The 57,671-nt window shown below is 69.3% G+C and carries 36 protein-coding genes and 2 pseudogenes (1 of these 38 running past the window's edge); 17 read left to right on the top strand and 21 right to left on the bottom strand.

Annotated elements, in window-relative coordinates:
• The 11 genes and pseudogenes from lnt to AB0O48_RS33730 form a co-directional block, all read right to left on the bottom strand.
• Positions 1–1,194, bottom strand: a pseudogene (gene lnt / locus AB0O48_RS33780) (apolipoprotein N-acyltransferase); its annotated part reaches 309 nt to the left of the window's first position; the annotation flags it as partial.
• Positions 1,195–1,351: 157 nt separating this feature from the next.
• Complete coding sequence (locus tag AB0O48_RS33775; RefSeq protein WP_365069960.1) at positions 1,352–2,032, bottom strand: DUF305 domain-containing protein; 681 nt, start codon at positions 2,030–2,032, stop codon at positions 1,352–1,354.
• A complete protein-coding gene (locus AB0O48_RS33770; RefSeq protein WP_365069958.1) occupies positions 2,029–2,709 on the bottom strand; it encodes a DUF3105 domain-containing protein in 681 nt (226 codons plus the stop codon). The genes AB0O48_RS33775 and AB0O48_RS33770 overlap by 4 nt, the downstream gene beginning before the upstream one ends.
• Positions 2,710–3,068: 359 nt before the next feature.
• Positions 3,069–3,455, bottom strand: a complete 387-nt coding sequence (locus tag AB0O48_RS33765; protein ID WP_365069957.1) for a hypothetical protein — start codon at positions 3,453–3,455, stop codon at positions 3,069–3,071.
• A 109-nt stretch (positions 3,456–3,564) separates the two neighbouring features.
• Positions 3,565–4,272 carry a DUF1775 domain-containing protein gene (locus AB0O48_RS33760; protein ID WP_365069955.1) on the bottom strand — a complete coding sequence of 236 codons (708 nt, stop codon included), beginning with the start codon at positions 4,270–4,272 and terminating at the stop codon, positions 3,565–3,567.
• A gap of 147 nt (positions 4,273–4,419) precedes the next feature.
• Positions 4,420–6,432, bottom strand: coding sequence for a cytochrome c oxidase assembly protein (locus AB0O48_RS33755; protein ID WP_365069953.1), 2,013 nt, complete (start codon positions 6,430–6,432; stop codon positions 4,420–4,422).
• Positions 6,429–7,037, bottom strand: coding sequence for a copper resistance protein CopC (locus AB0O48_RS33750; RefSeq protein ID WP_365069951.1), 609 nt, complete (start codon positions 7,035–7,037; stop codon positions 6,429–6,431). The genes AB0O48_RS33755 and AB0O48_RS33750 overlap by 4 nt, the downstream gene beginning before the upstream one ends.
• 71 nt (positions 7,038–7,108) lie before the next feature.
• A complete protein-coding gene (locus tag AB0O48_RS33745) occupies positions 7,109–8,023 on the bottom strand; it encodes a cation diffusion facilitator family transporter (RefSeq protein WP_365069949.1) in 915 nt (304 codons plus the stop codon).
• Between the two features lie 166 nt (positions 8,024–8,189).
• Entirely contained in the window at positions 8,190–9,359 is a 1,170-nt protein-coding gene (locus AB0O48_RS33740; protein WP_365069991.1) for a PH domain-containing protein, read from the bottom strand.
• A gap of 63 nt (positions 9,360–9,422) precedes the next feature.
• Positions 9,423–9,635: pseudogene (locus AB0O48_RS33735) on the bottom strand (zf-HC2 domain-containing protein); the annotation flags it as partial.
• Between the two features lie 128 nt (positions 9,636–9,763).
• Complete coding sequence (locus tag AB0O48_RS33730; protein ID WP_365069947.1) at positions 9,764–10,204, bottom strand: hypothetical protein; 441 nt, start codon at positions 10,202–10,204, stop codon at positions 9,764–9,766.
• A gap of 71 nt (positions 10,205–10,275) precedes the next feature.
• On the opposite strand from AB0O48_RS33730, the gene AB0O48_RS33725 reads away from it, so the two are divergent.
• Positions 10,276–10,770 carry a hypothetical protein gene (locus AB0O48_RS33725; RefSeq protein WP_365069945.1) on the top strand — a complete coding sequence of 165 codons (495 nt, stop codon included), beginning with the start codon at positions 10,276–10,278 and terminating at the stop codon, positions 10,768–10,770.
• A gap of 137 nt (positions 10,771–10,907) precedes the next feature.
• Here the strand turns inward: AB0O48_RS33725 and ccsB are convergent, their stop codons facing one another.
• The 3 genes from ccsB to AB0O48_RS33710 form a co-directional block, all read right to left on the bottom strand.
• Positions 10,908–11,858: a c-type cytochrome biogenesis protein CcsB gene (gene ccsB / locus AB0O48_RS33720; RefSeq protein WP_365069944.1), complete on the bottom strand. Its 951-nt coding sequence runs from the start codon at positions 11,856–11,858 to the stop codon at positions 10,908–10,910.
• Between the two features lie 85 nt (positions 11,859–11,943).
• Positions 11,944–12,171, bottom strand: a complete 228-nt coding sequence (locus tag AB0O48_RS33715) for a heavy metal-associated domain-containing protein (RefSeq protein ID WP_365069942.1) — start codon at positions 12,169–12,171, stop codon at positions 11,944–11,946.
• 188 nt (positions 12,172–12,359) lie between these two features.
• Positions 12,360–12,740 carry a hypothetical protein gene (locus AB0O48_RS33710; protein ID WP_365069940.1) on the bottom strand — a complete coding sequence of 127 codons (381 nt, stop codon included), beginning with the start codon at positions 12,738–12,740 and terminating at the stop codon, positions 12,360–12,362.
• 933 nt (positions 12,741–13,673) lie between these two features.
• Between AB0O48_RS33710 and AB0O48_RS33705 the strand changes: the two genes are divergently transcribed.
• Positions 13,674–14,687 (top strand): hypothetical protein, encoded by a 1,014-nt coding sequence (locus AB0O48_RS33705; protein ID WP_365069938.1) that lies wholly within the window; start codon positions 13,674–13,676, stop codon positions 14,685–14,687.
• An 82-nt stretch (positions 14,688–14,769) separates the two neighbouring features.
• Here AB0O48_RS33705 and AB0O48_RS33700 read toward each other — a convergent pair whose 3' ends face one another.
• Positions 14,770–16,041: an Ig-like domain-containing protein gene (locus AB0O48_RS33700; protein ID WP_365069936.1), complete on the bottom strand. Its 1,272-nt coding sequence runs from the start codon at positions 16,039–16,041 to the stop codon at positions 14,770–14,772.
• A gap of 282 nt (positions 16,042–16,323) precedes the next feature.
• Complete coding sequence (locus AB0O48_RS33695; protein WP_365069988.1) at positions 16,324–18,450, bottom strand: heavy metal translocating P-type ATPase; 2,127 nt, start codon at positions 18,448–18,450, stop codon at positions 16,324–16,326.
• Between the two features lie 668 nt (positions 18,451–19,118).
• On the opposite strand from AB0O48_RS33695, the gene AB0O48_RS33690 reads away from it, so the two are divergent.
• The 3 genes from AB0O48_RS33690 to AB0O48_RS33680 all read left to right on the top strand — a co-directional run bounded on the left by AB0O48_RS33690 (position 19,119) and on the right by AB0O48_RS33680 (position 20,541).
• On the top strand, positions 19,119–19,451 hold the full coding sequence (locus AB0O48_RS33690) for a hypothetical protein (RefSeq protein WP_365069934.1): 333 nt from the start codon (positions 19,119–19,121) through the stop codon (positions 19,449–19,451).
• On the top strand, positions 19,448–19,888 hold the full coding sequence (locus tag AB0O48_RS33685) for a MerR family transcriptional regulator (protein ID WP_365069932.1): 441 nt from the start codon (positions 19,448–19,450) through the stop codon (positions 19,886–19,888). The genes AB0O48_RS33690 and AB0O48_RS33685 overlap by 4 nt, the downstream gene beginning before the upstream one ends.
• Before the next feature lie 308 nt (positions 19,889–20,196).
• Positions 20,197–20,541 carry a YnfA family protein gene (locus tag AB0O48_RS33680; RefSeq protein WP_365069931.1) on the top strand — a complete coding sequence of 115 codons (345 nt, stop codon included), beginning with the start codon at positions 20,197–20,199 and terminating at the stop codon, positions 20,539–20,541.
• A 140-nt stretch (positions 20,542–20,681) separates the two neighbouring features.
• Here AB0O48_RS33680 and AB0O48_RS33675 read toward each other — a convergent pair whose 3' ends face one another.
• The 3 genes from AB0O48_RS33675 to AB0O48_RS33665 all read right to left on the bottom strand — a co-directional run bounded on the left by AB0O48_RS33675 (position 20,682) and on the right by AB0O48_RS33665 (position 26,145).
• Positions 20,682–21,746, bottom strand: a complete 1,065-nt coding sequence (locus tag AB0O48_RS33675; protein ID WP_365069929.1) for a site-specific integrase — start codon at positions 21,744–21,746, stop codon at positions 20,682–20,684.
• Positions 21,743–22,219 (bottom strand): hypothetical protein, encoded by a 477-nt coding sequence (locus AB0O48_RS33670; RefSeq protein ID WP_365069927.1) that lies wholly within the window; start codon positions 22,217–22,219, stop codon positions 21,743–21,745. Before AB0O48_RS33670 ends, AB0O48_RS33675 begins: the two co-directional genes overlap by 4 nt.
• Before the next feature lie 356 nt (positions 22,220–22,575).
• Positions 22,576–26,145, bottom strand: a complete 3,570-nt coding sequence (locus AB0O48_RS33665; protein ID WP_365069925.1) for an NACHT and WD repeat domain-containing protein — start codon at positions 26,143–26,145, stop codon at positions 22,576–22,578.
• Positions 26,146–26,583: 438 nt separating this feature from the next.
• On the opposite strand from AB0O48_RS33665, the gene AB0O48_RS33660 reads away from it, so the two are divergent.
• Entirely contained in the window at positions 26,584–28,941 is a 2,358-nt protein-coding gene (locus tag AB0O48_RS33660) for an AAA family ATPase (RefSeq protein ID WP_365069923.1), read from the top strand.
• Between the two features lie 31 nt (positions 28,942–28,972).
• Positions 28,973–29,383: an Imm1 family immunity protein gene (locus tag AB0O48_RS33655; RefSeq protein ID WP_365069921.1), complete on the top strand. Its 411-nt coding sequence runs from the start codon at positions 28,973–28,975 to the stop codon at positions 29,381–29,383.
• 476 nt (positions 29,384–29,859) lie between these two features.
• On the opposite strand, the gene AB0O48_RS33650 is transcribed toward AB0O48_RS33655, so the two are convergent.
• Positions 29,860–30,492, bottom strand: coding sequence for a class I SAM-dependent methyltransferase (locus tag AB0O48_RS33650; protein WP_365069919.1), 633 nt, complete (start codon positions 30,490–30,492; stop codon positions 29,860–29,862).
• A 68-nt stretch (positions 30,493–30,560) separates the two neighbouring features.
• Between AB0O48_RS33650 and AB0O48_RS33645 the strand changes: the two genes are divergently transcribed.
• The 3 genes from AB0O48_RS33645 (at position 30,561) to AB0O48_RS33635 (ending at position 31,988) form a co-directional block, all read left to right on the top strand.
• The gene (locus AB0O48_RS33645) at positions 30,561–30,926 is read left to right on the top strand and encodes a metalloregulator ArsR/SmtB family transcription factor (protein WP_365069985.1); all 366 of its coding nucleotides are present in this window, start codon (positions 30,561–30,563) and stop codon (positions 30,924–30,926) included.
• Complete coding sequence (locus tag AB0O48_RS33640; RefSeq protein WP_365069917.1) at positions 30,923–31,591, top strand: cation transporter; 669 nt, start codon at positions 30,923–30,925, stop codon at positions 31,589–31,591. Before AB0O48_RS33645 ends, AB0O48_RS33640 begins: the two co-directional genes overlap by 4 nt.
• A gap of 241 nt (positions 31,592–31,832) precedes the next feature.
• Positions 31,833–31,988: a hypothetical protein gene (locus tag AB0O48_RS33635; RefSeq protein ID WP_365069915.1), complete on the top strand. Its 156-nt coding sequence runs from the start codon at positions 31,833–31,835 to the stop codon at positions 31,986–31,988.
• Here the strand turns inward: AB0O48_RS33635 and AB0O48_RS33630 are convergent.
• On the bottom strand, positions 31,973–32,881 hold the full coding sequence (locus AB0O48_RS33630; RefSeq protein ID WP_365069913.1) for an MFS transporter: 909 nt from the start codon (positions 32,879–32,881) through the stop codon (positions 31,973–31,975). The genes AB0O48_RS33635 and AB0O48_RS33630 overlap by 16 nt on opposite strands.
• A gap of 1,326 nt (positions 32,882–34,207) precedes the next feature.
• Here AB0O48_RS33630 and AB0O48_RS33625 point away from each other — a divergent pair.
• The 7 genes from AB0O48_RS33625 to AB0O48_RS33595 all read left to right on the top strand — a co-directional run.
• A complete protein-coding gene (locus AB0O48_RS33625; RefSeq protein ID WP_365069911.1) occupies positions 34,208–35,632 on the top strand; it encodes a cation:proton antiporter in 1,425 nt (474 codons plus the stop codon).
• Positions 35,633–36,139: 507 nt separating this feature from the next.
• The gene (locus AB0O48_RS33620; RefSeq protein WP_365069910.1) at positions 36,140–37,279 is read left to right on the top strand and encodes an acyl-CoA dehydrogenase family protein; all 1,140 of its coding nucleotides are present in this window, start codon (positions 36,140–36,142) and stop codon (positions 37,277–37,279) included.
• On the top strand, positions 37,276–38,760 hold the full coding sequence (locus tag AB0O48_RS33615) for an amino acid adenylation domain-containing protein (protein ID WP_365069908.1): 1,485 nt from the start codon (positions 37,276–37,278) through the stop codon (positions 38,758–38,760). The genes AB0O48_RS33620 and AB0O48_RS33615 overlap by 4 nt, the downstream gene beginning before the upstream one ends.
• A 210-nt stretch (positions 38,761–38,970) precedes the next feature.
• Entirely contained in the window at positions 38,971–39,255 is a 285-nt protein-coding gene (locus AB0O48_RS33610) for a hypothetical protein (RefSeq protein WP_365069906.1), read from the top strand.
• Between the two features lie 8 nt (positions 39,256–39,263).
• Entirely contained in the window at positions 39,264–40,610 is a 1,347-nt protein-coding gene (locus tag AB0O48_RS33605; RefSeq protein WP_365069904.1) for an NAD(P)/FAD-dependent oxidoreductase, read from the top strand.
• 192 nt (positions 40,611–40,802) lie between these two features.
• Positions 40,803–56,030 (top strand): SDR family NAD(P)-dependent oxidoreductase, encoded by a 15,228-nt coding sequence (locus AB0O48_RS33600; RefSeq protein WP_365069902.1) that lies wholly within the window; start codon positions 40,803–40,805, stop codon positions 56,028–56,030.
• The coding region (locus tag AB0O48_RS33595; RefSeq protein WP_365069900.1) for a beta-ketoacyl synthase N-terminal-like domain-containing protein at positions 56,027–57,671 on the top strand (1,645 nt) is incomplete at its 3' end. The genes AB0O48_RS33600 and AB0O48_RS33595, both read left to right, overlap by 4 nt.

The raw sequence follows: 57,671 nt of genomic DNA, 5'->3' as shown, positions 1-57,671 counted from the left end.
TCGACTCACGCCGTCGCGCACGAGAGCGTCGTAGGCGACCTCGAAACAGATGACGTCACCGACCGGGATACCACCGATGATCAGCGGTCCCGGGTCGCTGCCCGCGACGAAGTCGGCCCGCACCCGATCCACCAGCGGGGTGACCCGACGTACCAGGCTCCGCATCGGCACGTATTCGGCGAACGGAACCGGGTGGCGCTTGACGTAGGTGTCGGTCGGACCGTCGGCGACAGTCCACACCAGCCCCGCGTTGCGGACCGTGCCGGGGCGCGGGCCCTGCAGGACCGCCCCGACGAGGATAGGGGCGTCGATCGCCCGCGCCGCTTCGGTGATGCGGGTCGCCGCGTCGGCGTTCATCAGGGGGTCGATATCGGAGGCGTTCTCCGGCCACACCACCAGGTCCGGCCGCGGGCTGCGGCCAGAGCGCACATCATCGGCAAGATCCAGGGTGGCGTTGACGTGGTTGTCCAGCACGGCACGGCGTTGCGCGTTGAAGTCCAACCCCATCCGGGGAACATTGCCCTGCACCACCGCGACAACCACCGATCGTCCGTCGACGACCGGTGTCGGCACCACGCCACCGAGCAGCATCACCGCGCTCGCGGCGCCGACCAGGACCGCGGCGCCGCCTCCAGCACCGCGGCCCGACCAGCGCGACGTGACGGTCAGCCGCCACAGGACCATCGCCGCCAGTCCGCCCGCGACCGCCACGACGAACGTGACAAGCGGTGCCCCGCCGAGCGCGGCCCAGCGCAGCGTCGGCGCGTCGGCCTGGCTGAACGCCAGACGTCCCCACGGGAATCCCCCGAAAGGGATCCGCGAGCGAAGGGCCTCCTGCACCGTCCACAGCAGACCCGTTACCAGCGGCCACGCCCACGGTTGCCGGTCGACGAGCGTACTGGTGTATGCGGCGGCGCACCCCAGCGCGGCCAGGAACAGCGCCTGCAGTCCGGCCAGTAGCAGCCAGGGCCACCAGCCGATCTGCAGTCCGGTGAAACTCAGCAACGGCACGAAGAACGTCATGCCGGTCGCGGCGCCCAGCCCCGCGGCCGCCGCCGTACGTTGCTGGCGCACCGACACGGCCAGCAGCGCCACGCCCAGCGGCGCGGCCCACCAGTGCCCGTACGGCGGAAAAGCGATCCACAGGGTGAGCCCCGCGACGAGCGCTGCCGCCAGCGCGACCGGCCCGGACAAGCGCGGACCGGTCGAGCGGTCCGCGTCGAGGCGGCACCAACGCCGGCGCTGACTGGTCCGCTCAGGTAACGAGGTCGTGCCGGTCGCCTGTTCTTCCGAGGCGGAGATGCGGGGCCGGGCGGATCCCGCTGGCGCGACGACAGGGCTGGGGGGCACGTCAGTCGGTGGGCGCACCGGTGGGGGCGCTGGCGTGCAGCCGGTCGCGCAGCGTCTCCAGGACGGTGATCTCGGCCTGCTGGCCGGCACGCATCCGGGTGGCGAGGTCGCGCACCTCCGGACGGGGGTCGGCGGACAGGATCGCGTCGACCATCGTGATCCCGCCCCGGTGGTGGCGGACCATCAGATCAGCAAACCTGATGTTCAGGTTCGCACCGATGCTCTCACGCAGCTGGCTGATCTCGGTCTTGCTGGCCAGGCCCGGCATCGTGCCCGCCGCGGGGGCCGGCTGCCCGTCCCCGTGGTCCATGCCGGCCATGTCACGCATCCAGGTCATCGCCGGTTGGCTGCCGGTCGGTGGCAGACCCCACTGGGTCAGCCAAGTCCGCATGATGCCGATCTGCGCCTGCTGGGTCAGGGCGATGTCCATGGCGAGGGTGGCGACTTCGGGATCGTCGGTTCGGGCGTGCACGATCATCGCCATTTCCACGGCCTGGGCGTGGTGGGTCGCCATGTCTCGGGCGAAGCCGGCGTCGGCGGACGCCTCACCCGGTGTTCGTACGGCCGGGACGAGCAGCCCCACCGCCAGTCCCAGGGCGAACACGACAAGAGCGGCTCCGGCGAGCGGCCACCACCGCCGTGGTGAAACCCGGGGCGACGAGGGCGTCTCAGGGTTGCTCATCGCTGCTCCTGCTGGCCCTGCTGGGGCAGCTCACGGGGCGTCGTGCCGGTGGCAGTGACCCCACCGGAGCAGGGCGCGCCCTGCTCCGGTCCGGCGTTGAGTCGGGCGCCCTTGATGAACTCATCGATCTGCTTGTCGTCGGCAGAGGCGACGGCGAGGCGGTAACCCCACACCTGCAGCGAGATCGGCGCGTCGAGCGCCTCGTGGGGGCTGAGCATCATGTAGTCGACGCCACGGACCCGCTCGGCCAAGCGCTGCACCTGCTCGACGGGAAGGTCGGGCCGGTAGGTGACCCACACCGCGCCATGTTCCATGCTGTGGGTCGCGTGCTCGGCGGCGATCGGCGCGTCGTAGACGTCGCCGGTGCAGTTCTGCCAGGCGGTGTTGTGGCTGCCGCCGACCGAGGGAGTCACCTCGTAGGTCAGCGGACCGCTCTTGTGTTCGCTGGTCAACCATGCCGGCTTCTGCGAAGCGTAGTCCGTCACACCGGACAGGGCAGTCACGCGGTCCGCCCACGGCCGGGTGCCCCGCCAGGTGCTGACCGCAGCGTAGCCGATGATGGACACGACCAGGACACTCACCGCCGCCACGACGGCGATCGCCCCCCAGGGCCGGGCAGGGCGGACCGGAAGAACCTTGGCGGGGCGGGTGCGGGCTGAAGACTTCGAGCGTTTCATCGCGATGTCTCTCCAAGAATGTGGTGGGTACGAAGGGGCGGTAGCCGGGGGTGTGAGAGGTCGTCGGGTGGGCGGCGTCACGGCCGGACCCGCTGGTAGGAAGCCGGGCTTACCGGACCGCGATGGTCGGCTGCTGGGAATCCGCTGTGGCCGGACACGAGCGACCCGTCCTGGAGGCGACAGTGTCGCGGCCGCGGGGCCCGGACATCCGCGCAAGGCGGAGCCGGGTTGCGGGTGTGCGACGACCACTGACGCGGCGTTTGGGCGTGCGGATCGGTGCGCGGTTGCGCGGCGCGCCGGCGTGCCGAGGGGACGGGCTGAGCCGTCCGAACGCGGGCGTGTCGCCGGTGTCGAGCGGTCTACGTCCGCCAGAGGGCGAGTTGCGCCAGGCGAGGACGCAGGTGGGTGCCCGCCTGGGTGGTGCCGACCCGGGAAACGGGGGTCGGGGTGAGGCCGAGGGCCACCGGCGTGACCGACGGTATGACCGCGCCTGTTACCGGCGCGGTGCTCGACGACAGTGCTGGGCACGCCTGCTCGCCGTGACCGCGGCGCTCCTCGGGGCAGTCGCGGGCGTCGTGCGCGAGCATCGCATTGTCGGCCGTCACGGACGGCGTGTGGCCCGAGGCAGCGGTCGTGTCAGTGCTGGGATGGGCGAGGACAAGCGCGACGAGGACGACCACGAGCAGGCAGAGCCGCCGGCTGTGCTGGGCGGCTCGCCGGGTCGTCGGTGACTCCCACCGTGTCATCGTGGGAGATCCTATCCGCCGTATTGGAGGGCGCTGCGGTCGATGCCGATCACGGCGGGCCCGTCGACGACCTCGACGACGCCTGGGAGCTGGTGCGAGGGTGCGCCTGTCACAGCTGGCGGCGGCGCTGCCGTAGATAGAGCGCGCCGCCCACGGCGGCGAGGACTGCCAGCACGGCTCCCACACCAATCCAGAGCCCACCGTTGCCCGAGGCCGGCTCGTCGCTGGCCGAGGGGAAGGCGGTGACGGCGGCGTCGGTGGCAGGGGCGTCGGTGGCGGCGCTGCTGGGCGCCGCGCTCGGGGTGGTAGGGGCCGCCGCGTTGGCCGCTGGCGCTGCGGCGGCGAGCTTGACGGTGGGCGCGGGGTTGGCGGGTTCCGGATTCGCCGCGCTGGGAACCTCGATCCACCGGTCGACGCGCCCGTCGCTGTAGGTCTGCAGGATCTTGAACGACACCTGCGGCGCGTTCGGTAGCTGCCGCACCCGCACCTGGTGCTCGGCGTCCTCACCGACGGGCACGGCCGTGCCCCCGACGGTGTAGCTGTCGGCCGCCTTGCTGCTCAGCTTCCATCCCTTGGGGCCTTTGAGCAGGGTGACGTCCTGGGCGGTGATCCCTTCGGGCAGGAACACCTGCACCGAGGTGACACCGGCACTGTCGGACTCGGCCTCGGCGTTGACCGTCACGACGGCGTTATTCGCGCCGGCTCGGGCCGGACTGACCTTGACGCCGGTGTGTGCCCGTGCCGGAGTGCCGATCACCACCGCGGACGCGGCGCCGACGAGCATCGTGACTGCGAGAGAGAAGTACCGCCGCCTCATGACTGTCCTCATCCTTCGGTTGTTCGGGTTGCTCTTCAGCTGGTTTCTAAGTGCCGTTCGCGGGAAGGCGCCTGCGCGCGGTCGGCCAATTCCCGCCGCGACGGAGCCTGCTTCACGGCGACGACCGCGTCCTGGCGCAGTTCGTATTTAGCCGCGGACCTGGCGGTCGCGCTCGGCGAGGTCGGCCAGCATGCGGTTGTAGGCGGCCAGTTCACTGTCCTCATTTCCCTCAGCCTCCGCACGGTCGGCGGCGCGGTCGCGACGGCGGGCTTCGCGTTCGTCGGCACGAACCCACTGCCGCATCAATGCGCCCATGACGATGAGCGTGGGCAGCTCCCCGAAGGACCAGGCGATCCCGCCTGCGGTGCGTTGATCGGCCAGAGCGGTGGGACCCCACGGCCGGGCCAGTGCCGTCCACCAGTCGGCGGCCAGCAGGGTGGTGGACTGCATGAGCGCCACACCGAGGAACGCGTGCAACACCATGCTGATCAGCACCAGCACCAGCTTCAGCGGGTGCGGGACGCGCCGGGGGGCCGGGTCGATGCCGATGACCACCCAGAAGAACAGGTAGCCCACGACGAGGAAGTGTCCGACCATGGCCAGGTGGGCGGCGTGTGAGCGGACGGCCAGCTCGTACAGGCCGGTGAAGTACAGCACGTACAGGCTGACGACATAGAGGGTCAGCGCCACCACCGGGTGGGTCACGGTCCGCGAGATCCGGGAGTGCAGGGCGCTGTTCAGCCACTCGCGGGGGCCTGGCCAGCGCGGGTCCGTCGACGGGGGCAGGGCGCGCAGGCCGAGGGTGACCGGGCCGGCGAGCACGAGCAGGATCGGCGCGACCATCATCAGCAGCAGATGCTGGGCCATGTGAATCGAGAACAGCACCGGGCCGTAGCGGGCCAGGCCGCTGGAGGTGGCCACGACGATCACGGCACACCCGGCCAGCCAGGTCGCGGTGCGGGCTATCGGCCACGCGTCGCCGCGGCGGCGCAGCCGCCACACTCCGGCCACGTACAGACCGGCGGCGACCGCGACGGCGGCGATGATCAGCGGTTCGGGCAGCCACGCCGTCGCCAGCGTTGCGATGGTCATCGGCGGTGGCATCGGGAAGCCGAGAAGGCTGGTGACCGGGTCCTCCTCGCCGCCGCCGACGGGCGCGGGGGTACGCGACAGCGCGACGGCGGTGCCGACGGCGGCGGCGAACAGCAGCGTCTCGACGGCCGCGACCCGCAGGAACGGTAGCCGCCGCCCGGCGTTCAACGCGGGGATCGCCCGGCGGCGGTGCACCAGGCCCGCGACCGCGATGGCAGCCAGGGCGGCGGTCTTGATCAGCAGGAGCTGCCCGTAGCGGGTGTCAACGAGGTCCGTCAGGGCGGTGAGGCGCACCGAGGCCGACAGCAGCCCGGAGGCGCCGACGGCGACCAGGCAGGCCAGCGCGAGGGGGGAGAATCGGCGGACCGCGACGGCGAGGTCGGCGGTGGCGCCGCGGGCGGTGACGGCGAGGGCGAGCAGTCCACCAGCCCACACGGTCACTGACAGGACGTGCAGGAGCAGCCCGGAGACCGCGAGTTGGTGGTTGTTCGCCGACGCGGCGTGGCCGGTGAACACCGGCGGAATGACCGCCGCGAGGGCCAGTGGCAGGGCCACCACCGCGCCGCGGGGTCGTAGGCTCCGCGCCGCGATGATCATCACGGCCAGGGACAGCACCCCGCTGAGCGCAAGTGCCTGACCCAGCGGCACGGTGGTCGCGAAGTTGAGCACGGCGCGGACCGCGAGGACCTGGGCGGCGGGCAGGCCGAACAGGTCGACGAGGGTGTAACAGACCGCCACCGCGGCCGCGATCGACCACAGCGCGGCGCTGATCGCCGCGGCGCGAAGCCGCCGGTAGCCCAACGCGGACAGGCTCCCGCCCTCCTCCTGGGGCGACAGCAGCGCAGCGGCGAGCAGCAGCCCCACCGTGGTGACCGCGCCAACCTGCATCCCGAGACGCGCGGTCGGCAGCAACCAGGCGGTGGCGGCACCGGGGTCGGGCAGTCCGGGCGCGGTCTGCGGGACCGCCCCGCCACCCCACCACAGCAGCGCCGCGCCGACACCGGCCGCGACCAGCACTCCCCCGACCGGCACCAGGACCGGCCGGCGCAGAACAGCTGTCAGGTTCATCGCCGTCCTACCCGCCGCCACACGAGCAGCCCCAGCCCCAGGGCGAACGCGGCCAGCAGCGCCACGACGATCCCGACGCCCGACGCGCCGCCGTCATCCCCGCTTGCGCTACCAGCGGCGGGCGACGGTACAGCCGCCGATGGGCTGGACTCCGACGTCGGTACCGAGGTGGGTGCCTGCGATCCGGAGGAGGCGGCCGACGGTGCGGGGGTGGACGATGTGGTGACGGTGAAGGTGTACGAGCCCTGCACCGGGTGCCCGTCGACGGAGACCACCCGGTACGCCACCGTGTACGTGCCCGCGACCAGATCTGCGGCCAGTGGCTGGGTGGCGCGGGTGCCGGACACGGTTGGCTTCCCGGCAGACACCCGCTGCTTGTCGGCGCTGGTGACCGCGATCGTGGTGAACTGCGGGTCGAGGCGCTCGGCGAAGGTCAGGTCCACGCGTACGGGCGCCGACGCGACCTGGGCGTCGGCCGTCGGGCTGGCTTCCCGCAACGCGTTGTGTGCCCAGGCCGGCGCGGCAGGCACCAGCAGAACGGCGACCGTGGCACACACCGCCACCCCGAAGCGGACCAAAGACCCGAAAAGTTGTGGGCGGTTCACCGAGACTCCCTGAATTGCCGACAGTTCGTCAGGTAGTCGCCGCCACCTGCCGGATAGTTCCCCATAAACCATCACCATTCGCTTCCGTCGCAGACGCCGTCGGCGTCGGCCGGCTCGGCCTGCAGGGTCGCGTGGTCGATCGAGAATCGGTCGTGCAGTAGCTGACGGCAGGCGGTCAGCACCTCGGCCAGGTCGGCGTCACGGTCCAGGATCAGATGCGCCGAGGCGACGTCCATCCCCGAGGTCAACGTCCACACGTGCAGGTCGTGCACGTCGGCGACCCCGTTGACGGCGCGTAGCCCGTCGCGCACGGCGGCGACGTCCAGGTGCGGCGGCGCGGCCTGCACGAGCACCCGCACGGCGGCCCGGCCCAGCTGGTAGGTCCGCGGCAGGATGAACAGGCCCACCGCCACCGCGATGATCGGGTCGGCGTACCACCAGTCGGTGAGCGCGATCACCCCGGCGGCGACGATCACCCCGACCGAGGTGAACAGGTCCCCGAGGACCTCCAGGTAGGCGCCGCGCACGTTGAGGCTCTCCTGCGACCCGGAGCGCAGCAGGAGGAACGCCACCACGTTGGCGAGCAGGCCGGCCACGGCCACCGCCAGCATCGGCCCGGCGAGAACCTCCGGCGGCTCGGCGAAGCGGCGAATCGCCTCGACGAGCACGTAGATGGCCACTCCGAACAGCAGCACCGCGTTGGCCAGCGCGGCGAGAACCTCCGTGCGGTACAGGCCGAAGGTGCGCTGCCCATCGCGGGAAGCCTGGCTCGCCGCCGTGATCGCGGCCAGGGCCATACCGATGCCCAGGACGTCGGTGAACATGTGCCCGGCGTCGGACAGCAGCGCGAGCGAACCGGTCAACCACGCCGCGACCGCCTCAACCAGCATGAACGCGAGCAGCAGACCGAACGCCGCCCAGAGCCGACCCTTGTGCTTTTCGCCTGCCCGCATCACCTGCTGGCCGTGGTCGTGTCCAGCGCCCATCGCCCGATCCCTCCCTGATCCTCGCCGGCAGCCAAAGTATGCTCACATTGCAATGAATGCAACCGGGGTGATTTCCGCCCCCGTTGCCCCGGCTCAATCGCTTCTTTGGCACGGATCCGCGTGGGGACCGCCTTGCGCCAAGGCGCGTCGACTCCGGGCTGCCAGTTCAGCCGACCGGTGGTGGCGGACCACCTGCCGGCACCTCGTTGGCACCGGGATCCTGGGCACGCCCAACGGCATGAAGCTGGCGCAGGCGTCGCACCGCTGCCACCGCCTCGTCGCGGTCGATGACCTGCACGGCGAACAGGGGTAACGGTTCACCGTTGGTCAACTCCAGAGACGCCCACAGCGCCTTACGGTCGAAGCGCACCCGGTCCACCAACTCCCAGGGGATCGTGTGGTCACCGAGGAGGTTGCGCACCCGGATGTGGTCGGCTTCCGCCTCCACACGCAATCGCCAGGGCACCAGGGCCAGTGCGGCGAAGACCGCGCCGGCGCCCGCCACCGCCCACTGGTCGGCGGGAAACAGAGTGCCACCGTTGGAGGTCGTGCCGCTGAGCGTCACTCCCGCGAAGGCGTTGAGCCCGAGGATCACGGCGGCCGCGGCGAGGCTGATCCACCTGAGTCGGCGGGGCCGTACGACGATCACCTCTGCCGGTTGCGATCCTGCCCGGCGCTGCTCCCCGCCCGGCGCTGCTGTGCGCATCTGTCCTCCGGTGTCCCTACCTAAGCGGATGTCTCTGACGTTGTGGAAATGTCGCGCCACGTGTGGCGGGCCAGGCTCAGTCGGTGCTTGGGTGCCCGCACCCGCCGGCTGCGTGGGCGCTGGCACGAGCCGCAGTGGCGCGGGCTGCTCTCGGTTGTGTTGGTGCGTCCACCACCGTGACCATGTCTGTCGCTGCGACGCCAGCGGCCCGTCGCCGCGCCACTCGACCCTCGACAGACGCAGGGTGATGGCGTAGCCGGTGAGCAAGAACGCGCGGCTGGCCAGACGCTGCATCGACACCGCCGAGGTGAGCAGGTCGTTGACCGACAGCAGGACGAGCATGGCGACGAACACGGTCAGCATGGGCACGATGCTGGCCGCCGCGGACCGTCGCAGCGCGACAACAACGAACCCGGCGCCGACAGCGAGATTCCAGGCTGCGGACTCGTGCCACAGATGCTGCCCGCCGGTCAGATGCCCATCGGCGGCGCCGCGCCCGACCTGGGCGAGCCCGAGCAGCACCTGCGCCGCCCCAAGAGCTCCCAGCGCCGCACGCAGCACGCCCGCCGTCCGCCGGCGGGCGGGCTTCACCCGCCGGCGAGGCACCGTCGGCTTGGGAGGTGGTGTCACCAGTCGGGTTCGACGGCGCCGGCTGACCTCGGCCGCGAGACGGTGCCACCGCTGGCAGTCCGGGCACGCATCGAGGTGCCTGCCCACGCCGGTCCCCTGCGCGCCCGTCGCCTCGCCGTCCAGCTGCGCCGACAGGATTTCGCGCCACCGCGCGCAGCGCGTGCGCGGCTCGTCGCGTCCCGGTCCCGGGAGGTGCCCTCGCCTACGCGCAATGACCCGATTCGCCCTGTCGGCGAGTCGCCTCCACAGGGAGTGTCGCCCCGGGCGCACCGACATGCCGGACACCTCGGCCGCCTGCCCGCGCATTCCCCCGCGGGTACGGGAGGAACGCCCGGCCGCACCGCCGTCGTGGCGGCACCTGACTGTCCGCCACCACCGGGCAAGCGTCGATGGTGCGGGCGGGATCAGCTCCCGTCGACGCCGGGATAGTCCGACAGGCGCCGGCGCGGGTCGGCGTTGAGCCACCGCAGTCGGTGCATGTAGGCGGCGGCGTCCGGGTCGTCCTCGTCGTGCTGAAGGGGATCGTTCGGCGCCGACCGCGCCACCAGAGCCGCGTCCGTTTCGCTGCGATGAAACGACCAGGAATACCCGACAGTCGCCGCGAGGGTCGAGGGGTCCGCCGCGGACGTGCGGGTCTCGCGGCTCAGCCGCTCCCGCACCACCCGCGTCCAGAAGAACACGCCGAAGGCGGCGAACAGCGGCCACTGCAACGCGTACCCGTAGCTGCGGCCGCTGCCCTGGAGCGCGTGTTGCCACTGCCACCAGCCCAACCGCAGGCACACCGCAGCGACCACACCGATGACCAGATGACCGAGCAACCACCGCGGTCTGAGCCAAGCCGACATGCCGCCACAATAGCCACCTCACCAGGGCGACCGGGGACTCAACCCGACCAGCGATGACATACCGTAGCGGAGTGAAGGCATTCCCCGTGACCCTCGAGACCGGCCAGACCGCCAGCCTGCGCCTGGACGACACGACCGTCTTTATCACGCCGGCCTCGACGCGCTGGCGGCGCCTGCTGCGCTGGTCCGCCGGGTCGGTGCTGATCGGCCTGGGCCTTGCGGCGGTCGGCAACGGCGTCACCCACGCCGTCAACGAACCCGTCGGCCTCTGGCTGACAGCCACCGCCGTGACCCTCGTCGTCGCCGGAGCCGTGGGTGCCGCAGCCGCAGGAATCCTCGTCTGGCGCACCGAGCGTCGATCAACACACAGCCTGAGTGCGGCCGAGGTGACCTTCGCCCGCAGTGACGCCATCGACGGGCGAGTCACCGTGACCGTCGAGTGCGCCGACGGAGCCACCCGCCGATTCAGCGCAACGGGCATGGCGGGCACCCGCACGGCGCAACTGTTCGCGCGGATGCTCGCCGTGTCGGCCGCAGCCAACAAGACGCCCACCCCCACCGCGTAGATCCCCCGGCCCCGCGTACCCGCCACCCTCGCCGGTCCGCTGCAGGGCCTGCCGGGCCGAGCCGCTGCCCGCACGCGCTGCGGCTCCCGTTGGGCAGGCCACTCCCGCCAGGCGATGCTTGCCTGCGCCGACATCCCTCACGCTCCGGCGTAGGAGTGCAGGCCGGAGATGACCAGGTTCACGGCGAACAGATTGAACACCATCGTCGCCCACCCGGCCACCGCAAGCCAGGCCCCGGTGGTCACCCGCACGCTGGCCGTCGCCTGGGCGTGCAGATAGGCGGCGTAGACCACCCAGGAGATGAACGCCCACGTCTCCTTCGGGTCCCATCCCCAGTAGCGGCCCCACGACGCTTCTGCCCACACGGCGCCAGCCATCACCGCGAAGGTCCACACCAGGAACCCAGTCGCGTGCAGCCGAAACGAGATTCGTCGCAGCGACTGCACTGCCGGCAGCCGTATGGCCAGGGTGTCCCGCAGACCCGCAGGTCGCCCCGCGCCCCGGCTGTCGTAGCGGGCTCGCAGCAGCAGGGCCACCGCGGCGAGGAACCCGAGCAGAAAGAGTCCCGAGGCGATCGCGGCGGCACTGACGTGCACCGCCAGCCACACCGACTGCAACGCCGGTACGAGCGGGCCCGCCGGGGTGTAGACGCGCAGACCCGCCACGCCCAGCAGAATCACCGCGCCCACTGCCACGTACAAACCCAAGGGCCGCAGCTCCCGACGGCGGGCGGCCAAGGCCAGCCAGGCGGTCGTACCGACCAGGGTGAGCGCGACGATGAACTCGTACATGTTGCCCCACGGCACCCGCCCGGCAGCCGCCGCCCGGGTGACGAGGCAGCCCGCCTGCGCGAGCGCGGCGACCGCCATGGCGACCACCGCGCCCACCGCGGCCCTCTCGTGGGTTATCACGCGCGTCGGCGCTGACGCCTCGGGCGGTGGCAGCGCCGCGGACGCCCCCGCGGGAACGAGTGTTGACTGGCGCGACCTCTGCATCCCGCGCAGAGCGTGCGCGGCGGCGAAGGCGATCACCGCGGCCAGGTAGGTCACTAGGGAAACGACGAACAGTAGGTTGGACAGTGCAGCCATGAGCCCTCCAGACGAATCCGGGGATGAGGTACGCCGTGCTTCCCCAGGCAGGCGTGGCACGCCGAGGGACGGCAGGCGTTAAGGGTCAGAGGAGTTCCAGGCGGGCGGGATAGCCGACAGCTGCCAGGGTCGCCACCAGCACTGGCGCGTCGACGGCGGCCGGATCGGCATCGACAACCGCCCGGCCGGCCACGACGGACACATGCGCCCGGTGGACACCGGGCAGGGCTTCCAGGATTCGCCGCACCGCGCTCTCCGCGCGGTCGCAACACAACCCGCGGACAGCGAGCATGTAGGTGACGGTCTCGTTCATGAGGTCCTCTGGCACGACGTGACAGCCGACCCACCGCCCGGGGAGCGCGAAAGGCCACGCCCGCCACGGGCACCAACAGGACGGCACGACAGGGAGATCGACAACCGGACCGCGCTTACCGGCCCGCACCCTCACCAGGTGGAGGAGACAGTCGACGGTGGCGCCGGTCGGGGAACCTCAGCCCCTGATCACGTCCGCAGCACGCACAGCTGCATCAGGCGGGATCCGCCCACGAGCGGTCCCGAAACCCGCAGAGCCAGCTCCCGGCCGGCAGAAACGCGAAGGACCCACCGCCGTAGAGCGGCCCACAAGACGGCGCCGACGGCGACCAACATGACGAGACACGCCGTCACCACGAAGTCCGCACCGTCCGTGGGCGCGTGATGGGCATGCGCCAAGACCGAGGCAGATATATCCGGACCGGCGACGATCGCTGCGGCCGTCTCACCAGCGTCGGTGTACGGAAGCGCCGGTGAGATGACAGCCGGCGATGACGCCGCTTCGGAACGGGGCGCATCCAAACCGCTCACACATTGCAGCGCATGCAGCACGACGACCACGGCGACCATGACCACCACGGCCCCGGCGCGCGAACGCGCTCGCGACACCTCAGCCGGCCCAGGCCACATCACCACCGCAGACTACGTCACCTCGCCGCGAACAGAAGCCGAGGGTGAGATCAAGGTCGACTGCCGTGGTTGGCTGGCCTCCGCGCCGGCGTCACCGACTCCGGGATCCGCAACCGAGCGATCAGCGCTGGGCCGCCGGATGGCCTTCCCAGCGGATCGGGGCCAGCTCGGCGATCCCGGCCGCTGTGTGGGGTATCCCTTCGTTGTGCCGAGGTCGGGATGGATAGGATCCGCAGTGATGACAACGGCGAAGACGGCGGTCTCGTGCCGGGTGCTGCCCCGGCAGTCACGCCATCTGTTCTTGTTGGCCGTTGCTCTCGTCGCCTTGTTCGTCATTCACCCCAGCATGGGGCTGACCGACAGGCTTGATCACGCGGCGGCACCGGCGTCTGCCGTCGCGGTCACACCGTCGCATTCGGCTGGTGACTGCCCGCAGCGCGGTGAGGGGCATGACCGTCAGAGCTGTCGGCCAGCCCTGACCGCCCCGATGACGACGAGCGTGGTACCGCAGGACGGGCTCGTCGCGGCACCTCTCGCCCAACCCGTGGCCGCCCGCGCGCTACCTACTGTCGCGGTAGCAGCGCATCTACGTCCGCGCCTCACCGCGCTGTCCATCTCCCGGACATAGACGCCGGTTTCCCAGAACCCTGTTCGCACGGACCCATCTGCCGTGCCGACCCGGGCACGCCGCTCGACGGCCGCCCGGTCCTCTTCTGCTTGGAGACCGCCGCCATGCTCGTTGATCGTTTCACCCTGCCCACCCCTCCCCCCGTACCAGCACTCCGGACAGCTCAATCCCTCCGCCACGAATATCGGCGACCGGCACCTCTGCGCGACCAGGACCTCACCGCGCTCTCCGCCAGCCCGCGATGGATGACGCGACGGCGCGCTGCCAGGTGGCGGGCTCTCGTGAGTGTGGTCGTCGGCGCCGTTGCGGTGCTTGCCGCTTCCTCGGCCGCAGTTGGGGCTCCGTCGACTCCCAGTCCGTCCGGACACCAGAAGAATGCGCCGCTGCTGCGCGACGTGCTCGAATCCACCGCTCGGGGGTTCGTCACCGCGAAAAGCGCGCTAGACAAATCCCGCAAACGCCAGTTGGAGCTTGCCCTTGATGTCGCTCAGATTCAGGGCCGCCTTGACACACTGACACCCCAGGTCAACCAGATCGCCGTTCAGTCGTACCGGCAGGGACGGCTCGGGCCCATCGCCGCGTTGCTCTCCAGCGCGTCCCCGGACTCCTTCATCGCCCAAGCGACGATGCTCGAGGAACTGAACAGGGTCAACGCCAACAAGATCAACGCGCTGACCGAAGCGCGCACGAAGGTCACCGCGGCAAAAGCCGATATCGACGCCGAGGTTCGGCAGCAGCAACGGCAAGCGACCGCGATGGCCAAGCAGAAACTGGCTGCCGAGAAACAACTTGCTCTCCTGCGTGGCCCGGGACTGGCCGACGGGCTCGTCGCGGCGACCTCCCCGGTGGCCAAGCCCGCGCCCGGCTTCGCCAACGGGAACTGGCCAGCTGAGGCGTGCAACAAGTCCGACCCCACGACCTCCGGTTGCGTAACGAGCCGCACCCTGCACGCCTACACAGAGGTCAAACGGGCAGGGTTCACCCGGTTCGTCGGATGCTACCGGTCGGGCGGACCCTACGAGCATCCCAAGGGCCGAGCCTGCGACTGGTCGTTGCAGGGCAGTGGGTTCAGCCCAGCCAAGACGCAGGACCAGAAGATGTACGGCAACAACCTCACCGCATTCCTGGTGCGCAACGCCGACCGCCTCGGCATCTACTACATCATCTGGTACCGGCAGATCTGGATGCCCGCCACGGGCTGGAAGTCCTACAGCGGCCCGTCGGATCACACCGACCACGTCCACATGTCCATGCTGTAAGCACGCGTGGACGTTGCCCGTGGGGACAGCACGGGGCCGACTCGCCCACGGCGGGCCGGCCCCGTGCCGCAACAGGACCGGTTCAGTCGCTGGTGGTCGACGGGGCGGGGGCCGGCGAACCGCCGGCCACGGCACCGGGATGCGGGACCGGGGAAGCGGCTGGGCGAAGCCCCGCCGGCACGGGCAACGCACTGCCCTTGACGAAGTCGTCCCAGCTGACATTCCAAGCGGTCCAGCCGTTGCCCGGCTGCAACTGCACCTCGGTGCCCGTGAACGTGACCAGGTCGCCGACCTGGGTGACGCCCATCAGCCAATCGGCAGCCGCCGCGGAGACGTTGGTGCAGCCGTGCGAGACATTGGTTTTCCCCTGGTCCCCCTCCGACCAGGGCGCCCCATGGATGAACTCGCCGCCGTTGGTGAGCCGCTGGGCGTCCTCGACGTCGACCACGTAACCGCCGTTTGGCTCGCCGCGGGTGTCGAACGTCGCGTACTGATGCTTCTCCATGATCACCATCTTGCCGCTGGACGTCGGCGTGCTCGGCTTGCCGAGGCTGACCGGGATCTTGCGGATGAGCTTGCCGTCGCGCAGGACGGACATCTGCTTGGTGGCGTTGTCGACTTCCAACGCCACCTGCCGGCCAATCGTGGAAGTGGCCGTCCGATCGGCGTCGCCGACGCGGTCCTTCCCGATGGGCAGGCCCTCCAGAGCAGCCCGCACGCTGATCGTCGTGTTGGGGCGCCAGAAGTCGGGGGCGCGGTAGAAGACCTGGCTACCGTCCTTCAACCACGACCATGTCCCTGGTTGCGGCGGAGTTGTCGTCACGAACAGCCGCCGCTGCACGTCAGCCCTGGCCTTCTTCGCAATAGGTGGGTCGAAGGCGACGGTTACCGGCATGGCGGTCCCATACGTTCGATTGCCCGCGAAATACAGTGTGCTGGTAACCGCTGGTTTCGTCGATCTCTGCATTGTGGTGAAGGTGGTCCTCCGGACGGTGGTCGTTCCGGAATCACTCGTGGCGCTGACTTCGGCGGTGTAGGTGCGTTGGGGCTGCAACGGCGCGGTGGGCACCCACGCCGACCCGTCCTCGCGCGGTTGCGCCTGGACCTGCTTGCCCTTGTCGTCGTTGATCCGCACCGCAGTGATCCGCCCGCCGCTGACGGTGGCACCGACCTCGGCGCTGAGCGGGACATCACGTGCCCGGTCGGCGGGTATCACGGTCAGCGCCGGCGCGGCCGACGCTCGTCCCTCGGACTGTCGGGCACCCTGCTTGCGCTCGGAGGTGCATCCGTCAAGGGTCAACGGTGTGGCCGCGAGGGTTACCGCCAACAGCGTCAACCGCTTCCTGAACCTCATCCTGTCGCTCCCTCAGCTCCGGGTTCCTTCGCACCATTCTCTCCACACCTCTTTCCTGTGCCCCGTATTTCGACAGATTCGCCAGTACAATTACGAATGCCATTTCCGGTAGGAGACCCAAAGGCAGAGAAGGAATTGCACATCCCGTCTGTACCCGGTCATGCCCGAGGCGACCGCGCCGCGTCGGATCCGTCCGCAAGCAGCGGATGAGCGACCAGCAGCTACCGACTCGGCAGCAGGGATCCACCCCGACCACGAGCACCGTCGATGACGAGTTACCAGCTAACGGGCCGGCACCGGATCCTTCGGGGCGAACCCGCGCTCCAGAGCTGAATCATCCGGGTGGCGCAGCTGCACGCGGCGCAGCAGTTGGGCGTTGAGCGCGACCACGATGGTGGAGGCGGACATCAGCACCGCGGCGACCGCGGGGCTCGGGCTCACTCCGGCCCAGGCCAGAGCACCAGCGGGCAGCGGCAGGGCGACGACGTTGTAGCCGGCGGCCCAGGCCAGATTCTGGATCATCTTGCGGTAGGAGGCGCGCGAGAGCCGGATGACTCCGGTGACCCCGCGCGGGTCGGAGGAGGCGAGCACGACGCCCGCGGACTCGATGGCGACGTCGGTGCCGGCGCCGATGGCGATGCCGACGTCGGCGCGGGCCAGCGCGGGAGCGTCGTTCACGCCGTCACCGACCATTGCCACCCGCAGCCCTCGGCGTTGCAGCTCGCCGACCGCCTCGTCCTTGTCGGCGGGCAGCACCTCGGCGAACACCTCGTCCTCGCCGGGTCGGAAGCCCAGGTCGGCGGCGACCGCCTCGGCGACTGGCCGCGCGTCCCCGGTGATCATGACGATCTTGCGGATGCCCTGTTGGCGTAGGTCGGCGATGGCTTGGAGGGCCTCGGGGCGGACCTGGTCTTCGAGGGCGAGGGCGCCGATGACGTGTGCCTGTTCGCGGTCGAGGCGCAGCAGGTGCAGGACCGCCGCGCCCCGCCGGGACCACTCGGCCTGGTGCTCGTCGAGGTCGCCGGGCGCCGTGGCGTTGAGTTCGCGCAGCAGGGCGGGTCCGCCGACGGCGTAGCTGACGCCGTCGACGGCGGCGCGCACCTCGCGACCGGTCAGTGACTGGAAACCGGTCGCGGTGCGCCGGGCGCCCTGCTGGGCGGCGGCGGTGACGATCGCCCGCGCGAGGGGGTGCTCGCTGTCGGCCTCCACCGCCGCCGCGACGGCGAGAACGTCGGTTTCGCTGACGCCGCTGGTGGCCGCGACACCGGCGACGACGTGCTCGCCGCGGGTCAGGGTGCCGGTCTTGTCGAACAGCACCGTGTCGACGGTGCGCATCCGCTCCAGGGCGAGGCGGTCCTTGACCAGGATGCCGCCCTTCGCGGCCACGGCGGTCGACAGGGCGATCACCAGAGGGATGGCCAATCCCAGCGCGTGCGGGCAGGCGATCACCAGAACCGTGACGGTGCGGACGACTGCCTCGTCGAGGTTGCCGACCAGTGTCCAGATCAGCAGCGTCGCGGCAGCCGCAGCGGTGGCGATGTAGAACAGCCAGGCCGCGAACCGGTCAGCGAGGACCTGCGCCCTGCCGCTGGACCGCTGGGCCTGCGCGACCAGGCGTTGGATGCCGGCCAGCGCGGTGTCCTCGCCGATGGCGTCGACGCGTACCCGAATGGCCGCGTCGGTGGCGACCGTGCCGGCCACCACCCGGTCGCCGCGTTCGCGGCCGACCGGCCGGGACTCGCCGGTGATCATCGACTCGTCCACCTCCGCCCGGCCGTCGGTGATCCGCCCGTCGGCCGGCACCCGCCCGCCCGGACGCACCAGGACCACGTCGCCGACGCCCAAGTCGCTGACCCGCACCCGTTCGGGCTGACCGTCACCGCCGAGGCGTTCGGCGTCGTCGGGCAGCAGCGCGGCCAGGGCCGACAAGGCCCCCTGGGCCTGACCGATGGCCTTCATCTCCTGCCAGTGCCCGAGCAGCATGATCGTGACCAGTGCCGCCAGCTCCCACCAGAAGTCCAGGTCGAACACGCCCAGCGCGGTCGCCGCCGAGGCCACGTACGCGACGCTGATAGCCATCGCGATCAGCAGCATCATCCCCGGCGCCCGGTCACGGACCTCCCGCACCGCGCCCTGCAGGAAGGGCCACCCGCCGTAGACGAACACCACCGTGCCCAGCACCGGCCCCACCCAGTCGACGCCCGGAAAATCCAGCCGATAGCCGAACCAGTCCATCACCATGTGACTGGTCACCACGATCGGCGCCGTCAAGACCAGACTCAGCCAGAACTTACGGCGGAACACCTCCGGGTCATGCCCGGCGTGCTTGTCATGCCCGCCATGGCCGCCATGCCCTCCAGTGCTGGCGTGCCCGTCGTCGGTGCTGGTCTGAACAGGCCGCCCGCCCAGACTCTCGCGGCCGCTTCGGTGATCACCGTGGCCGCCGTGTCGGTCCACCGTCTCACCCGGGCTCTGCGCCTGGTGGTGCGCGTCCTCGTGCGACATCCTCATCGCCTCCTCACCCTCAAGATACCCCGGGGGGTATAGACGTCTAGGCGTGTCGATGTTCCGCACGTCACCCACGTGAACTCAGCATTTGTCAACGACGCAGGACAAGAGACCGCAGTTCGCCACCTCGCCACGAAAGGAGTTAGTGCGTGCCCTAGCTGTGGACAGACACGATCGAGGCGCACCGCGGTGCGCGACGCCGCCCTGGACGCCGCCACGGCACTGATCGCCGAGCATGGGTTGACCGCGCTCAGGATGTCGCGCATCGCCGAGACCACCGATCCGTCAGGACATCGCACCCGAGGAGCTCGCGGCTTTCGCCCTGAACGCCCTCTCAGCCGACGGCACCGCAGAGCACCTCGTCACACTCACCATTGACGCCATGCAAGCCCAAGGCTAAGCGCGGACCAGACCGTCGAGCCGGGCCGGCGACGAGGCACCGTCGCAGGCAGAATCATCGGCGACGATTGGCGCGCAGGAAGTTAGTTGCGGCGCCACGGCGACTTCGTCGAGCTCGCCGAGCATTTGGCTTGCATCCGGTACCCCGGTACAGCCTTACCGTCATGGGTATGAGCAGCGATGACCAGACGTGGGTGCCCGAGGCGTGCACCTTGCCGAGCGTGCAACGGCCGCTGCGGCTGGCCGAGTTCGACGACCTGTTCGCCACCGCCCTCCGAGAGCAGCAACGGCTGTCCCCCACCCACCTGCGGTGGTGCCTCGACCCGGCCGCCGAGACGACCGCCCGGGACCTGACCGCCCGGGAAAGCTCCTGCTGCTCGTTCTTCTCGTTCACCCTCGCCGGCGACGCCGGCGTGCTGCGCCTCGACGTGCAGGTGCCGGCCGCGCACGTCGAGGTCCTCGACGCGCTCGCGCAGCGGGCGGCTGCCGGGATGACGGCATGAGCGGGCTGCGCACCGCCCAGGTCGCCGCAGCGGCCGGAGTGAACCCACAGACCCTGCGCTACTACGAACGCCGCGGACTGCTCGCCCAACCCGAGCGCAGCCTCGGCGGACACCGCCTCTACCCCGCCGAAACGGTCACCGTGCTGAGGGTGATCAAAGCAGCGCAGCGGCTCGGATTCACCCTCGACGAGGTCGCCGACCTGCTCGACGCAAGCCAGCACCGCCACGGCTCCGACGCCGGCCTGCAAGCCCGCGCCCGAACAAAGCTCGCCGACGTCGAGGCGAAGATCGCCGACCTGCACGTCATCGCCGACACCCTGCGCACCGCGGTGGACGCCGGCTGCGACGACCTCATCACCTGCGCCGGCCAGCCGTGCTGCCCCATCCCGTTCGCCACCATCGCCGTTGCAGGAGCCCCCGATGCCGAAAACGATTGACCAGATCGTTTCCCGGGCCCGCCGCGGGCTGCCATTCGGCCTGACCAGCCTTGCCGGGCTAGCCTGCGCGGCGTGCTGCGCCATCCCACTGCTGCTCGCCGCCGGGATCCTGTCCGGTGCCGGCTGGGCCGCCGCTCGTGCATGGATGCCCGGCATCGCCATAGCCCTCGCCACCCTGGCCGGAGGAGCCTGGTGGTGGGCGAGCTGGCGCTCCCACCGCGGCGGCTGCGCCGGCACAAGCGACTGCCGATGCTCAACCGGATCACCGGCATGACCGCAGGCCACCGACAGCCCGGTACGGTCCACCGATGACCGTCGTCCGCTCGATCCTGCTGTTCATCGTCGCCGCTCTGTTCGAGATCGGCGGGGCGTGGCTGATCTGGCAGGGCTGGCGCGAGCACCGCGGCCTGTGGTGGATAGCCGCCGGAGTCATCGCCCTCGGCGCGTACGGATTCGTCGCCACATTCCAGCCTGACCCGAACTTCGGGCGGATCCTCGCCGCCTACGGTGGCGTGTTCGTCGCCGGCTCCCTCGCCTGGGGCGTGATCGTCGACAAGTTCCGGCCCGACCGGTGGGACGTTGTCGGCGCCGGCATCTGCCTGATCGGCGTCGCTCTGATCATGTACGCGCCCCGGTCCCAGGGCGGCTCCTGACGAGGGCGAAGCGACCCCCGTAAATCCTCATCAGGCGTTCGCCGCGACACGCCCGCGCCCCCCATCTGGATAAGGCACCAGCACGTCATCAACCTGACGTTGAGAGGCGTGTGGCTCGGCAACGGTAGCGCTCGAGCCGCTCACGTTCGCCGGCTCGGCGGCTCGTCAGGCTGCGCGGGTGGCCACTGAATTTCTCGCTCTTCGGTGGCCAGTGGGTGTGGCTGACCGGTGAGGGCGGCCAAGGCGGTGGCGACAGTGTGCAGGTCGGCTTTGATGTAGGTGGTGGTGGCAGGTCCGCGGCGGTCGGTATGGCCGGCGTAGGCGCGGGCCACGCCGTAGCCGAAGTGCCGCTCGACCCAGGTGAGGGTGGTGTGGCGCAGCCAGTGCGTGGAGATGCCGTGGGCCGCGACCCACGGTAGCTGCCGGCCGATGCGTTTCCACAGCAGGTCGTATCGGCGGTAGGTGGCGGGACAGCTATTGCGGTAGCGCAGCAGCGCGTCGGTGGGCAGCACCGCCCCTCGGGCCCGGGCGTGCTCGATCAGACGGGCGCCGAGCATCGGAGTGATCGGTTGCCAGCGGTGCGTGCCACCCTTCTCCGTCAACCGGATCAGCGCGTGGTCGACGTCGAGGTCGACGAGGCGCAACGCGAGGGCGCCGCCGCGACGGCACGCGGTTTCGGTGTGCAGGCGCAGCAGCAGCGCGTCGAGCACGATGTCGTTACCGCCGCTGCGGGCGGCGGCGTTGATGTCGGACAGTTCGTCGGGGGTGAGCGCGCGACGGGTGTTGGGCAGCCGGCGAGGTTTGCGGACCCGGTGAGCGGGGCTGTCGGCAGCCGCGAGGTAGCCGTCGGCGATAGCGCGGTTGTAGAAGGCGCGGGCTGCGGCGATGAGATGCTCACCGGCGTGCCGGCCATGGCGCGAGCTACGGCGAGATCGGGCGCCGGCGGCGGCCTGTCGCATGAGGGCTTCGATGTCGCTGGCCCGCACCGCATCGATACGCCACTCGCCGAGGGCAGCGGCCATGCGTCGCCAGGAGCTGCCGTAGGTGCGTCGGGTTCCCGGGCTCGCCGCCGCGACAACAGCTGGAAGGTACTCGGCGACTGTCGGCACGGCCGGTGGATCGGTGCCCGTGAGGTCGGCGGCGGTGAGGCCGAGATGCGCGAGGAGCGCCCGGGCGGTGGCGACACGATCGGGATCCGTGGTCATGAGGGCTCTGCGAGGATGCGGGCGTGCAGGTCGGCCAGGACCGCCGTGACGGTGTTTGAGGGGTGCACGACGATGCGGTTCTGGCGGGGCAGGGCGGCCAGGAGGACGGGTTCGCCGGCGGCGATGCCGCACAGGTGCCGGGCGGCGGCCGGTAGGGGCAGCTCCCCCCGGGCGCCCACGACATACGCGCCATCGGCGGCCGGGGTGATCAGGATTGCGCCGCTCATGACCTCGACGTACAGCGCGAGGCCCGGTGTCCAACTCAAGGCCCGCAGCAGTGCACGAGCGGTGACGCGGCCGGCGGCGTCGGGTCGGCCCACGTCGAACAGCACGCCATCACTGATGCGGGCGGCGGGCGCGGGCAGTGTCGGCAGCGGCGCCGGCTCCGGCGAGGCGACCGGCAGTGGGGTGGGAACGAGCGCCTCGACGAGCTGCTCGTCGGGCCAGCGAGGACGCGGGCGGTCGAGATTCACCTGGGCCCCCGCCAGCGCGAGGGCGAGGGTGTCAGCGCAAGTGGCGCCGGCTCCTTGGGGTCGGTGCGCACATATGAGTCGTCGCGGCTCGAGTCCCCACGCGAGAGGGAGTTGATCTCGCGTGGATGTCCACGAACTGTGGTGTCCGAGGGGGGATCGAACTCTTGTACGCATCATATGTGCACCATTCTGGGGTGCACATGCTCATAGGTTACGGTACGGCCAGGACTAGCTCAATACTGGGCGCCATAACCATGTGTAAGTGTACAGCCGACGAGTTGGACTCAGTCCGCCACGGCCTCTGTGTCTGAGATCGGCGGGCCACCACGAGAGCCGTTTTGCACGCTGGTGAACTCTCAGTCGACTGGCTTCCGTGGCAAGCCATATCGTTCGCGTTCTTCACTGTTAAGCGCACGGGGGTCACTGCCTTCAGCCGGAACCTGCGCAGGGTTATTGCATACGTCCCAGCTCATGATCGTGCCGTCGTCGTAGGCGATGATGAGGGCGTCTTGCCACGACAGGCTTCGCACTACCCCACGAGGTATGTCAAGTACGCCGAGAGGCCGTCCCTCTTGAGCGCGCCAGATGTAGAGCATGTAGTCATCGCTGATGGTCGCGAGACGGTGCCCGTCGGTTGCCCAGGTAAGGGTTTCGACGTTGCCCGTATGGCCGAGACAGCGTGAGCCGACTTGCTTCTGCGCTACGTTCCAGATTTCGACGTGGTTGCCGACGGCGGCGGCGAGTCTGGTGGAGTCATCCGACCAGGCCAGGGCTGCTACCTCGTCGGGCCCTTCGGTTCGCCATTGGTGGACGAGGGTGTAGTCGTCTCCTCGCCACAAGCTCACGTTGTGCTTGCCGGCGACTGCAGCTATGAGGCTGGAATCCGGGGACCAGGCAATCGTTCCTGTGCTGTCTTCGCCTCCGTCGAGAACTGCTAGGCGCTGCGCTTTCGCCACGTCCCAGACCGAGAGAGCGGGTGGTGTTCTGCCGAAGAAGCAATGAGTATGGACAGCCAGCCGTGAGCCGTCGCCGGACCAGGCGAGTCCATAAACCCATGGAAGTGGCGTCGATGTCGCTACGTGTCTCGGAGTTTGTCGCGGTTGCGCGCCCCACTGCATCCGCGAGACACCGGACCGCGCGTCCCACACGGTGACCTGCTCTTGCATCGCGGTGGCAACCAGGTCACCTAGTGGTGAAAACGCGATCGACAGGCAATCGTCGTCCCCGAGCCGCAGCGGCGGCGTCACCTCGTCCACTTCGATGATCTCTGGCGTCGTTCCGAGCCGCTTTACAGTGACGCGCCTGAGGTCCGGCGACCAAGAAATCTCTCGTAGGCTTCCGGTGGGCAGGCGGCGGAAGCTTCGGCCGATGACGTCCCACATCTCGACATTGTGAAATGAGGTTCCCAAGCCGATTCGTTTACCATCGGAAGACCAGGCAATCGTGCTGATCTGGTGAGGGCGCGCCCGCCGCTCAACGGTCCTGCCGCTTCCGACGTCGAACAAGGCCACGCGATTATGGTCTCGCGTTCGACGCAAGGCGTAGGCGATGACATCCTCGACAGGTGACCATGCCATGGTTTCGGTCATGCCCGGCGGTGCGCTTTCGGCGGCCTGGCCCGTGTCGGTGTTGTAAATCCACAGCGTGCGGCGCGTCGATGCGACGATCTCAGTGCGGCGCATTGTGAATGCCGGAGCGGCTGAGACGGCGAGTCGGATTCCGTCGGGTGCCCAGCACACCACCGGGTCTGACCACGCTACCTGCTGTCGCAGGACTTCCGACGCCTGCTCGCCGATGCTGACCACGAGCAGCAGGTCGTCTGAGGCGATGGCCAGCCGGTCACCCTGCGGGGACCATGCTGTGGCGCGAACGTGTGCGGCCGGGATGCTGGTGACCAACTGTGGGACGTCGTCGTCTAAGCAGCAGACGTCAACGGTCCGGTAGTCGAACTGGCCCGCGAAACAGACATCGTCGCGCCACGAGAATGAGTCGAGCGATGCTGCAAAACTCCCCCTTCGGCTGCCCAGGGTGTAGCCATCCGCGACGCGCCAGAGCGTGGCACCTCGATCGTGCCCGGTGAGGGCGAGGGTGCCGCTGGCACTCAGCAGTGTGTGCCCGTACCCATCCCGGTCAGCGGCAAAGGTGACCTCGGCAAGGCGACCGGCGTCGTCCCAGGTGCAGACGCGCCCCGTCTTGTCGGCGGTGCGCAGGCCCTGATTGTCGGGCAACCAGACTCCAGAGGTGATGCCGGTGGTGTGCCCTATGGTGAGGTGCCGTGTTCGCGAGGTTGCGGTCAGGGCCCAGCGCGTCGTCGTTGCTGCCGGGGTGGGTGGCAACTCGTGTAGCGCGGTGTGGGCCAGTGCCACGGCCAGTTGAGGGTCCTGCCGGCGCACCTGTTGTGCCAACTCGGCGATCCGCTCGGACTGTCGGACGCGGTCCTGGTGGTCGGACTCCCGGGAGGCGTCGAGCAGGCGTCGGGCTGCAGTGGAGACGGGCACTTCAGCTGCGAGCGCAAGAGCATCGGCGAGCGTTCGGCCGCGCAAGAGGTCGTCTGTGTGTGGGTCCGCTTGCCATGCTGCCGCGCGGTGCTCGAGCCTGGTGATGCGGTGCAGGCGCTCCTCGTTGGCGGTGATCAGCGAGGCGAGTCGTCGCCACTGGCGGAACAGGGCGTCGTGGGTCAATTCGAGGCAGGTGCCGTCCTCGACGTCGATGATCAGACGGGCTGCCCTGAACTCCTCAAGAATGCTCGCTGCGGTGGTATCGAGGTCAGATCGCTCGATCGCCTTTCGTACGGTTTCGCTACCTTCCATGCCGATGCCGCGCAGCAGAGCAGAGTCGACAGTCTGTTGGGGGTAGCGCTCGGTGAGGGATTCGTAGATCTGCTCGGCGTGAGCTGCGATAGCGCCGCCGACCTCCCCCGCCTGTTCGTACTGGGCCACCGTGATGTGTTGGCGATCGGACTGCAGGTGCAGACGTTGCAGCAGGTGGCTGAGCAGGGGAAGCGCGTCACCGACCGTGGCATCGGCGGTCATGCGGTCGATGAGGTCGTCCTCGAACGTGAGTCCGGCAGCCCGGGCAGGCCCCGCGATGGCCTGTCGGATGCGGGCCGGATCCAGCAGACCGATGGCCACCGGTCGGGTGATGAAGCCAGCCTGCTGATCGGTGAGCCGGCGGCGGAACTCGGGCCGAATCGCCACCAGCAGGCGCAGTTCCGGCAGCACCGTCAGCGTTCGGGTCAGCAGGCTCCACCACTGGGCCCGGTCATGCTCGCCGGTCATCGTGTACAGGTCTTCGGCCTGGTCGACAACGAGCAGTACAGGGCCGCGGGCGGCGGCGAGGAAGCTTGGCACAACCCCGAGTGGGGCTTCCGGAGAGGCTGCTTCTTCCCGCAGCAGTCGCGCCGTCTCCAGTACAGCCTTTGGGCCATCCTCTAGAGCCGCGGCGAGGCTCATGAACGGGTCGGAGGCCGGACGTAGCGGACCCACCAAGGTCCAGCGCCGTGGTACTCGAGCGATGACACCCGCGCGGATCAGCGAGGACTTGCCCACCCCCGACGGGCCAACGATAGTGACGATCCGGGTCGCCGGCGCCGGCCCGGAGCGCTCCAGTCGGTTCAGTACGTCCCTTGCTTCGCGGTCGCGGCCATAAAAGACACTCGATCGCTCCACCGTGAACGGCGCGAGACCAGGGTATGGGCTTTCCGCGCCGCGCCACGTCACCGCTGTGCGGCGATGGACGAAGAAGCGCCAGCTGAGCCACAGGACGACGCAGAGTGGGAGCCACAGGTAGGCGTAGTCAAGGACAAACCGCCACGGCCCACGCCAGCTGTCCGTTCGCGCCGTCACGATGTTGATGGCCAGGCCGACGGCGATCGTGCCCAGCAGGGCACCGGACTCGCGACGGTACTCCCTTAGTGCCCGCCCCACATGGTCATCGCACTACGAGAAGGCACTGCTCGCCAGCGCGTGGCGGATAGCCGACAGAGACAGACACCAACCACGGCCGGGACTGGACTCTCACCCTTGACGCGGCTAAGCCCGGATCTCGATCAGCGGCACCGCGAAACCGAGGGATTGCACTGAGACGTGCGGCTCTCCCTGTGGCTGACCGAGACACCCCACCGTCGCAGCTTCCTCATGTCGTGATGAGGTGCCACGGCTTGCCGAGGGCGACACGACGGAAGGCGTCGATCTCGCGTAGGTGGACGTCGTGCACCGGACGCCACCCAACTTCCATCGCGGAATTGACGCGCGCCGTGAGCCGCGACCTCCACTACCGCCACCTTCAGGAGGGTGCGCTGTCGTACCTCCCCAGTAACAGGACCGGTCGTCACGCTTAGCCGCCCGGACCGAGAGGGGCCATCGGTGTTCATCTCTGCGGCCTATATCCGCTTCTTTCGCTCGTTCAACTTTGACTATCTACGGAAGGCACACCGTGACTTCGAGCCCAATCCGTGGGATGTGCTCGAACCCGACGGGCTGCAGTATCCGTTCGTCAAGGTGTCGCTGGAGCGCGACGTCACCACTGTGGTGGGAGCGAACGAGTCGGGTAAGAGCCAGTTACTGACGGCGATCAAGCACGGGCTCACCGGGAAGGGGATTGAGCGGGGTGACTTCTGCCGCTACTCCCAGTTTTTTGCTGTGAAGAAGGCGATGGCGTTCCCCGACTTCGGGCTCGAGTTCAAGCACCTGGGTCCCACCGACCTGGAGTCGCTGGCGAAGGCATGCAAGACGAAGCTCGACGACGGCACCGAGAGTTTTTGGATGTTCCGGATCGGTGGGAAGGACCCCGTCGTGTACGTCCGGCAGGGCGACGACTGGGCCAAGTATCCCGTCAAAGACAAGAAGCTCCTCGACGCACTCCTCCCGCAGCCGTTCGAGATCGACGCGACAGTCGCGCTGCCACAGAGTGTTCCGATCAAGTATCTGGCTGACGCCGAGCGTTCTCTGCGGACGAGTCCCCGAAAGACCCGTCTAGGCTTGGTGAACCAAATCCTGGAGAATGGGCCGTCTTGGTTTGGTTCGGCTGAAGGCGTCTCGGCGGCCACACCGACGCTCATCAGCGCGTTTTCCACCGCGAACACCCAGGATGCCGAGCACGACAAGCAGCTCGCTCTCGCCGACGACCTGTTGCTCAAGGTCGCTGGAATCGATCGGACCGCCTTCCAGGAACTCCTCAACGCTGTCGAGGAAGGCAAGGACGGCTTCGCGAACGGCATCGTGGAGCGGATCAACCGTGGGCTCTCCGGTGCGTTGAATTTCCCGAAGTGGTGGTCGCAGGACCTGCATTTCCAGCTCTTGGTGACCCTACGCGACCAAGACCTAGTGTTCACCATCCGCGACCGGACCGGCACGGAGTACTCCGCAGACGAGCGCAGCGGGGGCTTGAAGTACTTCCTGAGCTATTTCGTGCAGTACCTCTCGCACGAACCACCCAAGTCAGGCGCTCGCGAAGTGCTTCTGATGGACGAACCGGACGCCTACCTGTCCAGTACAGGACAACAGGACCTGCTGCGAATCTTCGAGGACTTCGCCCACCCGCAGGACCCGACCCGCACGGCCTGCCAGGTCGTCTACGTCACGCACTCCCCGTTCCTCATTGACAAGAACCATGGTGATCGGATCCGCGTCCTGGAGAAAGGTGAAGGCGACGAGGGCACCCGCGTGGTGCGCAACGCGGCTCGTAATCATTACGAACCGCTGCGCTCGGCGTTCGGCGGGTTCGTGGCGGAGACCACGTTCATCAGCAACTGCAACCTGATGCTGGAGGGCATGTCTGACCAGGTCATGCTGGCCGGCATGTCGGCGCGGCTGCGCCGACAGAGGACCGCGTCGACGGACAGCCTCGATCTCAACGCCGTGACGCTCGTACCGGCCGGGTCCGCGCCGCACATCCCCTACCTGGTGTACCTAGCGCGGGGCCGTGACGTGGACCGACCCGCCGTGATCGTCTTGCTCGACAGCGACGCCTCCGGAAACCAAGCGGTGAAGGCACTTAAGAAGGGCCCCAACGGCAAACCGGTGATCGATGCCAAGTATGTCCTGCAGCTGGGTGATCTCCCAACCGATGCTCTGGTCAGCACCCTCCCGGCTGGCGTAGTCGCCATTGAGGACCTCATTCCACTGCCGATCTGCATCGAAGCCGTCAAACGCTACGCCAACGAGTTCCTCGACCCCACCGAGGCGGCCAAGATCGGCACCCTCAAGCCGAAGGACGTGAACTTCGAGGGTTGCTCGGGCACCCACGACGCGCTGGAGCAGGCCGCCACGGCGAAGCTCGTGGGATTCCATTTAGACAAAGTTGGCTTCGCCCGCAGCGTTCTTCAGGCAGTGCGTGAAGACAGCACTCTCACGGCTGCGGCCGAGGTTCTGGACGCAAACTTCCGGGTCCTGTTCCGTGAGCTCGGTCGCAGACAGCGCCAGGCCATGCGGGAGATCACCACGGAGAAGACCAGCGCCAAGATCAAACGCATCAAGCGGTCGTTCTTGCTGGACCATCCCATCACCGCCGACAGGGCACAGGCCACGCTGCTGCTCGAGGAGGCCGAAGCCGCCCTAGACAACTCCGTCGATGCCGAGGAACTGAAAAGTCATATCCGGACGATGCGACGCGACTTCGAACTCGACGACGATCCGACCGAGCCAATCAACGACTTCGCTGCCTTCCGGGACGCCCTTGAGGCACTCGTGTACCGAGAGGTCAATGAGGTCCAAGAACCGTAAGTCGTGAGCGCCGCGATGAGGGGATCCGGCGATGAGCATCGACATCACCTGGCGACGCGGCGACGGTGCCGCGTCGGTCAGTACCATCGCTGAACTCGACGCCATGCTGGACACGATCAGTCAAGCTCACACCGAGCAGATGCCCTACTGCGTCACTCTCGTCGCTCCCGGTGGGGCCGAGTTTCCCGTCATGCTCGGCATCTGCATCGGGCGCCCCGATCGGTCGTTGGGCTATCACGTCGCCGCCGACGGCAGCGCTTGGGGTTACCAGCCGGACCTCGAACCCGGGCCCGCGTTCACCTTCGGCTACGCCGGCACGCCCACCGACGCGTGGCCCGAACGCACCCGCGTCAGCGACGCGACCGCCCGGCAAGCGGCACGACAGTTCCTGACCAGCGGCGGGCAACGACCCCCCGCCCTGGCCTGGGAGGCCGTCGAATAGCTCCGAGCCTGTGGTTGGGTCGCGAGGCAGGTGCCGCGACCAAGGTAGTGCGTGGGCCGCGGGCCTGGGCCTGACCGCGTGCGGTGACCCCCGGAGCCGACTCACCCGGAGCACCGCACGCGGCTACCCGCCCTTACTCGGATATAGGTGAGACGGCGAGGTTCGCCTGCGACCATCGGCCGGCATGATCTGCCAAACGGGCCAGCGGATGGGCCTGGCCGGTCATGGCCGACAGCGTATTGGCCACGTCGTGCAGATCAGACTTGATGTAGGTGGTGGTGGAGGAGTCTGGGCTGTCGGTGTGGCCGGCGTAGGCGCGGGCGATGGCTTAGCAAGAGGTGTGGCGGCGGCTCGTGACTGGTGGTTTCGCGACCCGGTAGGCAGGGCTGGCAGAGCGTCGATGAGACCATCGGCGATGGCCGGGGTGTTGGCCGACTTCCAGCGAAACTCAACGATTAGGGCGGAGGCGGTGAGGTCTATGTGCGGCGGGCCGCGCCGATGAGGTAGTCGCCGCGGATACGGGTGAAGGATCGTGCCTCGACCTGGAGCCCGACGTCGTGGCAGGCGGCGGTGAACTGTTCGGCGGTGAACCGGTCATGCTCGGGGTGGTCGAACAGCAGCCGGTAGGTGGGTCTGGCGAGGGCGTGAGCGGTGACTTCGTCGAAGTAGAAGGTTCCGCCGGGACGCAGCACGCGGGCGATCTCGGTCAGCGCGGCGCGCCAGTCGGGGATGTGGTGGATGATCGCGAAGTCGAACACGGCGTCGTAGCGGGCGTTGCCGGCGCCGAGGGTGGCATGCAGGTCCGCGGCATCGCCTTGGTGCAAGCGGACGCGGTCGCCGTAGGACCCGAGCCGGCGACGGGCACGGTCGATCATGGCGGGGTCGAGGTCGACGGCGTCGACGTGGTGGGCGCCAAAGCGGTCGAGGATGAGCTGGGTGCCGTAGCCGGGGCCGCAGCCGATCTCCAACACCCGGGCGCCAGGCGGTAGCGAGCCGCCGAGGCGTAACAGCCACGGCGTTTCGTACCAGCGTTGCAGCCACCGCCGCGGCGCCGAGTTGATCAGCGCGGTCTCCACCTGATTCATCAACACCGTCGAGACTCCAATCATCGTCAGATCCCGATGACACCGCACTCTACCGATGACACGCCCATGTTCGCTATCGTCGTGCAGTGACGATGAATGAGGGGGCGCGGGTCGCGCCCCGCTGCTCGGATGACCTGGCGCCGGCTGCCGCGCTGTTCCGGGGTCTGGCCGACCCCACCCGGCTGGCGATCCTGCGGCGACTCGCCGACGGGGAGTTGCGGGTGGTGGACCTGACCGGCGAGCTCGGTCTGGCGCAGTCGACGGTATCGGCGCACCTGGCGTGCCTGCGTGACTGCGGTCTGGTGGCCGGGCGCCCGGAGGGGCGGCAGATGTTCTACGCCCTGGCCCGCCCGGAGCTGCTGGATCTGCTGCGCGCTGCCGAGCACCTGCTCGCGGCCACCGGCGAGGCTGTGGCGCTGTGCCCGGCTTACGGCTGTGCGACGGAGGACAACCGATGAGCACCGTCAAGCCGGCCGACTTGAGCCCGGCCGAGGCCGAACGACTTACCCGGCGAGGGCTGCGCCTGGCGCAGTTCACCGTCGCCTACAACGTCGTCGAAGGCGCTGTGGCGATCACCGCCGGGCTGCTCGCCGGGCTGGTGTCGCTGGTCGGGTTCGGCCTGGACTCCGGTATCGAATCGGCGGCGTCGGTGCTGGTCGGCCTACGGCTGGCGGCACGGCTGCGCCACGGCGAGGCCGACGAGGCCGACGAGGCCAAGGAACGCCGCACCCTCAAGGCAGTCGCGGTGACGTTCTTCGTGCTCGCGGCCTACGTGCTGTTCGAGGGGGTACGCAGCCTGATCGGCGGAGAGGAGCCGGACACCTCGGTCGTCGGGTTGGTGTTGCTGGTCGCGTCGGTGGTGATCATGCCGGTGCTGGCCGCGGCGAAAAAGCGGGTCGCGATGCAGCTCGGCGGGGACCAGCTGATCCTGGCCGACGCCGCCGAGACGAAAATCTGCGTGCTGCTGAGCATCTCCACCCTGCTCGGGCTGGGCCTGTACGCGCTGACCGGCGCGGCCTGGCTGGACCCGGTAGCCGGGTTCGTCATCGCCGCATTCGCCATCCATGAAGGCCGCGAAGCGTGGGAAGGCGAACTCGTCGAGAACGACGACGATGACGACTGAGGTCCCACCGGTTCGCTTCGCCCTGGCGTGGCGGCGCAGCGGATCTCGGCGGCGGGGATCGCGGCCGGCGACGGGCTCCGGATCGGCGTTGTGGCTGCATCTGAGCTACAAACCCGGTCAGCGTTCAGCATCGACGCCGACGGCCCGGCGTGGGTGCTGCCTGCCCTGGCCGACCGGGATCGGCGAGCTGGTCGTCAGCGACCATATCGACGTACAGGGTGGCCCTCCTTCAACCTCGCCGATGCCACCCTGTACGTCGCCGTCCTGCGGTCACCTCGCCGCGCGAACCGGCACCGCAGGCCGCGCCACCGACCGGAGCGCCATGATCCGCATCGCGGCGTTGGTGCTGTACGTGCTCGGGTTGACGATCGCGGCTGACGCCTACCTGGTCACCTGATCGAGGGAGTTGGCGGTCGGTCGATCGCTAGCTTTGGCGGGCATGAACAGCATTGTCGCGACGGCGCCAAGCGCGGCGACGAGGGCGCAGGCGAAAAGCACGTAGACCATGGCATCGACATAGGCGAGGCCCGCGGCGTCGGCGAGCACCGGTAGTTCCAGACGGTGCGCGACGGCCATCGTTCCGGCGATCGATTGTGTCGCGGCTTCGACGGCTGGCACCGGCAGGCCGGTGGGGTCGATGCGGTCCCGGTAGGTGGTGGACAACAGGCTGCCGAGCAGGGCAACGCCGAGGGCGCCGCCGGTTTGGCGCATGGTCATGGTGATGGCGATGCCGGCGCCGGAGCGTTCGGCTGGCATGACGGCGAGCACCGCGTCCATGGAGGGGGCGAGGGTGGCGCCGATACCGAGGCCGACGATCGCGTACCAGGTCGCGATGAATCCATAGCTGCTGGTGGTGTCTGTCAGGGCGCCGGTGAGTAGTCCGGCGGTGGTGATGGCAAGGCCGGCGAGGATCGGCGTGCGATGACCGGTGCGGGTGGTGAGGCGGGTGGCGATGCCGGCGCCGGCGACGAGGCCGCCAATGAGGGGTAGTAGCCGCAGCCCGGTGTCGAGGGCGTCGAAGCCGAGGACGAACGATGGCGCGATCGTAAAGGCGCGGGCGGCGGCGATGAGTTGCTCGCCAGCGTGCCGGCCGCTTCGGGAGTTGCGGCGAGGGCGGGCGTCGGCGGTGGTCTGTCGCATGAGGGCTTCGAGGTCGCTGGCCCGCACCGCGTCAATGCGCCGATCGCCAAGGGCAGCGACCATCCGTCGCGAGGAACTGCCGTAGGTGCGTCGGGTGCCCGGGCTCGCCGCGGCGACGACAGCTGGAAGGTGCTCGGCGACTGTCGGCACGGCAGGCCGGTTACTGCCGCTGAGGTCGGCGGCGGTGGGGCCGAGGTGCTCGGGCGGTGGTGACACGATCGGGATCCGTGGTCATGAGGGCTCTGCGAGGATTCGGGCGTGCAGATCGACCAGGACCGCGGTGAGGGTGTTTGAGGGTGCACGACGATGCGGTTGCGGCGGGGCAGGGCGGCTAGGAGCACGGGTTCGCCGGTGGCGATGCCGCACAGGTGCCGGGCGGCGGCCGGTAGGGGCAGCTCCTCGCGAGTGCCCACGGCGTGCGTGCCATCGGCGGCCGGGGTGATCAGGATTTCGCCACTCGCGACGTCGATGTGCAGGGTGAGGCCCGGTGTCCAGCCCAAGGCCCTCAGCAGTGCACGAGCGGTGACCCGGCCGGCGGCGTCGGGGCGGCCCACGTCGAACAGCACGCCATTGCCCGTGCGGGCGGCGGGCGCGTGCACACCTTGCAAACCACCAGAAATCTGGCCAGCAATGGTTGATTTGGAAGAGTGGTGAATGTACGTCGGCGGTGACGCGGGCTCGGTTCGGATGGCCCTGCCATGACGAATCGCCCCACTTCCGCCTGCTCGCGGACGTCCCGGCCCGCGCTGGTCGGCTTGCACCGTTGGCCATGCTGCTTGTTGCGGTGCTGGCGGACATCGCCTGGGTATGCCCGGTGGCGCGCGGCACCCTCAACCTCGCTGACGGAGTCCCCGCCTGCCGACCGTTCGTGGGCCAAGCCGCAGCGCACCATGGCCAGGCCTCGGTCGCTGCGTCGCCTCGCGGTACCAGTTCGACCCGTGCACGCCGATCGACCGCAGCGAATTATATCCGGACGATCCGGCATCATCGGTCGCACCTGTTGACATTGCCAATTGGCGATGTTCATGATGACCAAGCGACCGTCGGCGGCGTAAACGAAACATGCCAAGCTTCCACGGCCGTGAAGGTGGACGCTGGACCGGCGGCCGGGGGGAGGGCCGGACAGTCACGAGGACGGGTTCCGGCGGCACGGTTCGCGGCGACTGCCTGCCACAGCAAGATCACCCACCGTTCCGTCAACGTGCGAAGGTTTCTCCGCATCGTGCCGCCCCGACGTGCCCTCCGTGCACGGGGACCGTCGCTGGTCGCCGCCGGCATGTGGCCCGCCCAGCTAAAGGAGCGCAGCCGCTGCCCTCCGTCGATCACCGCATTCACCCTGGCTGCGCAGCTCCGCCGCGGCTCAGACCGACCCCCGCCTCGACAGTCCGTCCTCTCGCTCGGCCACACCCTGCACCTGAGGCACTTCCGCCATCCGCATACCGCACCTCTCCGGTGCGGCAGTCCTGGGAGGCTACGTTGGCGCTCGCAGTTCCCGTTGCACCGGTTGCGGCTCATCCGCTGCTGGTGTTCCTCCTCCAGATCAGCCTGCTCCTGTTGCTAGCCCTACTGCTCGGAAGGCTCGCCGTGCGGCTCGGCATGCCGGCGGTCGTCGGTGAGCTGTGCACCGGTGTGCTCCTCGGTCCATCCGTGCTCGATCACCTCGCACCGAGCCTCGCCGGCTGGTTGCTGCCCAAGGACCCAAGCCAGTTCCATCTACTTGACGTGGTCGGGCAGCTTGGCGTGCTGCTGCTGGTCGGCATTACCGGCACCGAGGTCGACGCTGCCCTGGTACGGCGCCGCGGCAGCACGGCCGCGCGCATCAGCGTGGCGGGATTCATCGTGCCGCTGGGTCTGGGTATCGCGACCGGCTACCTGCTGCCGACCTCACTTCTAGCCGACGACGGAGACCGCACCGTATTCGCCCTGTTCCTCGGCGTCGCGATGTGCGTCAGCGCTATACCCGTTATCGCGAAGACCCTGATAGACATGAATCTACTGCACCGTAATATCGGTCAGCTGATCCTGTCCGCAGGCATGGTGGATGACGTCGTCGGGTGGCTGATGCTGTCTGTCGTGTCAGCGATGGCCACCACCGGCCTGCACGCCGGCGAGGTCGGCCTGTCACTGGCCTACCTGGCGGCGGTGCTGATCCTGGCAGCGTTGGTAGGCAGGCCCATCGTCCGCGTCGCACTGCGCATGAGCGCCCGATCGTCCGATTCCGGGCCCGTGGTTGCCACCGCCGTAATCCTCGTGCTGCTGGGTGCCGCTGCTACCCACGCGCTCGGACTCGAAGCCGTGTTCGGGGCCTTCGTCGTCGGCATCCTCATCGGCACCTGTGCCCCGAGTAGCTCGCAGCCCGCCAACACGGCCCTGCGACCGCACATGGCAGATTCCAGCGGGCGGACAAGGCAATTCACTCTCGCCCGGCTCGCCCCGTTGCGGGCGGTCGTGCTCGGTGTACTCGCACCACTGTTCTTCGCCACAGCGGGGCTACGGATGGACCTGACCGCCCTGGCAGAACCAGTGGTCTTCGCCGCCGCGATCCTCGTACTTGCCGTCGCGATCCTCGGCAAGTTCGCCGGTGCGTACATCGGCGCACGGGCCAGCCGAATGAACCGGTGGGAGGCACTGGCACTGGGCGCAGGCATGAACGCCCGTGGTGTCATCGAGGTCATCGTCGCGATGGTCGGGCTCCGCCTCGGCGTCCTAAGCACGGCCGCCTACACGATCATCGTCCTGGTAGCGATCGCGACGTCGCTCATGGCGCCGCCTCTGCTGCGCTACGCCATGCGGCGGGTGGACTACACCTCCGAGGAGCAACTGCGCGAACGCAACCATGACCAGCCCGACGGCGCCGCCTCTACGATTCGGTCCGATCTGGCCGAGGGGCCCGGCACGTGAGACGCGCTCCTGCGACTGGCCAAGCGGCACGGGAACATCGCGCCCATCGCCGCACATGCTCTGCTCCGGCACGCGCAATCGCTGATTGCCCATTGAGGACGGCGCTTCGTGAGCTGGGCAGGTATCGGCGCCACGTGCCCTGTATCGGGCTCATTCGCAGTGTTTGTCGCCCTCGCTGGGCCCCGCTGGCACCAGGCTCGGTCGCCAGGACGCTCTTGACGACCCCGCGCGGAGCCAAGTACGTTTCGATACCGATGACATCGGCTGAGATCATCATCATCCGGTTAACCGGATGTTACGGGGATTCGCACGACCACATGTGACGTCGGGAATGGGACTGGCTCGCCGCAAAGGCGTCAAGCTGGTCACGCACGAGGCATCGCACAGACGCGTCCTCGTCCCCGCCGATCCAGCGAGCATTCAGAAGTGGACTGTTCAGAACCGCGCTGATCGGCAGCCGACGGCGTTCATGGCGGTTCGATGCAACGGGGGAAGGCGTGACAGGCCTTGGACTTCGATCTGACTGCGCAACAACAAGCACGATATGACGATGTGCTGGCCGCGGTACGTGCCAGGCTCGGTACGGTCCGGGAACAGGCCGGCTCCTATTTCAGTCGCGACGACTGGAAAGTCGCAGCCGACATCGGGCTGGTAGGCCTGTGCCTACCCACCGACTGCGGTGGCGGCGGGCTGGGCGCGCTCGATACAGCCCTATGCCTGGAAGCTTTCGGCCGCGGGTGCCCCGACACGGGGTTCGTGTTCAGCATCAGCGCTCACCTGCTGGCGTGTGCCGTTCCTGTACGTGACTTCGGCGACAGCCCGACAGCCGAGCGTTTACTGGCTGGGCTAGCCAGTGGCGAGCTGGTCGCCGCGAACGCGATGACCGAGGACGCAGCCGGGTCCGACGTTGGGCAGCTCGCCGTCACCGCAGACCGGGTGGGCGACGACTACATCCTCAATGGGGACAAGTCATTCGCGAGCAACGGGCCCGCCGCGGACGTCTTCATCACCTATGCAGTGACCAACCCATCCGCGGGTTTCCTTGGCATCACGGCCTTCGCGGTACCCGCTGGGACGGCCGGTGTGGAAGTCGGGCCCCCACTGGGCAAGCTAGGGCTCGCATCCTGCCCGGCCTCACGGGTCGCGTTTCGTGGATGCCGGGTGCCGGAGGCGTATCGGCTCGGCAGTGAAGGACAAGGCAGCGTCATCTTCCAGCACTCGATGGCGTGGGAACGTGGGTGCCTGTTCGCCGCATATCTGGGGCTAATGGAGCGGCAACTGCAGCAATGCACCGAGCACGCCCGCAGGCGGCGTCAGTTCGGACGGGCCATCGGCGACTTCCAGGCCATCTCACATCGCATCATCGGCATGCGGCAACGCCTGGAGAGCAGCCGACTGTTGCTGTACCGGGCCTGCTGGCTGCTGGACGGTGGCCGTGATCACACCACGGCCGTGGCCTTGGCCAAAATAGCGGTCTCCGAGGCTGCCGTCGCCAACAGCATCGACGCAGTGCAAATTTTCGGTGGAGCCGGCTATCTCACCGCCACTGGAGTCGAGCAGCAACTGCGCGACAGCATCCCCGCCACCATCTTTTCCGGCACCAACGAGATCCAGCGCGAGATCATCGCCCGAGAGGCGCGGCTGTGAACCTGCACCAGCTCGTCATCGACATGGCCGCTGCGGAACCCGACAACCTCGCCGTCATCGACGCCGGGCATGCCGTCACTTACCGTGAACTCGACCAGCACGCCAACGCTCTCGCCGCCGTCCTGCGGCACAACGGTGTCGGCCACGGCGACCGGGTGGTTCTCTGGGCGGAGAAATCAGTCACCACGGTCGCAGCCATGCAAGCCGTCCTGCGGCTTGGCGCAGCCTATGTTCCCGCTGAGACCAGCACGCCGATCGCGCGGGTAGCGGCTATGGCTCGAGACTGCGCCGCTTCCGCAGTCCTGACTACGCCGGACTTGTCCGGTCGGATCCGCACCGAACTTGAGCCCAGCACCGTCTGCCTAGATTTTACCGATACGGACTCTCGGGCACAGTCGTTCAATGAACCTGTCGCAGCCGACGACTTGGCGTACATCCTCTACACCTCAGGATCAACCGGCAGGCCCAAAGGCGTATGCGTCAGCCACCGCAACGCCCGCGCCTTCGTCGATTGGGCGGCCACTGAACTGCAGCCCCTGCCCGCGGACCGGTTCGCCAACCACGCCCCCTTGACCTTCGACCTTTCCGTGCTCGACCTGTACGCGGCATTCTCCAGCGGCGCGTGCGTATGCCTGATCCCGACCCACCTGGCTTACGCACCCGCACAACTGGTCCAGCTCTTGCATGACCAACACATCAGCATCTGGTACTCGGTGCCGTCGGCGCTGGCCCTGATGATCCGTGAAGGTGGGCTACTCGACCGGCCCGCGCCGGCGGCCCTGCGGGCGGTGTTGTTCGCCGGTGAGCCGTTTGCCATCACCCACGTGCGTCAACTGGCCGGCTGGACTTCGGCCCGGCTACTGAACCTGTACGGGCCGACCGAAACAAACGTGTGCACCTACCACGAACTTTCCGCCGCAGACCTGGCCCGCGACCGGCCGGTTCCCATCGGCACCGCCGCCTGCGGCGACCGGGTATGGGCGCAAAACGAGAACGGCAGCATCGCCGGGCCCGGCGACGAAGGCGAATTGCTCGTCGAAGGACCCACCGTAATGCTCGGATACTGGGGCCAGCGACGCCATCAAGGACCGTACCGCACCGGCGACCTGGTACGTGTGCTGCCTGACGGAGGATTCGACTTCGTGGGCCGGCGCGATCACATGGTGAAGGTACGCGGCCACCGCGTCGAGCTCGGTGACATCGAAGCGGCCCTAACCACCCACCCCGACGTCGCTGAAGCCGTCGCCGTCGTAACTGGAACCGGCGTGGACGCCCAGCTGACAGCATTCGTGCTGCCACACCCCGATCGGCAGCCGGGGACCCTGGCCCTCAGACAGCACTGCGCACAACAGTTGCCGCGCTACATGCTCGTCGACCATGTCCGAACCGTCACGGAACTGCCGCGCACCCGCAACGGCAAGATCGACCGGTCGGCGCTGCTAGCCATCGCCGCCCCGTCCCACACAGCCCAGGGCACCTGATGTCGGTTGCGACGGCGCAGACATCCCGTTCCGGCCGTGACCCTCCGCCACCGGCAACATGACGCGCACCGGACGCCTTCCCTGCAACCGCGCCCGTCGCGTCCAGCCGCACCTTCGACCACACGCGGCGGCCGTAGCCACCGCTGGGGACCAAGACCCCGATCATCCGGGCGAATCGCACGACATCGACCTCCTGGGAGGACCCAGCACATGACCCATGACGACGTCTCGGCCCAACTCATGGCCTTCATCCGAGAACGGTTCCTGGACGGAGACCAGAAAGACGAACTGCAGCAGAACACACCACTGCTGGAGTGGGGCGTGCTGAACTCGATGAATACCGCCGTCCTGCTGACGTTCATCCGTGAGGAATTGGGCGCCTCCGTACCCGCCAAGTACGTCAACGCAGAGCACTTCAAAGACGTACGCAGCATCACCGCCATGGTGGTTGACCTCACGGCCACCCAACAGATGACCAACGTGGGAACGGAGTGAGTGAGCGCATGGAGCCCGAGTTTGACGTCGTGATCATCGGAGGTGGGCCGGCGGGATCCACCGCCGCCGCCTACCTGGCCAAAGCCGGCCTGTCGGTCGCTGTGTTCGAAGGTGAAAACTTTCCCCGCGAACACGTCGGAGAATCACTGGTGCCGGCAACGACACGGGTGATGCTGGAGACCGGTGCGATGGCGAAGGTCGACCAGGCGGGTTTCCCCCGCAAGTACGGGGCGGCCTGGACCTCCGCCGACACCCGCACCATCGTCGCCAACGACTTCACCAAGCTCGCGCACGATTTCGGCGCGGCGGAAATTCTGTTCAGCGAGCGTGACCAGCCCGGCGTCGACCGCGACTACACCTACCACGTCGACCGCGGCCGGTTCGACCTCATCCTGCTCGAGCACGCGGAAAGCCTGGGCGCCACCGTGCGGCAAGGCACCCGGGTACTCAACGCCGACTTCGACGACCCGGACGGTGTCACCGTAACTTTCCGCAACGGATCGGACGAGTTCACCACCACCGCGCGGATGCTGGTCGACGCGTCCGGCCGGCAAACCATGCTCGGCCGGCAGATGCGGTTGAAGGTCCCCGACCCGGTGTTCAACCAATACGCGATCCACAGCTGGTTCGAGAACCTGGACCGCAAAGCGCTCACCAGCAACCCCGAAAAGATCGACTATATTTACATCCACTTCCTGCCCATCAAGGACACCTGGGTGTGGCAGATCCCGATCACCGACACAATCACCAGCGTCGGTGTGGTGACGCAGAAGCACCGGTTCGCCTCCGCGAACACCGACCGGGACAAGTTCTTCTGGGACTTCGTATCTAGTCGACCCGAACTCGCCGACGCCCTCAAACAGTCCACCCAGGTGCGCCCGCTGAAGGTCGAAGGCGACTACAGCTACGCGATGCGGCAGATCTGCGGTGACCGGTTCGTGCTCATCGGTGACGCCGCCCGCTTCGTCGACCCGATCTTCTCCAGCGGCGTCAGTGTCGCACTCACCAGCGCCAAATTCGCCAGCCGGGACATCATCGCCGCGTTCGAGGCCGGACAATTCACCCGGGACCGTTTCACGGCCTACGAACAGAAACTGCGCAACGGTGTGCGCAACTGGTACGAGTTCATTTCCGTTTACTACCGGCTCAACATCCTGTTCACCTCGTTCGTCCAGGACCCGCGCTACCGCCTTGACGTCGTCAGACTGCTGCAGGGCGACCTGTACGACGAGTCGGAACCCGAGGTGCTACGTGTCATGCGCGAGACCGTGACAGCGGTAGAGAACGACCCCACTCACCTGTGGCATCCGTACCTCGGCACCCTGCGCGCACCCACCGCAGCGCCGGCATTCTGACACACCGCCCCGTTCTTCCGGCTTCCGGGCCTGGTGCCGACCGGCACCGTCTTGACGCGCACCAGGCCCGAGCCTCCACCCCGGACACGACAACTTCCCGTCACCACCCCCCTATCCGATGGCGTGGGCTACCACACACGACGTGAGGCGCACCCACCACCGACCGTGCCGACCCGCATCCGGAGGCATCACATGGCCGCCACCTCATCCGCGTTCACCGCCGAGCCCATCGCCGTGGTCGGGGTGGGATGCCGCTACCCCGGCGGCGTGCGCGATCTCGACGCGTTCGGAGCGCAGCTGGCCGCCGGCGCTATCGCCGGCCCGGTACCGCCGCAGCGCTGGGGCCCTGAGTTCTGGGACCCCACTCGAACCCGTCCCGGCACCACAGCCAGCCACGTGGGCGCGTTCCTCGACGACATCGACCGGTTCGACCCCGCGCACTTCGGGATTGCCCCCCGCGAGGCGGGTTCGCTAGACCCCCAACAGCGGTTGGTGCTGGAGGTCGCCTGGGAGGCGATGTGTGACAGCGGACGGACCCGTGAGCAGTGGGCGGCCACCCGCACGGGCGTGTTCGTCGGCATTTTGGCCAACGACTACGCCCTTCTGCACAGCAAGACACTCGGTATTGCCGGCATCGGTCCTGGATACGCCCCAGGCACCGAGTTCAGCTTCGCCGCCGGCCGGCTGGCACATGCCTTCGATCTGCGTGGCCCGGCTGCCGCGGTCGACACCGCCTGCTCCTCGTCGCTGTTCGCAGTCCACCTGGCCTGCCAGAACCTGCGTGCCGGGGAATGCGACACCGCGGTGGCTGGTGGGGTGAACCTGATGCTGGCACCGGAGCTGAGTGTGTTCATGAGCCGGGTCGGGGCGATCTCCCCCACCGGACGCTGCCGGCCGTTCCACGCCAACGCCGACGGGGTTATCCGCGGTGACGGCTGCGGATTCGTCATCCTCAAACGGTTGAGCGACGCGGTCGCAGACCAGGACAACGTCTACGGTGTCATCCGCGGCTGGGCGGTCAACCAGGACGGGCGCAGCCTCGGCGTGACCGCCCCCAATGCCATGGCCCAGGTAGACCTGCACCAAGCCGTGCTGGCGCACGCTGGGCTGACCGCCAACGACGTCGACTTCGTCGAGGCCCACGGGACCGGCACCCCGCTGGGTGACCAAATGGAACTGCTCGCCTTGAGCGAGGCCTACCAGCCGCGCTCAACGGACACCCGGCCACTGTTGATCGGCTCCAGTAAGGCCGTCTTCGGGCACACCGACGCCGCCGCCGGCATCACTGGTCTGCTCAAGGCCTTGTGGATCGTCAACGCCGGGCACGTCCCCGGTCAACCAAATCTCGATCAGATCACTACCGCCGTGGACTGGTCCGGCTCGCGCATTGCCGTGCCCGCCACCGGCATTGACCTGCCAGCGCTGGACCGTCCGGTACGGGCCGGAGTCAGCTCTTTTGGGCTCAGCGGCACGAACGTACATGTCATCGTCGAATCCCCGGTCGATGCACCGGCAACCACAGCTGAGCCGCCTTCCGCCGGCCCGTATGTCCTGCTGGCTTCCGCATCGAACCAGGCCGGAGTACCACAGCAGGTCACCGCGCTGCGCGAGCAGATTTCCACCACCGGCCGACTCGGTGACCTTCTTGCGTCGGCAGCAACCCGGCGCAGCCACGACAGCCACCGCTACGCCGTGGTCGCCGCCGACCGCGAGAGCCTGACGGCCGCTCTCGACGATTGGGAGCAGCACGGCTTCGCCGGCACCAGCGAGGCGGTCGACGGGCCGGCGCCGGTGTTCGTCTACTCCGGGCAGGGCGGTCAATGGCCCGCCATGGCTGCGGACCTCTACGACCAGGTGCCGGTGGTGCGCGACACGTTGCAGGAGTGCGACGCCCTCATCCACGCCCATGACTCCTGGTCGCTGGTCGACGAACTGCGCCGCCTGCCCGCCTCTCGGCTAGACCGAACCGACATCGCCCAGCCGGCCATCTTCGCCGTGCAGGTGGCACTGACTCGCTGGCTGACCGAACGTGGCATCCGGCCTGCCGCGGTACTGGGTCACAGCGTTGGGGAGGTCGCCGCCGCCCACATCGCCGGCTGCCTGAGCCTCGCAGATGCCGTCCGCCTCATCGTGCACCGCGGCCGAATCCTGCAGGAAACCGCCGGCACCGGCCAGATGCTCGCCGTGCACGCCGACACCGCCACCGTCCAGGCCATTCTCCACGACCTCGACGGCGCCGCCGTCATCGGCGCGGTAAACGGCCCCGCCACGGTCGTGGTCTCCGGCAGCCACGCAGACATCGACGCCGCTCAGACCGCCGTGACCACCGCCGGGCTACGCTCCAAGCTGCTGGGCCTCGACTATGCCTTCCACAGTCCTGTGGTGGCGTCCTGCGGGCCGCAGCTGCGCCAGGCGCTCCGTGATTTGCAGCCGGCCACGCCGTCACTTCGCCTGCTATCCGCGGTCGACCCCGAGACCGACAACCCGCACCTGGACGCCGCGTACTGGCAACGCAACCTCACCGACCCCGTCAAGCTGTGGCCTGCCGTCGACCGGCTCCTCCGCGAGGACCGATACACCCTGGTGGAGGTGGGCCCACACCCAGTGCTGTCCCGCCCGCTAGCAGAAGCCGCCGCCCTCCACCAGCGGCGTGGACCCGTGCTGCACACACTGCGCCGCGACACCCCCGGCGAACAAGCGCTGTTGCAGACCCTGGCCCAGTTGCACGTCGCCGGCGTCCAGGTCGACTGGGAGCAGGTCACCGGCAGGCCCCGCCGCTACCACCGGCTACCGGCACCGTCATGGGGCGGGGACCGCTACTGGCTGCCCGGAGTGCAACGCGGCCAGCAGAGCGCGCCCACCACCGCGGCCGCGGCACCAGCAGCAATCCGGCTCAGCATGCTCGACGCTGCTGGAAAGGTCGTCGGCGAGATGCTGGCTGCACCGTCCGGACCAGCACCGAAGTCACCGACCGGCGGCGCCACTGCCAACGGCCCACTCAACGCGCTGACGCCGGCCGCCCCAACCACCGCTGCCTTAGCAGTTAACCCGACCACCGCCGCACCCCGCGCAGACCTGGCAGACCGGGTCGAGGCAGTGACCCGCTCGGTGCTCGGTCTGAGTCGCGACGACCGCCTGCCGCGCCGCCGCGGACTGTTCGAGCAGGGCATGGACTCGCTGACCGCGGTGGAGCTGCGGACCCGGCTGGAGGCCGAATTCGGTCTGCCCCTGCCGGCCACCATCGTGTTCGAGCATCCCACCGTCGACGCCCTCACCGCTCATCTCATCGACGTCGGAGCCGCCACCAACCAAACCGCCCACCCGGCGCCCGCGGCGCAGCAGACAGCGAACAACGACTCCGCCGACGACACCGAGCACCTGGAGACCGACGCCGTGGCAGTCGTCGGCCTGGCCTGTCGGCTGCCGGGAGCCGACACCCCGCAAGAGTTCTGGGAACTGCTGTGTGCAGGCCGCGACGCGGTCGGCGAACTGCCGGCAGCGCGGCGCGCCGACCCCATCTGGGCCGAGGCGGACGCACAGGTGCCCACCCGCGGCGGGTTCCTCGATGACGTCGCCGGCTTCGACGCCGAGTTCTTCCGCATCTCCCCGCGTGAGGCCCGGTCGCTGGACCCGCAACAACGGCTGATGCTCGAGGTCGCCTGGGAGGCCCTCGAGGACGCCGGGCACCCCGCCGCCGGGTTGGCCGGTCGGCCGGTCGGGGTGTATCTGGGCTTGAACACCGCCGACTACCAGCAACTACTGACTCGTGACATGCAGCACGTCGACCACTTCTACGGCACCGGCACCTCGTTCGCCGCCACCGCCGGACGCATCTCCTACGTCCTGGGGCTGCGCGGACCGAGCATCGCGGTCGACACCGCCTGCTCGGCGTCGCTGACCGCCCTGCACCTGGCGTGCCAAGGGCTGCGCAACGGTGACTGCGAGGTCGCCGTCGTCGGCGGCGCCAACGTCATCGTCGCTCCCACCGTGTCGGTGTCCATGTCGGCCGCCGCAGCGCTCGCCCCCGACGGGCGGTGCAAGACCTTCGACGACGCCGCCGACGGATACGGGCGCGGCGAAGGCTCGGTGGCGCTCATCCTCAAACCCCTGCACGCCGCCAACCGCGACGGCGACCGCGTCTACGCAGTAGTGCGCGGCACGGCCGTTAACCAGGACGGCGCCAGCGGCGGCATGACCGTTCCCAACGCCGCCGCGCAGGTCGCCGTCATCCGGCAGGCTCTCAGCCGGGCCGGGTGGGCGCCGCACGAGGTCGACTACGTCGAAGCCCACGGCACCGGCACCCCGCTCGGCGACCCGATCGAGGTACGCGCCCTGGCCGAAGCCCTCGGCCCGGGCCGCAAGCCCGACACACCACTGCTGATCGGATCCGCCAAGGCCAACCTGGGCCATCTTGAGGCAGCCGCCGGCGTCGCCGGTCTCCTCAAAGCCATCCTCGCGCTGCATCACGGACAGATTCCGCCCCACCCCTTGAACCGGCCCTCCACCCGCATTGACTGGGACCACCTCCCCGTCACCGTAGCGACCACGAGTCGGGAGTGGCCCCACTCAGACAGGCCCGCACGGGCCGGCGTCAGCGCCTTCGGGTTCAGCGGCAGCAACGCCCACGTCCTGATCGAGCAGGCGACCGCGTCCACCCCGCAGCCGCCGGCACCGGCTCGTCCGGCACCGCCCTACGTATTGCCGATCACCGCCGCCACACCGCAGGCCTTGAACCACGCAGCCGAGCTGATGGCCGTCCGCCTGTCGACCGGCGGCGACGACCTAGACGACGTTGTGTATACAGCCGTGCACCGGCGGTCCTGGCTCGAGTACCGGCTCGCCGCCGTCGGCAACACCGCTGCCGACTTGGCCGGTGCCCTGCACCAGGCGGCCCGCGGCGAGCCCCCAGCGCATGTACGGATCGGGCATACCCCGGACGGCCACGCCCGCACCGTCGCGTTCTGGTACGGGCACGAGCTGCCCCCGAGCCGGACCCGGCAGCAGCTGGCCGCCGCACCGGACTACAACCGGGCGCTGGCCACCTGCGCCACCGCCCTGGCAACCTTCACCACACGCACGCCCGACCTGCACGCCGACCCGCCCACCGAACTGCACGCCGCCTACCTGTTCTGCCACCATGTGGCCGCGACCATGCTGTGGGCGGCCGTCGGAGTCAGCCCGCACGGCGTCGTCGGGCACGGCGCCGGGCAGGTGGCCGCCGCCTGGGCAGCCGGTCAGCTGGGCATCGACGACGCGTTGCGGATGCTGCTGCAGCCCGCCGCCGACGTCGCGCTGCACGACGCGCGCATCCCGCTGCTATGCGCCGACGCCGCCGACCCGGCCACCACCACAGGCCAACTCGCCGCCCGCGCCACCGCCCACCCGGCAGGCGGCACCGAAGGCTGCGCCCAGCGGATCAGCGCAGCGCATCTCGACACCGTCGTCGACGCCGGACTCGGACCCGCACCACTGCCTGTCGACGCCCAGAGCGATGTACACGCCGACGACCCGCTGCACCGCCTCGCCCTGACCGCAGCCGACCTGGTCGTCACCGGGGCAGTCGTCACCGGAGGCGGCCTGCCCCGCCGGCCAGTCAGCTTGCCCGGCTACCCGTGGCAACGCCGCCACCACTGGTACCGCGCCGCAGCCACGGAAACCGGCCGGCCGCTGCTGCCGTCGGTGATCACGGCGACGAGTGCGCAGGCAGTGCGGCGGCGCGCCGACCAGCTGCGAGCCTTGGTGGCCGACAACTCCGACCTGTCGGTCGCCGACATCGCCGGGGCCCTGGCCGGCGCGGTGGCGCCCCACCGGCATCGGGCGGTGTTGCTGGCCCGCGACCGCAACGAGCTGCTCGACACGCTGACGGCACTGTCGCACGGCGAACCTCGCACCGACGTCGTGGTCGCCGCGGCCCACGGCAGCCCACGACCGGTGCTGCTGTTTCCCGGGCAGGGCTCGCAATGGGACGGCATGGCGGCTGAGCTGCTCAACACCTCACCGGTGTTCGCCGAGCACATCCGCGCCTGCGAGCAAGCTCTGAACCCGCACGTGGACTGGTCCCTGAACGACGTGCTGCGCGCAGTGCCAGGCGCTGCGTCGCTGGACCGGGTGGACGTGGTGCAACCGGCCCTGTTCGCGGTGATGACCTCGCTCGCCGCGACGTGGCAGGCCCACGGAGTCACCCCCGCAGCCGTCGTCGGACACAGCCAAGGCGAAATCGCCGCCGCCTACATCGCCGGCGGACTGTCGCTGACCGACGCCGCCACGATCGTCGCCCTGCGCAGCCGGGCGCTGCGGTCACTGTCGGGCCGCGGCGGCATGGCCTCGCTAGGGCTGGACCCCGACCAGGCCCGGCAACGCCTGGAACCGTTCGGGCAGCGACTGTCCGTCGCGGCTGTCAACGGACCCGAATCAGTCGTGGTATGCGGCGACCCCGACGCGCTCGACGAACTCGTCGCCACCGGCACCGCCGACGGCCTGCACGTGCGACGCATCGCGGTCGACTACGCCTCCCACAGCCACCACGTCGACGACATCCGCGACGAGCTGCTCACCGCTCTCGCCGGTATCCAGCCTCGCACCGGCCAAATCCCGTTCTACTCCACCGTCACCGGCCAGCTGACCGATACCGCCGATCTGCAGGCGGAGTACTGGTTCGACAACCTACGTCGCACGGTGCAGTTCGCCCCGGTCACCCGGACGCTCCTCGATTCCGGACATCGCGTGTTCATCGAGGCCAGTCCCCACCCGGTACTCACCGTCGGCGTAGAGCAGACCATCGGCCACACCGGCTGCGACGCGGTAGCCCTCGGCACCCTCCGTCGCGGCGACGGTGGCCCGGATCGGTTCACCGCCGCCGCCGCCGCCGCGTACGCGCACGGCGTCGACTTGCACTGGCCCACCCTGCAGCAGACACCGTCGGACACGACGATCGTGCTGCCCGCCGAAGCGGCCGACTCCGACCTGGATCACCCCTCGGCGGCCGAGACCGCCTTCTGGCAGGCCGTCGACAGCCACGACCCGAACGCCGTCGCCGACACACTCGGCGTCGGCGACGGCGACACCCGTACCGCCGTCGACCAGCTCCTGCCGGCACTGACCATGTGGCGCCGCCGCCACCAGGCCCGCACCACCGCGGACAGCTGGCGTTACCGAATCGACTGGAAGCCGGTCACGGCCACCACAGCACCGTCCGGGACGTGGCTGCTGATCCGCTCCACCGGCGCGGACGCCGACGCGTGGCACGACGCCGCCACCACTGCGCTGGCCGCCCAGCACATCCAGGTACGGCACCTGAGGGCAGATCACGGCAGCCTCGACCGAGCAGCCCTGACCGAGCAGCTCATCCGCGGCATCGACGGCCTGCCCCACGTCGACGGAGTGCTGTCATTCCTAGCGCTCGACGAGGCGGCGCACCCGGCCCACCCCGATGTCACAACCGGCATCGCCGGCACTCTGGCGCTGGTTCAGGCCCTTGGAGACGCCGGCATCACCGCCCCGCTGTGGTGTGCCACTACCGAGACGGCCGCCGTGACGGCCGGCGACCGCGTCGACCATCCGCTGCAGGCGCAGGTGTGGGGACTGGGCCGAGTCGCCGGTCTGGAACATCCGGACCGCTGGGGCGGCCTGATCGACCTGCCCGCCCAGCCCACCGACACCGACGCCGACACGCTGTGCGCCGCGCTGGCCGCACCCGCAGGCGAAGACGAGCTCGCGGTACGAGTCGGTCGTCTGTTCGCCCGACGACTGCAGCATGCCGCGCTGGCCGGCATTACACCACCGCGGTCCTGGGCGCCGAGCGACACCGTCATGATCACCGGCGGAACCGGCGGAGTCGGCGCCCACCTGGCCCGGTGGATGGCCACGTTCGGGCCCACCCATCTTGTCCTGACCAGCCGCAGCGGAGAACAGGCCCCCGGAGCCGGTGCCCTGCGCGACGAGTTGACCGCGCTCGGCGCCCGGGTCACCATCGCCGCCTGCGACGTCACCGACCGCGCCGCTCTGGCCGCCCTGCTCGACCGCGTCGAAGCCGACGGCACCGCCGTCCGCACCGTGGTGCACGCCGCCGGAGTCGGCGACTTCGGCCCACTGCACACCGCCACCCCGGCAGATCTGGCCCGCGTCCTGGCCGCTAAGACAGCCGGCGCCGCCAACCTCGATGCACTGTGCGGCGACAGCGTGGACACCTTCGTACTCATCTCTTCCATCGCCGGTGTGTGGGGAAGCGCCGAACACAGCGCGTACGCAGCCGGCAACGCCTACCTGGACGCCGTCGCCGAACACCGCCGTGCCCGTGGCCTGCCGGCCACCTCGGTGGCATGGGGCGCCTGGCAGGGAGGCGGGATGACCCAGGGCGAAGGCGTCGAGCGGCTTCGCCGCCACGGCGTGCTGCAGATGTCGCCGCAGCAGGCCACCGCGGCGCTGCACCAGGTACTCGATCACGACGAGACGACCGTCGTCATCACCGACATGCAGTGGGACCGATTCGCACCGGCATTCACTTTGCACCGACAGCGGCGGCTGCTCGACGACCTGCCCGACGTTCGGCGACTGTCTGCGCCCGACCACAGCGCCGATCCGGCCGGTTCGGCTGATACCGCACTGTCGCGGCGCCTGGCTGAGCTCGGCGAATCGGACCAGCATCGGCTGCTTTTGGATCTGGTCCGTACTCACGCCGCCGACGTGCTCGGCCACCCCGGCGCCGAGACGCTGCCGCCAGACAGAGCGTTCCGCGATCTGGGTTCGGACTCGGTCACCGCTGTCGAGCTGCGAAACCGGCTCAATCAGGTCACCGGCCTGCGCCTGCCGGCCACTCTGACCTTCGACCATCCCACCTCTACCGCCGTCGCGAAACTGCTGCGCTCTGAACTCGTCGGGACACCTGCTACCGGCGCGGCGTCGGCCGCCGACCCGGCAGATCCGACGGGTGACCCGGCCGACGACCCGATCGTGATCGTAGGCATGGCCTGCCGACTTCCCGGTGGCGTCGACTCCCCAGAGTCGCTATGGGAGCTCTTGACCACCGGTGGCGATGCCATCACCGCCTTCCCGACCGACCGCGGCTGGGACCTCGACACCCTCTACGACCCCAACCCCGACACCCCCGGCACCTCCTACACCCGCCAGGGCGGCTTCCTGCACGACGTCGCCGACTTCGACGCCAGCCTATTCGGCATCTCCCCCCGCGAAGCCCTCGCCATGGACCCCCAGCAGCGACTGCTGCTGGAAACCTCCTGGGAACTGTTCGAACGAGCCGGCCTCGATCCGCGGGCTCTGCGCGGCACCCCGACCGGCGTGTTCCTCGGCGCGATCGCCACCGACTACGGCCGCAGCCAGCACGGCTCCGACGGCGTCGAAGGCTATGCGGTGACGGGCAGCGCGGCCAGCGTGGTGTCGGGCCGCCTGGCCTACACCTACGGCCTGGAAGGACCAGCGGTCACCGTCGACACCGCCTGCTCCTCCTCACTGGTCGCCATGCACCTGGCCGCCCAGGCCCTACGACACGGCGAATGCACCCTCGCACTGGCCGGCGGCGTGTCGGTAATGTCCAGCCCGAAAGCGTTCGTGGAATTCTCCCGGCAACGCGGCCTCGCCGCAGACGGGCGGTGTAAACCTTTCGCCGCCGCCGCGGACGGATTCGGTCCCGCCGAAGGCGTCGCCGTTCTGCTGCTGGAACGGCTGTCCGACGCTCACCGCAACGGCCATCAGGTCGTGGCCGTGCTGCGCGGGTCGGCGATCAACCAGGACGGCGCCAGTAACGGCTTGACTGCCCCCAACGGCCCGTCGCAACAGCGGGTGATCGCGGCCGCCCTGGCTCGCGCTGGCCTGGTGCCCGACCAGGTCGACGTGGTGGAGGCGCACGGCACCGGAACCGCCCTCGGCGACCCGATCGAAGCGCAGGCCCTTCTGGCCGGCTACGGACAGAACCGCCCGGCGGACCGGCCGCTGTGGCTGGGCTCGGTCAAGTCGAACATCGGGCACACTCAGGCCGCCGCAGGCGCCGCCGGTGTGATCAAGACCGTCCTGGCGATGCAGCACCGGACGATGCCCCAGACCCTGCACGTCGACGAGCCGTCCCCGCACGTGGACTGGACGGCCGGCGAAGTCCGACTGCTGACTGAGCCCCGCCCGTGGGATACGGCCGGACGACCCCGCCGCGCCGGCGTGTCGTCCTTCGGTATCAGCGGCACCAACGCCCACCTCATCCTCGAAGAACCCCCGGCCACCCCGCCCACACCCCACATCACGGCCGACGACCAGAGCCTCACCGACCGGCTCACAGAACAGACGCCGACCTTGCCGGTGTCGGCCTGGGTGATCACCGCACGCACGGAGACGGCGCTGCGAGCACAAGCCGCCCGGCTGGCCGACTTCACCGCGGCGCGGCCGGAGCTGGACCCTGCCGGCGTGGGACTGTCGTCGGTCACTACACGGGCCCACCTAGAGCACCGCGCGGTCGTCGTCGCCGACCACCGCGACCAGCTGGAGGGCGCCCTGCACCAGTTCGCCGCCAACGGTGACAGCCCCGACGTGGTGTACCGGACGGCGCGCCCGGATGCCCGGCTCGCCGTGATGTTTCCCGGACAGGGCGCGCAGTGGGCCGGTATGGGCGCCGGGCTCTATCAGGCCTCTAGGCTGTTCGCTACCACGATCGACGAAATCTGCGCCCACCTGGACCCCCAGCTGGATCAGCCTCTGCGGGATGTGCTGTTCACCGGCGATGCCTCCCCGGATTCCGGCCTGCTCGATCAAACCCTGTACACCCAGACCGGGTTGTTCGCCGTCGAAGTGGCCACGTTCCGGCTGCTGCAGCAGCACGGCGTGCGCCCGGACTTCCTGCTCGGCCACTCGATTGGTGAGCTTGCAGCCGCCCACGTGGCCGGGATGCTGTCACTGCCGGACGCGTGTGCCCTCGTAGCGGCTCGCGCACAACTGATGCAGCAGTTGCCGCCGGGCGGGGCGATGGTGTCCCTGCAGGCCAGCGAGGACGAGGTGGCGGCGTTGCTGGCCGGACTCGAGCAGCGGGTGTCCATCGCGGCGGTCAACGGGCCCACCGCGACCGTGATCGCCGGCGATGAAGACGCCGTCCAGCAGGCCGCTGAGGCCTGGCAGCAGGGCGGCGGCAAGGCGCGCCGGCTGCGGGTGAGTCACGCGTTCCACTCGCCGCGCATCGAGTCGATGCTGCAGCAGTTCCGGCAGGTCGCCGACCAGCTGTCGTTCAACCCGCCGCAGATACCCATTGTCTCCAATGTGACCGGCCGGCCGATCACCGTCGAGCAGGTCCGCGATCCCGGCTACTGGGTGCAGCACGCCCGCACCGCGGTGCGCTTCGCCGACGGTGTGAGCTGGCTGGCCGGACAAGGGGTAACGGCGTTCCTCGAGGCAGGCCCGGGCGGGGTGCTGTCCGGCATGGTCCAGGACAGCCTGTCCCAGTCCGGCGCAGGTCAGGTCATCGTGCCGACGCTGCGCCGCAACCGGGCCGAGCCACACACCATCGCCACGGCCCTGGCGCACCTGTTCACGCACGGTGTGCCCGTCGACCTCACCCCGCTCTACGCCACCGCGCAGCAGGTGACGTTACCGACGTACGCCTTCACCCGGGAACGGTTCTGGCTCGAACCGGTCGCGACCGGCGGCGACCCGAGCGGGGTCGGCCAGGGCGCCGTGGACCATCCACTCATCGGAGCAGCCGTGAGCCTCGCCGACGAGGGAGTGGTGCTGACCGGCCGGCTGTCGCTGCACACCCAACCGTGGCTGGCCGATCACACGGTCTCCGGGATCGTGCTGCTGCCCGGCACCGCGTTTGTGGAACTCGCCGTCCGGGCTGGCGACGAGGTGGGCTGCGACCAGATCGAGGAGCTCACCCTACACAGCCCGCTGCCGCTGCCGGAACGGGGCGGGATCGCCTTGCAGGTACGAATCGGCGCCGCCGACGACGCCGGCCGCCGGCCGTTGACGATGTCCTCACGCCCCGAGCACGACACCGACGGCCGGCAATGGGCCACACACGCTTCCGGCATTATCACCACTGGCCGACTTGAGCCGGCCGACCTGACCGCCTGGCCACCGCCAGGCGCGAGCGTGGTGAACATCGACGGGTACTACGAGAGCGCGGAGCACGCCGGCTACGGTTACGGGCCCACGTTCCGGGGGCTACGCGCCGCCTGGCGACGCGGCGACGAAGTGTTCGCGCAGGTCGCTCTGCCGGAGCACGCCCGCGCCGAGGCGGCCCGGTTCGGGCTGCACCCCGCCCTGCTCGACGCCGCCACCCACGTGCTGGGACTGGGCGACTTCTTCGACACCGATACGTTGCGTCTGCCCTTCGCGTGGAACGCGGTGAGCTTGCACGCCGCCGGCGCCACCGAGCTGCGGGTGCGGCTGTCGCCGGCCGGCCCGGACACCGTCACCGTCGACGTCGCCGACAGCACCGGCCGGCCGGTGCTGCACGCCGACGCACTGGTGATGCGCCCGGTGTCAGCCGAGCAGCTGCGCCGGGCACGCAACGCCCAACCCGGGACGCTCCTGCACCTGGACTGGGTCGAGGCCGCTCCCCAGCGGCAGACGGCCCCCCGCCGGTGGGTCGTGCTCGGCGCCGACCCGCTGGGAATCGCCGGCATCTCGTACGAAAAAGACCCCGCTGAGGCGTACCTCGACTTGAAGAGTCTGCGCGACGCCGTCGACGCCGGCCAACCAGCCCCGGACATGCTCGTGGTCACCACCGCCGCGCTCGGTGACAGCAGCGGCGAGCAACCGCCGGCCCGCGTGCGGCAGGTGCTGACGCTGCTGCAGGACTATCTCGCCGACCCGCGGTTGGCCTCGACTCGTCTGGTATTGGCAACCCGCAATGCGGTGTCCACCAGCGGCAACGACGCACCCAGCATGGCCGACGCCGCGGTATGGGGCCTGGTCCGCTCCGCGCAATCGGAACACCCTGACCGGGTGCTGCTGGTGGACTTCGACGGTCACGACATCTCGACGCGAACGTTGCCCACGGCAGTGAATTGCGGCGAGCCGCAGGTGGCAGTGCGGCACGGCCGGATTCTGGCGCCCCGGCTGACCCCCAGCGGCACCGAGGAGCTGACCCCGCCGACCGGCGTGCCGTGGCGGCTGACCGCCCAGGGCGGCACTGTCGACGCCGTCACAGCAGTGCCCTGCCCAAAGGTGGATGAGCCGCTGCAGGCCGGCCAGGTCCGGATCGCGGTACGCGCTGCCGGTGTGAACTTCCGTGACGCCCTGATCGCGTTGAACCTCTATCCCGGCGAGAGCATCCTGGGCAGCGAAGGCAGCGGCATCGTGGTCCAGACAGGACCGGGAGTCACCGCTTTCACCCCCGGTGACGCGGTGATGGGGCTGATCCCGCACGCGTTCGGGCCGCTCGCCGTCACCGACCACCGGCTGCTCGTGCCGGTCCCGCCGCACTGGTCGTTCGAGCAGGCCGCATCCGTGCCGGTGGCTTTCCTGACCGCTTTCTACGGCCTGTTCGACCTCGGTCAGCTCAAAACTGGCCAGTCAGTGCTGGTCCATGCCGCTGCCGGGGGCGTCGGCATGGCAGCCGTCCAACTGGCCCAGATGGCCGGCGCTGTCGTATTCGGCACGGCCAGCGAACCTAAATGGGACACGCTGCGCTCGCTTGGACTCGATGACGGACACATCGCTTCCTCCCGCACCACGGACTTCGCGCAGAAATTCCAGGACACTACCGACGGCCGTGGGGTAGACGTGGTGCTCAACTCCCTCGCCGGCCCGTTCGTCGACGCTTCCGCGCGGCTGCTCGTGCGCGGCGGCCAGTTCATCGAGATGGGCAAGACCGACCTACGAGATCCGCAGCAGCTCGCCAACGACCACACCGGTGTCACCTACCAGACGTTCGACCTGACCCAGGCGACCCCGGAGCGCATCGGGCAGATGCTCGCCGAAATCGTCGACCTGATCGAGCACGACCGGCTGCGGCCCCTGCCGGTCACCAACTGGGATATACGGCAGGCCCGGCAGGCGCTGCGGCACATCAGCCAAGCGCGGCACACCGGCAAAATGGTGCTGACGGTGCCTGCTCCGCTCGACCGCGACGGCACCGTGCTGGTGACCGGCGGGACCGGGACGTTGGGCGCTCTGGTGGCCCGGCGGCTGGTCACCCACCACGGAGTACGGCACCTCGTACTGGCCAGCCGGCGCGGCATGGCAGCCGACGGCGCCGACACCTTGCTCGCTGAGCTGTCCGGTCTCGGCGCGCAGGTCAGCATCACCGCGTGTGACATCGCCGACCGCGACGCCGCCACCCGGCTGCTGAACGCCATCCCGGCAGAGCATCCGCTGACCGCAGTGGTGCACACCGCGGGGGTCCTGGCCGACGCCACCATCGCCTCGCTCACCGACCGGCACGTGCAAACCGTGTGGGCACCTAAAGCAGCCGGCGCCCTCAACCTGCACGAACTCACGGCGACGATGCCGCTCGCCGCGTTCATAATGTTCTCCTCGGCGGCGGGCGTGCTCGGTAGCCCCGGACAGGGCAACTACTCCGCCGCCAACACCTTCCTGGACGCGCTGGCCACCCACCGCCGGGCCCACGGCCTGCCCGCGACCTCCATCGCCTGGGGACTATGGGCGCCGTCCAGCGCCATGACCGAGCACCTGGGCACCGGTGACCACGCGCGGATGAGCCGGTCCAGGCTTATCGGCCTAACCGCGGAGCAGGGCCTGCAGCTCTTCGACACCGCCCTGGCCCAGGCACCGGCCACCGTCGTGGCGGCCCACCTGGACACCACGACCCAGCGCCCAAACACCGACACGGTGCCGGCCGTGCTGCGCGCTCTCGTACGCCTCCCAGCACGGCCGGCCGCGACCACAGCCACCGACGTCGGCAACCTCACCCGACGGCTGTCCGCCGCCGCCGGACCCGAGCAGCGACGGATCCTGCTCGATCTCGTCCGGGTCAACGCCGCCGCCGTGCTGGGCCACGCCAACCCCGCTGGGATCGACGCCGAGCGCGGTTTCCTCGAGCTCGGCTTGGACTCGCTGACCGCGGTGGAACTGCGCAACCGGCTCACCTCGGTGACCGGCCTACGGCTGCCGGCAACGCTGGTGTTCGACTACCCGACACCAGCAGCCCTGGCCGACTACCTGCACGCCGAACTGGTCCCGCCCACCACCAGCGCCGCTGCCAGCGGCAACGGCAACGGCAGCACCGGACACGGCGTGATAGACGCGGCAGAGGCGCAGATCCGCCAGAGCATCGCGTCCATCCCGCTGGCCCGGTTCCGTCAGGCCGGTCTGCTCGACGTACTTCTCCAACTTGCCGATCACAGCCAGCCGGACACCGAACCTGGCCGGGACGGCGATGTCATCGACGCGATGGACGTGGCCGAGCTGGTCTCTATGGCACACGCCGACAACGGCCACAACGACGAAGGGAACCCGCGATGACGGTGGACACCGAACAGGTCGTCGGAGCCCTGCGCGCTTCGCTCAAAGAGGCCGAGCGGCTGCGCCGGCAGAACCAGCAACTCGCGGCCGCCTTGAACGAGCCGATCGCCATCGTCGCGATGGCGTGCCGGTTCCCCGGCGGGGCCGACTCACCTGACGCCCTCTGGCAGCTGGTGGAGTCGCGCACCGATGCCGTCACCGCCTTCCCGACCGACCGCGGCTGGGACCTCGACACCCTCTACGACCCCAACCCCGACACCCCCGGCACCTCCTACACCCGCCAGGGCGGCTTCCTGCACGACGTCGCCGACTTCGACGCCAGCCTATTCGGCATCTCCCCCCGCGAAGCCCTCGCCATGGACCCCCAGCAGCGACTGCTGCTAGAAACCTCCTGGGAACTGTTCGAACGAGCCGGCCTCGATCCGCGGGCTCTGCGCGGCACCCCGACCGGCGTGTTCCTCGGCGCGATCGCCACCGACTACGGCCGCAGCCAGCACGGCTCCGACGGCGTCGAAGGCTATGCGGTGACGGGTAGCGCGGCCAGCGTCGTGTCCGGCCGCCTGGCCTACACCTACGGCCTGGAAGGACCAGCGGTCACCGTCGACACCGCCTGCTCCTCCTCACTGGTCGCCATGCACCTGGCCGCCCAGGCCCTACGACACGGCGAATGCACCCTCGCACTGGCCGGCGGCGTGTCGATCATGTCCAGTCCCAAGGCATTCGTCGCGTTCAGCCGCCAGCGCGCGCTGTCGCCCGACGGGCGGTGCAAGGCCTTCGCCGCCACTGCGGACGGCACCGGCTGGGGTGAAGGCGTGGGCGTGCTGCTGCTGGAACGGCTGTCCGACGCCCGCCGTAACGGCCACCGCGTACTTGCGGTGCTGCGCGGCTCGGCGGTGAACCAGGACGGCGCCAGTAGCGGCTTGACCGCCCCCAACGGCCCGTCACAGCAGCGGGTGATCCGTCAAGCCTTGGCCGCCGCCCAACTCTCCCCGCAGGACGTCGACGCCGTCGAGGCACACGGCACCGGGACCTCCCTCGGCGATCCGATCGAAGCACAGGCGCTGCTAACCGCCTACGGCAAAGACCGGCGCGACGGCCAGCCGCTGTGGCTGGGCTCGGTCAAGTCGAACATCGGGCACACCCAGGCCGCCGCCGGCGCCGCCGGCGTCATCAAAATGGTGATGGCCATTCAGCGTGGCCTGCTCCCGGCCACCCTGCACGCCGACGAGCCGTCCCCGCACGTGGACTGGACCGCCGGCGCGGTCCGGCTGCTGACCGAGCCCCGCCCGTGGGGCCCGGCCGGACGACCGCGCCGCGCCGGCGTGTCCTCGTTCGGCATCAGCGGCACCAACGCCCACGTCATCATCGAATCACCTCCCGACCAGGCCACCTCCCCGGCACCGCAGGACGCCGAACCCATCACTGATCACATCTCCGCCGATCAGATCTCCGCCCACGGCGGGCACGCCACCGCAGCATCCGCAGGCACTCCCAACGGCAGCCGCCCGGACCGCCCTTCGCCGGCCGCACGCCCTGGCGGATCATCGGTGCCGTGGGTGGTGTCGGCGCGATCCGCGGCAGGTTTGCGAGCACAGGCCGACCGGCTGGCCGCATTCGTCGCCGCCGACCCGCTGCTGGACC

Source organism: Micromonospora sp. NPDC085948 (assembly GCF_040686315.1).
In the GTDB taxonomy this organism is placed as follows: domain Bacteria; phylum Actinomycetota; class Actinomycetes; order Mycobacteriales; family Micromonosporaceae; genus Micromonospora.
The sequence above is the reverse complement of the archived record's forward strand: the minus strand, read 5'-3'. Positions and strand labels throughout refer to the sequence as shown.

Coding starts and splice junctions, on each gene's coding strand:
- AB0O48_RS33775 (WP_365069960.1), bottom strand. CDS start 2,032: ATGAGCAACCCTGAGACGCCCTCGTCGCCCCGGGTTTCACCACGGCGG.
- AB0O48_RS33770 (WP_365069958.1), bottom strand. CDS start 2,709: ATGAAACGCTCGAAGTCTTCAGCCCGCACCCGCCCCGCCAAGGTTCTT.
- AB0O48_RS33765 (WP_365069957.1), bottom strand. CDS start 3,455: ATGACACGGTGGGAGTCACCGACGACCCGGCGAGCCGCCCAGCACAGC.
- AB0O48_RS33760 (WP_365069955.1), bottom strand. CDS start 4,272: ATGAGGCGGCGGTACTTCTCTCTCGCAGTCACGATGCTCGTCGGCGCC.
- AB0O48_RS33755 (WP_365069953.1), bottom strand. CDS start 6,432: ATGAACCTGACAGCTGTTCTGCGCCGGCCGGTCCTGGTGCCGGTCGGG.
- AB0O48_RS33745 (WP_365069949.1), bottom strand. CDS start 8,023: ATGGGCGCTGGACACGACCACGGCCAGCAGGTGATGCGGGCAGGCGAA.
- AB0O48_RS33730 (WP_365069947.1), bottom strand. CDS start 10,204: ATGTCGGCTTGGCTCAGACCGCGGTGGTTGCTCGGTCATCTGGTCATC.
- ccsB (WP_365069944.1), bottom strand. CDS start 11,858: ATGGCTGCACTGTCCAACCTACTGTTCGTCGTTTCCCTAGTGACCTAC.
- AB0O48_RS33715 (WP_365069942.1), bottom strand. CDS start 12,171: ATGAACGAGACCGTCACCTACATGCTCGCTGTCCGCGGGTTGTGTTGC.
- AB0O48_RS33710 (WP_365069940.1), bottom strand. CDS start 12,740: ATGGTCGCCGTGGTCGTCGTGCTGCATGCGCTGCAATGTGTGAGCGGT.
- AB0O48_RS33705 (WP_365069938.1), top strand. CDS start 13,674: ATGACGCGACGGCGCGCTGCCAGGTGGCGGGCTCTCGTGAGTGTGGTC.
- AB0O48_RS33700 (WP_365069936.1), bottom strand. CDS start 16,041: ATGAGGTTCAGGAAGCGGTTGACGCTGTTGGCGGTAACCCTCGCGGCC.
- AB0O48_RS33690 (WP_365069934.1), top strand. CDS start 19,119: ATGAGCAGCGATGACCAGACGTGGGTGCCCGAGGCGTGCACCTTGCCG.
- AB0O48_RS33685 (WP_365069932.1), top strand. CDS start 19,448: ATGAGCGGGCTGCGCACCGCCCAGGTCGCCGCAGCGGCCGGAGTGAAC.
- AB0O48_RS33680 (WP_365069931.1), top strand. CDS start 20,197: ATGACCGTCGTCCGCTCGATCCTGCTGTTCATCGTCGCCGCTCTGTTC.
- AB0O48_RS33675 (WP_365069929.1), bottom strand. CDS start 21,746: ATGACCACGGATCCCGATCGTGTCGCCACCGCCCGGGCGCTCCTCGCG.
- AB0O48_RS33655 (WP_365069921.1), top strand. CDS start 28,973: ATGAGCATCGACATCACCTGGCGACGCGGCGACGGTGCCGCGTCGGTC.
- AB0O48_RS33650 (WP_365069919.1), bottom strand. CDS start 30,492: ATGATTGGAGTCTCGACGGTGTTGATGAATCAGGTGGAGACCGCGCTG.
- AB0O48_RS33645 (WP_365069985.1), top strand. CDS start 30,561: ATGAATGAGGGGGCGCGGGTCGCGCCCCGCTGCTCGGATGACCTGGCG.
- AB0O48_RS33640 (WP_365069917.1), top strand. CDS start 30,923: ATGAGCACCGTCAAGCCGGCCGACTTGAGCCCGGCCGAGGCCGAACGA.
- AB0O48_RS33635 (WP_365069915.1), top strand. CDS start 31,833: ATGCCACCCTGTACGTCGCCGTCCTGCGGTCACCTCGCCGCGCGAACC.
- AB0O48_RS33610 (WP_365069906.1), top strand. CDS start 38,971: ATGACCCATGACGACGTCTCGGCCCAACTCATGGCCTTCATCCGAGAA.
- AB0O48_RS33605 (WP_365069904.1), top strand. CDS start 39,264: ATGGAGCCCGAGTTTGACGTCGTGATCATCGGAGGTGGGCCGGCGGGA.
- AB0O48_RS33600 (WP_365069902.1), top strand. CDS start 40,803: ATGGCCGCCACCTCATCCGCGTTCACCGCCGAGCCCATCGCCGTGGTC.